Here is a 56805-nt window from a genome sequence, read left to right on the forward strand (position 1 = left end):
CCAGATGCGCTTCCAGCCGCTGCCTGGTGAACGCCTGCTGCATGATCCGGCGATGGAACATGTGCTCATCGAATTCCAGGAGCAGCAGGCCGCGACGGAAGAACGGGCCGATGAAGAAATCCCAGCCCTGACCGAAATCACGCCTGCGGCGGCCGAGCACCTCGTCGATCGCTTCGGGGCCTGCGGCGAAAACACGGTCCAGGCCGAGGGAGCTGTTGAGGGTGACCGGGCCGAAGCGGCGGTAGCGGTCCATCATCTCCGCCGGGCCCCAGCGCATGAAGTGCAGGGTACGCCCCAGATACGGCAGCCCGGCGTCGCCGCGCACGGCGGCGGCGGTGCTGTCGCGGGGCGGTGTGGCCAGGGTCTTCGGGCGCATCGGAACGCGCAGCAACACCTGATCGATGGGATGCGTACGAGGTATCTCGATCAGGCCGATGTTCTCGGTGTTGTTGCCCACCCGCGGTTTTCCGGCGGCGGCACGGTCGACGGTGACCATGGCTGACCTCCCTGAGAGATAGCTCCTATCGTATTCTCTTTGTTGCATTCTTTCGGGTGGTTCGGGGATCTCGTCGTGACGCTCGCCTACGCGCCGACTACCGTGTGATTGTCAGAAAAGAGATCGTCCGGCCAGGCGATCACCCGGGCGTACCGGCCCCGACCTGTCGAGGAGCAGCGACGATGAGCACTGAATCTGCCGGGAACCGCCGTCACCACGTGGTGGTGATCGGTTCCGGCTTCGGCGGCTTGTTCGGCACCAAGCACCTCAAACGCGCGGACGTGGACGTCACCCTCATCTCCAAGACCTCCACCCACCTGTTCCAGCCCCTGCTCTACCAGGTCGCCACCGGCATCCTGTCGACCGGCGAAATCGCACCGGCCACCCGGCTGGTGCTGCGCAAGCAGCAGAACGCGCGGGTCGTGCTCGGCGAAGTCATCGATATCGATCTGCAGGCGAAGACGGTGACGTCGCAGCTGCTCGGCCAAGACACCGTCACCGAGTTCGACAGCCTGATCGTGGCGACCGGTGCACAGCAGTCCTATTTCGGCAACGATCACTTCGCCGAGTTCGCACCCGGTATGAAGACCATCGACGACGCCCTGGAGTTGCGCGCACGGATCCTCGGCTCGTTCGAGCAGGCGGAACTGGCCACCACACAGGAGGAGCGTGAGCGGCTGCTCACCTTCGTGGTGGTCGGCGCGGGGCCGACCGGTGTGGAACTGGCGGGTCAGATCGCCGAACTGGCCGACCGCACCCTGGAGGGCACCTTCCACAACATCGACCCGCGGGAGGCCCGCGTCATCCTCCTCGAAGGAGCGGGCGCGGTGCTGCCGCCGATGGGTCCGAAACTGGGCGGCAAGGCGCAGCGGCGGCTGGAGAACATGGGCGTGGAGATCCAGCTCAACGCCATGGTGACCGATATCGACGCGCACGGGGTGACCGTGAAGGACAGCGACGGCACCATCCGCCGCATCGAATCGGCGTGCAAAGTGTGGTCGGCCGGTGTCGCAGCGAGCGAACTCGGCCGGATGCTGGCCGAGCGCTCCGAGGGCACCGAGGTCGACCGGGCGGGCCGGGTGATCGTGGAACCCGATCTGACCATCAAAGGTCACCCCCATGTATTCGTGGTCGGTGATCTGATGTCGGTACCCGGTGTGCCCGGCCAAGCCCAGGGCGCCATCCAGGGCGCAATATACGCTGCCAAACAGATCAAAGCCGGCTTGAACGGGCAGTCGCCGCAGGAACGCAAACCGTTCAAGTACTTCAACAAGGGCAGTATGGCGACGGTGTCGCGGTTCAGCGCCGTCTGTCAGGTCGGGAAGCTGGAGTTCGGCGGGTTCATCGCCTGGCTGGCCTGGCTGGCATTGCACCTGTACTACCTGATCGGCTACCGCAGCCGCATCGTCACCGTCATCCAGTGGTTCGTCACCTTCCTCGGCCGCAGCCGCGGCCAGATGGCCGCCACCGAACAGTGGGTGTTCGCCCGGCTGGCCTTGGAGGCGATCAACGACTCCGAAAAAGACACCGCAGACTCGGCGGGCCGGGCCGACGCGGCGTCGAAGAGCACCGAAGCACCCGCCGGCGCTGCCACGGCCAACGGCACCGCCGAGCCTGGTAACGACGAATCCATGGAAGGGCGCGACGAAAAGAAAGTGAGCGACCGCAAAGCGGGCTGACCGCACCGGTTTCGCCACAACAGAAACGCACCTCGGCCCCACCCGGACAACCCCGGGCGGGGCCGATGGCGTCGTATGCCCAGGGCCGTAAGGAGTCTCGCAAGGCGGAGGACCAACGCCCATCCTTCGCCCTATCCCATCCGGATGGCGATCTGATCCGAATGTCGAACGAACGTGGGACTACTACCTTCCGAACGAAAGGCCATCATGGGCAAAGGCAAGCACAGGGCTGTCAGTCCACAACGGCAAATGGTGGGGTCGATCGTCGCCGCAGGTGCGGTGCCACTGGTCATCGCGTTGATCGGCACCGGAACCGCCTCCGCCGATCCGGTCCCGGCTCCGGTAGCGGGGCAACCGATCCCCGGTGGCACCCCCGCGGTGCCGATCGCCGCGCCGCAGCCGGACCCGGCCGCACTGATCCAGGCCGTCACCGCGCCGGTGACACAGGCCGCCGCCGATCTCACGGCCCAGGTCACCGCCGACCCGGCGGTCCGAGCGGCCGCTGACAACGCCGTGCAAGCAGCAACCGACCTCGCGGCCCAGGCCGGCGTCCCCCTGCCTCCGGCCGCAACGCAGTTCACCGCGACACTGCCCGAACCGGCCCCGGTTGCCGAGCCCGCGCCCATCGATCAAGTGGTACCGCCTGCCGACGCGCCCGTTACCCGCCCCATACCGAACCACAGCTACCTGGCCCCGCTCGGTGAGCTGCATGCACCGGTGCCGGTCGAAAAGGTCGCCCCGATCGAGGCGCCCCCTGGCAAACTGCGCGTCGGATACGTCATGATCGACGACCCCCATTTCCCCGGTCTCGATATTGCGCCGATCAACGAAGGAGCAGCCCAGGCTGAGGCCGATCTGGCCACCTTCCTGGACTCGGTGGGCATCGAACGCACCCGCTCCGACAAGATCGCCAGCCAAGTCCTCGGCTCGGCCGCGATCGGCGCTTCTGTCGGTTCCACGGTGGCCTCGCCGATTGCCTCCAGTGGCGCGATGGTCGGCGCGATCGCCGGATTCATCTCCGGTATCCCGTTCCTGCCCATCGGCCTGCTCGTCGGACCGGTCATAGGCGCTGCCATCGGCTACGCGTTCGTCGCCGCCCCGTTCGCTGCCGTCGGAGCGGGAGTAGGAGCGGCCGTCGGCGCGATCGACGGGTTTGCCGCTCCCCCGCACGGGACCGCCCCCGCGACACCGTCCTGACGCCTGCCTCACCCGGAAGGGGTGGCCAGGGCAGAGATGAAGAGCCCTGCGCCACCGATGCCGCCGTGAACCGGCCTGCGCGTGCCGGACACAGTGGGCCCGAGTCGGGAGCCTGCGACAGCTAGGCTCCCGGCCTGGGCGCGTCAACCATTTCCGCTGGTTCGGCTGGCTCGCCGGTACGCGAGGTGGCGAGCAACACCACCGCCGCCATCACCAGCAGAACCGCAGCGCCGACCGTGGTGGCGATATGCATACCGTCGACGAACGCCGCCCGCGCCGCGGCGATGAGCGCGGTATCGGAACCGGCGAACTGGATCGTTTCACCGAGGGTGGACGCGAAGTCGCCGCCGGAGCGGAAGACCAGCGCCGCCAGCGAACCCAGCAGTGCCAATCCGAGCGCATTGCCCAGTTCGAAACTGGTTTCGGAAATACCGACCGCCGAACCGGCCCGCTCCGGTGGTACCGACGCCACCGAGACCTCCGAGACCAGCGTGAACACCACGCCGTAACCGATGCCCGCAACCGCCGAACCTGCGATATACCAGGCGATTCCGTCGGCGACTCCCACCCCCAACAGCATGAGGTTACCGACGGCGGCCGCGGTCAGCCCCAGCGCGAACGCCGCTCGCACACCCAGCCACCGCGCCACCGCGGAGCCCGACATCGAAAACACGAACACCGTAATCGCCATCGGAATACCCAGCACCGCCGCCGCCAGCGGGTCCCTTCCGGCGACCGACTGCAGGAAGACACTGGTCAGGAAGCTCATCCCCGCCAGCGACATCATCCCCGCCGTACTCGACCCGACCGCCACCGCGAACCGCTTGCGGGCGAACAGTTTCAGATCCAGCAACGGCTCACTCAGCTGACGCTGCCTGCGCACGAACAAGGTGAGCACGATCGCGCCGATCGCTGCGATCACCAGCGCTTCGGCATCGATTCCGTATTCGGCGACGTGCTTGATCGCATACACCAGCGGTAGGATCCCGCCGATCGACAGCGCGACACTCGGCATATCCAGCGGGCCGAGGGTGGTCGAGCGATGCTCGGGCAGCAGCAGCTTCCCGAACACCAGCAGCACCAGCAGCACCGGCGCGTTGATCAGGAACACCGACCCCCACCAGAAGTGATGCAGCAGGATACCGCCGATGATCGGGCCGACCGCGGAACCGCCCGCGAAGAACGCCGTCCACACCCCGATCGCGCGCGCCCGCTGCCGGGCGTCCGGGAACAGGCTGGAGATCAACGACAAACTGGACGGAAGCAAGGTCGCGCCACCGATACCCATCAGTGCGCGGGCCGCGATCAGCACCGGTGCACTCGGTGCGAACGCCGCGATCACGGACGCGATCCCGAACACGGTGGCGCCTGCCAGCAGAATGCGCCGCCTGCCCACCCGGTCGCCCAGATTCCCCATGGTGATCAGTAAGCCCGCGATCAGGAAGCCGTAGATATCGAGGATCCACAACTGCTCGGCCGCCGAGGGGTCCAGATCAACGGTGAGCGTCGGCAGTGTCAAGAACAGCACCGACATATCCATCGACACCAGCAGCACCGGTAGCAGCAGCACGGCGAGCCCGAGCCAGGCACGCCGGGAGCTGCTCGTATCCGGCGCCGAAGGCAGCGCCTTCACGTGTGTCATCGATACTTCCTCTCGATCATCGAAACCCTCTGGTCCACGATGCGTACGGCGTACGCCTGTCCAACGGGTACAGTGTACGCATGCCGTGAGGGAGGCGAAAGGGAGTTTTTCTGTGACCGAGCCCACCAAGCTCACCCGCGACGCGATCATCGACACCGCCATCGCCATGGCCGATGCCGAAGGACTCGACGCGCTGTCCATGCGCCGCATCGCCGAGCGCATGGGCGTCGGCGCGATGTCGCTGTACCGCCATATCGCGAACAAGGACGAACTGGTCGCTGCGATGGCCGACGAGGTGGCCACCCGATACCCCTACCCGCGTCCGGTCCCGGCGGACTGGACCTGGCGGCACCGGGTGCAGATCGCCGGGGAGATCGACTGGACGCTCTACCAGTACCATCCGTGGGTGCTGCTGGCCTTCACCGTCCCCCGCTACAGCTTCGGACCGGGCAGCCTCGACGGCCTGGCCTGGCTGGTCGAGGGCTTCCGCGAACTGGAGGTGAGTACCCACGAGGCGACCCTGATGTCGCTCGCAGTGTGGAACTACATCTCCGGAGCGACCCTGCCGCATATCAGCGCCGCCCTGCTCCCCCACAAGGAACCGGACGCCGCCGACCAGAACGGCCTGCGCACCCTGTTGGAGGGCAATCCGTGCTACCCGACCCCGCCGATCCTGATGGAACTGTGCGGAACGGGCAGCGAATTCGACCAAGTCGACATGCTGCGGATCGGCCTGACCGCGCTCTGCGACGGATTCGCCCAGCGTGCCGAACACCTGCGCCGCCGCGAAGCCGGCCCGGCCACACCATGACGCGAGATATCGTCGTCTGCGGGCTCGGCCCGGCCGGGCGTGCGCTCGCCCACCGCTGCCTGACGCGGGGGCTGTCGGTGACCGTTGTCGATCCCGCACCGGAGCGCCGGTGGACCGCGACATATGCGGTGTGGGCCGATGAACTGCCGGACTGGGTGGACCGGAGCGCGGTGGCGGCCACTGTGGTCGAGCCGATCGCCTACGGTCATCGCCAGCACGCACTCCCGCGCACCTATGCCGTGCTGAACACCGGCCGCCTCCAGGATTCGCTCGACCTGACCGGGGCGACGGTGGTGACCGGTCGGGCGAAGACGATCGGCCGCCGCGAAGTCGAGCTGGCGTCCGGGTCGGTGCTGCGTGCCGACCGCGTTATCGATGCCCGCGGCCTCGGCCGAACCCCCGGCCGCGCCGAACAAACGGCGTACGGCCTGGTGCTGGATGCACAGGATCTCGCGCAGTCTGCTCTGTTCATGGATTGGCGGCTCGACAACGGCGCCCCCGCCGACGCACCGCGTTCGTTCCTCTACGCCATCCCGTTGGGAGGCGAGGCGATGCTGTTCGAGGAAACCTGCCTGGCCGGGCGACCCGCCCTGGAGCTCGGCGAACTCGAGCAGCGCCTGCACCACCGGCTGCGGGCGCGCGGGGTCGGTTGCACCGGCCGCGAGCGGGTGGAGCGGGTGCGGTTCCCGGTCACCGGCGGCCGGCCGGGAGCGGACCGGTTCGGCGCAGCGGGAGCGTTGACCCATCCGGCGACCGGGTACAGCGTCGCAGCCGCCTTGGCCGCCGCCGATACGGTCGCCACGGGCGGTACGGCCTGGCCGCCCAGCGCACGGGCCGTGCACCGGCTCCGGCTGGCGGGGCTGCGGGCACTGCTGTCGCTTCCCCCCGCCGATCTGCCCGACTTCTTCGACGCATTCTTTGCCATACCGCCGGATCTCCAACGCGCCTACCTGTCCGGCCGCACCGATCCGGCCGGTACCGCCGCCGCGATGTCCCGTATTTTCGCCGACCTCCCCGCTCCGATACGCCGTCGTGTCGCGGCAGCGACACTCCGGTTACCAACTGGCCTGCGGACCCGCATCGGTTCGGCCATGATGGAGTAATGCGATCAATCTGGAAAGGCTCGATCGCGTTCGGGCTGGTGAACGTCCCGGTGAAGGTGTACTCCGCCACCGAGGACCACGACATCAAGTTCCACCAGGTCCACGCCGAAGACGGCGGCCGGATCAAATACGACCGTGTCTGCACCGTGTGCGGGAAAACGGTGCAATACGCCGATATCGACAAGGCCTATGAATCACCCGAGGGCGACAGGGTGATCCTCACCGACGAGGATTTCGCGAAACTGCCGGTCGCCGAGAAACACGAGATTCCGGTGCTGCAGTTCGTACCGTCCGAACAGATCGACCCGATTCTGTTCGACAAGACCTACTATTTGGAACCCGATTCCGCCACCCCCAAGGCTTACGTCCTGCTCACGGCCACCCTGGAGCGGGTCGAGCGCACCGCGCTCGTGCATTTCACGCTGCGGCAGAAAACGCGACTGGCCGCGCTGCGAGTACGCGAGGGCATGCTGGTGCTGCAGACGCTGCTGTGGCCGGACGAGGTGCGTTCGATGTCGTTCGAATCAATCGAACAGGCCGGAAGACCGCGCCCGCAGGAAATCAGGATGGCCGAAACGCTGGTCGATTCGATGTCGGACGATTTCGACCCCGACAAGTTCACCGACGAATACCAGATCGAACTGAAGGATGTCATCGACGAGGCGATTGCCAGCGGCAGCGAAAAAGTGGTCGCCGCCCCGGAAGCCGCCGCACCCGCCCTGGACGCCGAAGTGGTCGACCTGATCGTCGCGCTGCAGCGCAGCCTCGAAGCCAGCGGACGACGCGGCGACACCGGCTCATCGAAGCCGGCCAAGAAAACCACCGCCAAAAAGGCGGCACCCGCCAAAAAAACCACGTCCAAAAAAGCACCCGCCAAAAAAACCACCCGTAAAGGCGCTTGAGGACGAGCCGATGCTGGCACATTGACCACACGGACCCCGCGATCGCGATCGTCCCCATGGGCCTGGGTTATCTGCGCCAGGTGCTCGACCTCGGCCTCAGACAGCCTGGATGAACCAGTCCAAGCGACCGTGCTCGGCGTCGTCGGTGCTGTGGTGATACCCGAATCCGACCCGATGCGCGACCGAAACCGATGCGGTGTTGTCCGGGTCGATGCGCAGCACCGCCTCATCGGCCAGATCGCGCCCGGCGATATACCGGCAGGCCAGCACCACCGCCCGCGCCGCCATCCCCCGCCGCCGCCAGGCCGGATAGATCCCGTACCCCACATCGGCCTGCCGCGCCGCCAAGTAGGCACGTTCGGTGTGGATATCCAGCGTGCCGATCACTGTCGCGCTCGCCAGATCCACCACCGCGAACGTTTTGCCCGGTCCGTCGACTGCCCATTCCTGCTCGCATTCGCGGAAATGCTCCACCACCCGCTCCAGCGTCTCCGCCGCGCCGCCCCGCCATCGCGCCGAAGCCGCGTCCTCTGCCGCCAGATGCGTCCGGGCGTCGCCCACCTGAATCGGGCGTAACCCGATCACCCCATCCGATATCAACACGTGATCATGATCGACGCAGATCACCCGGCCGAACAAGTCTCTGTGCGGCGCGCCACCCATTTCACCTGCACGGGGATGCAGAGAACACTCGAAGGGTTCATACTCGCGACCAAGGGGACCGGGCCCCGCCGGAAGGGCGCATTTTCCGGCCCTCGGCGGTGACCGACGCCAGCGACAGGGAGGACACCGGCTATGCGCGACGAATACCTCACAGACACCCACCAGCTGGTATCGGCCGCGGTGGTGGTCGGCGCCGAAGGCACCCCGGCTTCCGATCTCGCTGTTGGCTGGGCCGCCGAAGCGGCCGCGCAGCGCAAGCGCACCCTGGTCATCGCGCACGGGATGAACCTGTATCCCGCCCGCGCGTTACTCGCCTACGGACAGTTGGTCGACGAAGCCTCCGCCACCTTACGCAGGCACGGCGAGCGGGTGCTGGCAGCCGCCCGGCGGATCGCACGCGAGGTGGACCCGCACCTCGCGGTCGAGACCGCACTATCCGACGACAGTGGCGCGAAACTACTCATCGAGCTGTCGAAATCCGCCCATCTGGTGGCGCTAGGTGCCGCGGCGGGCGGCTCCCTGTCGCATCTGGGTTCTTCGCTGCTCGCGGTGACCAGCCACGGCCACGGCGCGATCGTCGCGGTCCGCGAAAGCTCCACCGGGCAAGGCATCAGGCACAGCGGCCCCGTCGTCGTCGGTGTCGACGGCAGCCGCAGCAGCGATACCGCGATCGCAGCCGCGTTCGCCGAGGCCGCCGAGCGCGAAACCGAACTGGTCGCCGTGCACGCCTGGAGCGATCTGGCGTTCGCCGACTATGCGGGCACCGCCTTCGTCGACGTCCCTGTGGCCGATCTGGAGGCCATCGAGCAGGCGGTGCTCGCCGAACGTCTCGCGGGCTGGCAGGAGAAGTATCCGGACGTGCCGGTCGTCCGCAAGATGTATCCGGCGTCGCCGCGTAAACATCTGCTGGAATGGTCGGAAACCGCGCAGCTGCTCGTGGTTGGCAGCCGGGGACGCGGCGGTTTCCGTGGGCTGCTGCTCGGTTCGACCAGCAATGCGCTCGTACAGCACGCGCGTTGTCCGGTGATGGTCACCCACACGAAGTGACCGGGTCAGTAACCGCGCTCGAGGTCGATGACCGCGTGCAGCGGCTGCCCGGCAGCGAACCGTGCGACATTGGCCGCCACATGACGGGCGAGCAGTGCGGGCAGGCCGTCCGGCGGGTTCGCGATATGCGGGGTGATGATGGCGTTGGGCAGCGTCCAGAGGGGGTGGCCGTCCGGTAGTGGTTCCGGGTCGGTGACGTCGAGCGCCGCGCCGCCGATCGAGCCGTCGACCAGCGCACGCACCAGCGCGTCGGTGTCGATCAGCGTCCCTCTGGCGAGGTTGACGATCCACGCCGACGGTTTCATCCGGGCCAGGACACCGGCATCGACCAGGTACTTCGTTTCCGGTGTAGCGGGCGCCGCGAGGACGAAATGATCTGCTGCCTGCCAGATTTCCGGGGTCCGGTCCGCGGCGACGGTCTGCGCCGCTCCGTCCACCGCAACACCTGACCGTGTCACCGCCAGCACCTGTGCCCCCAACCCGGTGAGCATCGGAATCATCGCCCGCCCGATCGCGCCGCAACCGACGATCGCCACCGTCGCTGCCTGCAATGTCTGCACCCGCGCCCCGAACTCCCCCTGACGCCAGGAGTTGGCGCGCACCGGCCCGGTAAGCGCCCGTACACCCGCGAGCAGGAGCATGACACCGTGTTCGGCGACCGGCGCCGCATACGCTCCCGCCGCCGAAGTCCACACCCGGCGCTCATCGATCACCCCGGCCGAGATCCACGGCTCGATACCGGCGAACGGCAACTGCACCCAGCGAACCGTGTCGGGAAGGTCGGCGGGGAAGGTGCCGGGTCGCCCGGTCCACACCACCGCCTCCGCTGCCTCGAGCGGCGCCGACACACCGCCGCCTTGCTCGATGGCGCGGGCCAGGTTCGGGTCTTGTTCAGGGCCGAGATGGATTCGCGGGGATGCCACACCGGGAAAATACCCCCTTCGACCGGAATCCCAGCCAGCGGTATCCGGAGACCGGGCACCCCCAACCGAAACGGCCGCACACACCGGTGAACTCCGCGTTCCGTACCGATCCAGGGCGGACTCGTTTCGTATCAGGAATTCCGATTGGGCAGGGCGATGGCACAGACCCTGCGCTCGGGCCGAGCAGGCCCGCATCCTCGAACATCCCAGCGCAATATCGATGCGATGATCGGCGTGATCCGTCCTGAACAGGCTTGCACCGGGTCGGTCCGGTCGGCGTTGCCCGATCTGCACCGACCGCGCGGTGCTCGAGCGCGTCTGCGCGATACAGACGCCGACGCAAGCCTGTTGTCGTTGCCGAGAGGTTGTCGCGGTGTGTTGCCTGTGACATGCCGAACCTGGGTGCGCCTTCGCCAAGAACCTCTGTCGTGCATGGTTTTTCGGTGTTACTCTGCCTCCGGCTCCGGGCGGGTGAGGTTCGACCGGGCGTCCGTGGCCGGTGAACTGCATTCTCGCGGTATGAGGTTCGCCTGGCCGGTACTGTAGATCTGCGGCCGAACGAGGAGCGGGGGTAGGGCATGACGCACATCGAGCGTGTGGAAATGCCGGACGGGACAGTCATTCACGCGCGAGTCGACGAGAGCGCACGGACCTCCACCGGCGTGGACGTCGGCCTGCGCGACCGATTCAAACTCGAAACACTCGGACCGACCATCCGCAGCGTCGCTGCATCGGTGCACGACAGCGTCGACGGGCTGAAGCCGGATCGGATATCGGTCGAGTTCGGCCTCGAACTGTCACTGGATGCGGGCCGGGTCGTGGCCGTGCTGGCGTCGGGCGGTGCGAAGGCGTCGCTGAAGGTGCAACTCGACTGGAATACGGGCTCGGCACCTGATGCGGCTGGCGAGGTTTAGGGAGATGGCACCGTGCCCGAGCACGCCGATATAGACGATCTGCTGCGAGGTGCCTCCGCGTCCGTGTCCGCCGACCGCCTCGACGCCGAATTCATCGGCACCGCGTTCCGGATCGCGCCGGATTACGCGGTGACCGCAGCCCATGTCGCGTATTCGGTCGGTGAACGGATGCGGCTGTCGTTCGGTGAGGGCAGCGAATGCATGGCCGAGGTCGTTGTTGCGTCCGAGCCGCCGAAAGCCGGTTCGCGCTGGGGTTTCGACGATCTCGCTGTACTGCGGATCGAGCAGCCCGACGGTCTGGCGGCGCCCTGTGTGCTGATGGCTGAGCCGGTGCTCTCCTCCGGTGACGAGCTGCTGGTCTGCGCGCTCAACCCGAGCTACGTCGATCGTGTCATAGAGGTCTACCGCGGGTACCGGGTCCGGGATATCCATCCCCGCTTCGCCACCGTGGACGGGGAACGTTCCGTCATTCGCGGTATGTCGGGAGGCCCGGTGTGGTCGCTGCGCCACGGCGGGGTCGTGGGGTTCGTCAAAGCGAGCGAAAACATCGACACCGCACAGGGCGGCGCGATTTCGCCCCTGCTGGACGGGTTGCGGAAGTTCGGGCGCGACCTGTACGAGGAGATCGTCACCTCCCACGACGCACATCATCGGGACCAGCAGCGGTGGGCTGATCGCCTGGTCGGTTCGGAAGCAACGATCCGGCGATGGCTGGTGGAAGCGCACGGCTGGATCGCACGGATATCCACCGGTGCCGAACGGCGCGTCCCGGACGATCTGATCGAGGAACTGTTCCGTGACTCCCTGCCCCCCGACCGGAGTCGTTTGGTCACCTTACGTGACCTGGCCGAGTACATCGGTACAGAATGCCAGAACCGGAATATGGACCTGGCGAGATTCTGCGCCCTTGCCCCAAATTATCTGCGGATGGACCCGGTGGTCGCCAAAGGTTTGCGCGAGATGCCGCGGAACATCATTCTTCCCCGCGACTTTCCGCGATTCGAACGCCGCTTTCTGACCGCACAGCAGCACGCGGTGACCGAAGTCACCACCCTGTTCGGCGTCATCCTGCCGGAAGAAGGCCCCCGGTTGGGCAATCACGGTAAAGTCCCACACAGGTACGAATTGGCTAGGAAATACGGGGCGCAGGAAATCATCTCGGTCGCGACCTCTGAGCGGTTTTCCAGCTATGACCAGGCCAAGCGGGAATTGAAACAAGCGCTGGACTTCGAATTGAGCACCATCGACAAACCTCATGATGCGGTAGAAATCGTGGTGGCGTTGCCCGACGACCGACTGGACGAAGAACCACTGTATACCTGGCGGCGCGCGGACCAGCGGCCGTTCAGCAAATTCGCGATGCGTTTGCGGCGGAGTTGCACCTGGGAGAAGAGCAGCGAACAGATCGCTGAATTGCAGCTACGCTGGGAACGGTTGCGGCGCAGGGAAACCGGCGCGCTCGTCTGGTTGGGCTGCTCCGATATACGTGCCAGGGCCCTCGAGGGCCTGCAGGTGATGTTCACCGGCTCCGAAGCACCCGATGGAATCGGAATATCCGAACCTCCGACTGCCGAGGTGCTGACAGCAGCTGCGAGCAATGCACTTCCTTTGACGGTGTGGCGGACCACGAGCTGCCGGACGCATCCCGGTGCCGGGTGTGACGGCACCTCCTTTCGCACCGAGTTGACCGCTCAGCTCGCCGGGGCCATGCCGACGGACTGGTACAGCGTCATCTGGCGTGAGCAGAAAAACCATGCACACGGCGACCGACACCACACCACCACTACCGACGCGTCCGAACGGGACACGAGCCCGGGCTCCACCGCACCCGGCGAATTCTGGAGCAAGATCTTGTGCGTCGTCGATATACCAGGTGAAAGCAGAAGGCGCCCGCCTCCACTTGCCGGACCGCGGTCGCTATGAGACGGGAGCGGAAATGACAGCGCCGCGTTGGCATGTGTTCCACGGCTCGGGCGAACCACGGCCCCACGGCTGGGCCGCTGTACCCCCGCCGATGATCTCGCGCACCTTCAGCGGGAGTCCGACGCTGCCGCCGCCGGAACCGCAGCCGGATCAGCCCGCCCAGATGGACCGGAAACTGGGACGGGACGGGATCGGCGCGCACCAGCTGCGCTCGGACGACCTCGATGTCATCAACGCCGCCCTGCTGTGCAGGCGGCCCCTGCTGGTCACCGGGGCGCCCGGCCTCGGGAAGTCCGCACTCGCCTATCTCATCGCACGTGAGCTCGGACTCGGCCCGGTGCTGCACTGGCCGATCACCAGCCGCAGCAGCCTGCGGGACGGCCTCTACCACTACGACGCACTGCGCCGCTTCGAGGAGGCCCAGCTCCGAGAAACCCAGACACACCACAACGGGGCGGCGACCGATCTGGCCGACTACATCACGCTCGGCCCGCTCGGCACCGCGCTGCTGCCGTACGACACACCGCGGATGCTGTTGATCGATGAGATCGACAAGGCCGATATCGACCTGCCCAACGATCTGCTGCACGTCTTCGAGAACGGCGAGTACCAGATCGACGAGCTGCGGCGGATCCGGGCCTACCGGCCTCAGGTCGAAGTCTTCACGCACGAAGGCCGCGAACGGGTCCCGGTCCAGGACGGTTTCGTCCAGTGCAACGCGTTCCCGGTGATCATCATGACCAGCAATGGCGAGCGGGAGTTCCCGCCCGCCTTCCTGCGGCGCTGCCTACAGCTCCAACTGGAGAAACCCGAGCGTCCGCAGCTGGAACGCGTGGTCGCCGCGCATCTGGGCACCGCGGTGGCGGACGAATACGGCGACATCATCGACGATTTCATTCGCCGGCGCAGCGAGCTGGGATCGCTGCCGACCGATCGACTGCTGATCGCCCTGCATGTATTGACCCAAGCCACCCAGGCAGATGATGCGGACCGGCTGGATCGGCAGCGGCTGGCGGAGCGGCTCATGCAGCCCACGGACAGCGGAGGGTGAGATGGCGAGCCTGTCCGATCTCCTCGACGCGCTGCGCGGGCTGGACCTCGACGGCGGTACTGTCGCCGAGGCGCTCTGGCTGGCGAAGCATATCGATTCCCTTGCAAATTCGTCGCCCGAGAATTCGGCGGAAACCCAGCCCGGGACAGCCGCACCGGACGTCGAAACCGCACCGGCGCTGCCGACCGTCGATACCGCAGCGATGCAGCCGTTGCTGCCGCGCGAGGTTCCCACCGCCCCCTCGCCCGGCACGCCCGTCGCGTGGCCGTCCCGGATCGAAGTCGATATCCCGGCACCCTCACCACTGGCTTCCGGCACCAACCTGCTCGGTGAGTTGCGGCCGCTCGCCCGCCGGATCCCCGATCCGGCCGAGCGGGTCTTCGACGAGGACGCATCGGTCGAACGCATAGCTCGCACGGCAGTCGCCTGGCCGGTGACCAGGGCGAAGCTGGTGCGGCAGCGCGAAGCAGCACTGGTTTTCGACCGGCATCCGTCGATGGCGGCGTGGAGTGGACTGGCCGATGCGGTGCGCACCCTGGTGAATTCGGTCGGGTTCCGGCGGGTCACGGTGTGGTATCTCGACGAGGACAGTGCGGGCACACCGCGGCTGGCCACCCACGCCCACGGACCGCCGCAGCGTCCGCTGTCGGTGCTGTCGGATCCGTCCGGCCGCCGTGTCGTCATGGTGTTCAGCGCCTGCCTTGGCGACGCGTGGGTGCGCGGCACCATGACTGCCGAATTCGAGCGGCTGGCCGCGCGGTCGCCGGTGGCGATCGTGCAGCCGCTACCCAGCAGCATGTGGCGCCGGACCGGTCTGGACTGGGGGCACGGACGCATCACCGCTGTGGTCGCCGACCGTCCGTCGCCGCTGCGGGTGCTCACGCCCGCCGATGCGCGGACCACGCCGATCCCGGTGCTCGAACTGACCGACGGCTGGATCAGGCCGTGGGCGCAACTATTGTCCGGAGAGCGGCGCTCGGCCGGTTATCCCCTGCTACGCAGGCCCGAGCCGGCGGCCGCAGAGGAGCCGCTTCCACTGGCGGTGCGACAGGACCTGGAGTTGGGCCGCAGCGCGCTCGAACGGGTGCGGCGTTTCCGGGCAGCGTCGTCGCCGGAGGCATTTCGCCTTGCCGCCAGCCTGGCGCAGGTTCCGCTGGTACTGCCGATCATGCGGCTGGTGCAGCAGGCGATACTGCCGGGCAGTAAACGCAGTGTGCTGGCCGAGGTCCTGGCCGGTGGCCTGATCGAGGAGGCAGCCGCCGATTCCGCCCCGCCGTACACCGTCCCCGAGGACAGCCGGGTTTTCGCGTTCCGGCCCGATGTCGCCGAAATCCTGCGCAAGGCGATTCCGCGCAGCGAAGCCGCGCAGGTGCTCGCCGCCGCGTCACGGTTCATCGCCCAGCGGTACAACGTGCCGGGCCCGGTGTTCCGCGCCGCCGTATCGCAGCCGACCCGGGGCGGAACGCCGTTCGCGTACCTGGCACCGGAGACATTGCGGCGCATCGCACCGAACTTCCCCGACCCGCAAGCCGAGTCACCCGGCGAAGACGTCGAACGTCGTTATACCGCCGCGGTCGACGAAGCCATCGAGGCGCTGCGGCACGGTGACGCCGACGCCGCGTTGGCCTCGTCACGGGCTGCCCTGGAACTGCTTCCGAGCGGCCACCCCCGGCGAGCCGATCTGCTGGCGCAACTTATCTCGCTGCTGCGGCAGCGCTGGGAACTCGGCGGCACCATCGCCGACCTCGACGAGGCAATCGCGGTCGCCAAAACCGCTGTCGCTGAGCTCGGCGACAGCGAAGCGGGCATCGCAGTCCTGTCCGGGTTGGGGCAACTGCTGCTGGAGCGGTTCGAGGTGGCAGGCGGAGCCGATTTCCTGACCGACGCGACCCGGGTGCTGCGCGGCGCGCTCGAGGCCACCGAGCCGGACGGCCCGGCGCGGGCCGAGCTCTCCGAGCGCCTCGGTGACGCCCTGCTCAGGCGCTCCGAGATCACCGGGGAGCCCATCTATGCGTGGGAAGCGGTCGACCTGTGCCTCGCGGCGGCGGAGTACGGCGAAGACGACCGGGACCGCGATGTGGTCCTGATGTTCACCATCGCCCGGGCCTACCTCGGTATCGCCGCGCTGTCGGCGCACCCGGACAGCGAACTGGAAGCCCGTGTCGCCGAATACTTCCGTTATGCGGCGGCCGGTTTGGCGAGCCCGCCGACCGAGCGTACCCGCACCGCACTGCTGGACACGGTAGCGCGGACGGTGGACGTCGTGCGCACCGGCACGTTGCCGCCGCGTATTGCGGGTGAGTTGTCGAGCATCCTGGCCACCCTGTCTGCGGCGGAACACACCGCACCCGTCGCCGAGGCCCGACGGGCGCTCGACGCCGTCGCCACCGGCAGCGGTTCGCCATGACCGTGTCCGCCACGCCGAGACAGCGGTGGTTCGTCTTCGGTGCGGCGCTGGTGGGTGCAGCGGTCGCGGCCGGGTTCGGCGCGGCCGCACTGCGTTTCGTCCTCGACGCCGCCACCGAGATATTGCTGGGTTCGGTGATCCACCTCGAACCGGTCGATGACGGGCTGTGGCACGCTCCGGCCGGCCCACTGCCCAACCGCAGCGCGCTGCTGCTACCGCTGCTCGTCGCCGCGGGAATGTTTGCCGCGACAACACTGTCGCGGCTCGGTGGTCCGACAGTGAACGGCACCGACGGGGTCATCAATGCGGTCAACACCCGTGAGCTGAGCGGGCTCACCGCCCGCGGCGCCGCCGCCAAACTGGCAGGTACCGCAGTGACCCTCGGCTCGGGCGGGTCCGGTGGCACGGAGGGGCCGGTGGTGCAGGTAACGGCCTCGCTGGGCGCCGCGATCACCCGGCGACTGGGATTGAGCCGAGCACAGGCGAGGGTGGTGGTCGTCGCCGCGCTCAGCGCCGGGGTGGGGGCGCTGTTCCAGGTTCCGATCGCGGGCGGTGTGCTCGGCGCCGAACTCCTGCGCCGCCGGGGCGGCGATTGGCGGCTGATCGGGTACACCGTGCCGACCGCGCTGCTCGGCTTCGGCGTCTTCATCGGCCTGTACGGCTATCACCCCATGTTCGGTGTCGCCGACCTCGGTGCGCTGTGGGACCCGGTCGCCGCCGCGGTGCTGGCGCTGATCGGCCTGGGTTGCGCGGTACTGGCCCGCCTGTACGTGTGGACCTTTCATCGCGTCGGCCGCCTGCTCGAACCGGCGCGGAAACGTCCCGGAATCACCGCCGCGGCAGCGGGCGCGGCGGTCGGCACGGTCGGCATCTTCGTGCCGATGGCACTCGGCACCGGTTACGGTGTTGCCACGCTGGGGCTTTCGCCGTCCAGTGTCGCCGCGCTGCCGCTGTGGTTGCTTGCCGTGCTGCCGTTGGTCAAGATCGGAGCCACCGCCGTGACCTTGCACGCGGGCGGTGTCGGTGGGGTGTTCGGACCCGCGATGGTCATCGGGGCCACCGCCGGGGCGCTGGGCTGGCGGCTCGCCGTCGAAGCCGGTGTGCAGCCGGGGCCGGTCGCCGCCTGCACCCTCGCCGGGTTGGCGGCCTGCCTCGGCGCGGCGGTCCGTGCACCGCTGGCAGCGATCGTATTCGCCGGTGAGGTCGCCGGTTATCTGCTGCCGCCCCCGGGTCTTGTGGTTGCGGTGGTGATCGCCACCGTGTTCACCGGCGGTATCACTGTGTTCCCGAGTCAGGAATCGGACCGAACCACAAGGCGTTCCCCGCAATTGGTTGTTTCGGTTATGTTGAAAACAGTCGTCTCGAGGAAACGAACCGGGACGAGTCGCACGGCTGTCGGATTCCAGCCCCGCCGCCGGAATCTGTCCGACTCGTCAGGGGAGGGGTGTCCGATGGAACCCGAGGCCACACATGGCCTACCCGATTTGACCGACTTACCGCTCGAGGATCTACTCGGTGACAGTCGGCCCGAGGTGAGCCGCGCCTTACACACCGCGCTGCGTCGCCGCGCCGCGGTCGGGATCGTATTCGCAGGCCACAGCTCGGGCGGGGCCGCATGATCGCCCTGCCCAGAACGCTCCGAGCGCCGCGGGCCCGCAACGATCACCGGGAGGGCATGCTGACCGTATCCGGAGCCGAACTCGAGGCGCTGGCCACGATGACGGACCATCCGACCACGCTGCCTCTGCTGCAACGCGCCCGCATCAGCCGCAACCTCGCCTTCTTGGCCGCCGCCCTGCGCGGCGGCCGCGACAACGCACACCAGGTAGCTCGCGCGGGTTTCGATCTGCTGGCCGAGGTGCAGCGGCGTAACCCGGCGGTGGTGCGAGAAGTACTGCTGCATCCCCGTTTCGGCGGGTGGGTGACGGTGTGCGCAGTCCGGGCCCACGGCAACGGCGCAGCACCCGAGGCGGATCCGCCCGTGGCGCACCTCGCCTCGTTCGCCGCCGCGGCAGCCGTGCAGGCCGGGGTCGAGTTCGATCTGGAACTGCCGCAATCCGGTGACGCCGTAGTGCTGCCCGGTCTCGGCTGCTGGACCGGACCGGTCGCGATGTCGGTGCGTGTTCGCTACGACGGGAAAACAGCGCCGCTGCCCGATGGTTACCGATGGACGCCGTTGCGGCGTTTGTCCGCACAGTTAGCCGACCGAGCAGTCGATGTCGAATTCGATGATCTGCCGCCTACCCCTTCCACCTGGCCCGACGAACCCGTCGACGGACCGGAAAGCAGGTGGGAACCACGCAGCGATGCGGAGTTCCGGCTGTGGCAACACCGTTTCGACGCAGCGCTGGAACTGCTCGGCACCGTCGTGCCGGAACTGGCCGCTCCCCTGTCGCGCGGGATGCGGGCGGTACTTCCCCGCAGCCAGGAAACTTATTCGTTCGTCTCCGCCACATTGACGGACTCGTTCGGCGCTACCGCCATGCTGCTGCCTGCCGATGCCGTGAAAATGGCCGCCGGTCTGCTGCATGAATTCCAGCATTCGAAACTCGGTGCGCTGATGGAGATCAGGCCGCTGATCACGGTGGACGGTCCAGCGGACCTGCCCTCGCCGTGGCGAGCCGAACCGCGACCGGCGAGCGCCGTTCTGCACGGCGTCTACGCGCATGTGGCGGTTGCGCGACTGTTGCGACGAGCCGCCGCCACGAGCACCGCACCCCGGCGGCATATCGCCCGGCCGAGCCTGTGTGCCGACCCGGTTACTCAGGCCGCGATCGCCGCGTGTGACACTCTGCTCGGCTCGGATCGGCTCACCCCGGCCGGGCGGCGTTTCGTGATCTTGATGCGGCGTACCGCCGCGACCGACAGCGACGGCCGCCCGGCCGCGCCGATACCGTGAGGGGAGCAGCGAACTTGGCGCAGATGTCCGCGCATCCGAGCACGCCCGAGTCGATCACGATCGCCTATGCCGCCGAGGATGCGGTATGGGCGCTGTGGTTGCAGCAGATCGGTACCGACGCCGGGCTGGACGTGCACACCCGCCGTGTTCGGACCGGCGCCGCGTTACCGGACCCGATAGCAGGACAAACGATGGTTCTGGTGGTCAGCGGCAGTTTTATGCGAACCGCTCGGCTGTCGCCCCAGGATTGGGCACGCTACGCCACCGGGCCGGGCAGTGTGCTGGCGGTCATCGTCGCCACCGCCCCCGTGCCCGACACGGCAGGCGCGATATCCGCAGTCGATCTGCGTCTGCTTCCCGACGCATCCCAAGCCAAGTCGAAGGTGTTGCGGATGCTGGGCCGCGACTCGAGCCTCGGCACCGCGCCGCTGCGGCTGCTACAGGCGACCCGGATGCGGGTGCGGTACCCGAGCCAGCAGATGTTCGTCGACTACCAGTCCAAGACGATGCCGCAGTATCAACCGGAGTGGTTCTACGGCCGCGATACCGAACTCGACGCCATCCGCGACCAATTGGACACCTCCGGCGCAGCCGTACTGACCGGTGTCGCGGGCAGCGGCAAGACCTGGCTGGCTGCCGCCTATGTGCGGCGGTTCCGTTCCCAGTACGACCTGATCGCCTGGATTCCCGGGGAGAACGGTGCGGTCATGCGCACCGAACTCGGCCAATTGGCCAAACCGCTCGGTCTCCCCGATTCGCTGCCGCGCGATACCCGGCACCACGAAGTGGTCGCCGAACTACGCCGCTCCGGCATCCGGTACCTGCTCATCTACGACAACGTCACTCCCGACCATCACCGCACCGGCCGCGAGCAACTTCCGCTGCCGCGGAAACCGGCGCTGCTGTCGGATATGGTGCCGTGGGACGGATACGGGCATGTGCTGCTCACGTCGAAGGTCTCCGAGTGGGACACCCCGCAACCGATCCCGGTGCCGATGTTCACCGTCGAGGAAGGCGCCGACTTCCTGCGCAGACACGTCGACAACATAGCCGAGGACTTGGCGCAGGAATTCAGCGACGCTGTCGACGGCAGCCCCGTCCTGCTCAACGCCCTTGCGCACCGGGGTTCCCGCGGCCTGGACGCCGTCGACACCGAGCTGCTGCAACGGGTGCGGTCCTCGCCGTTCCTGCTGCTGGAAAAGGAACTGACGCTGTCCTACAAGCGGGCCGCGTCCATTATCGGCGACTCGGTGCGGCCGCTGATCGACGAACCCGCCGGATCCGACGCGTGGGCAGCCGGTCAACTGTTGCGGCTGCTCACCTGCTTCGCCCCCGACACACCGATTCCGCTGGCACTGCTGACTTCCCAGCTGCCGGGAGCCGAGCGCCGGGCAGGTACCCGGCTGCCCGGCCAACTCGCGGACGCACTGGCCAACGAGCATCGCCGCCGCAACGTCCTCGAGCTGGCCACCCGCGATTCGGTCGCCCAAATCTGCGCCGACCCGATCACCGAACACGGCCGGGCGCTGAAGATCCACAGTGTGCCCTGGCACGGCATCCGTGACTTCCTGCCCGGCGCCCTCGCCGACACCAACCGCCATATCGCGCATCAGGTGCTGTGCGACGCAGATCCGCAGCGCACCGATCTGCCCACCCTCTGGGGCCGATATCTGTGGCTGTGGCAGCAGGTCGCGCACACCGAAATCCTGGCCTGCTCGCGGGTGGCCGATCTGGACGACCCGTGCGCGCAACTACCCGAACTGATCCGCCACGTCGTCGAAGCGTTGCGTGTCCAGGGCGAACTGACCGCCGCCGCCGGTTTGGGCCGCCGCGCCGCAGTGGAGTGGACAGACCTGCTGGGCGGTGACGATATCCGCGTGGTCCGGATCTGGATTGTGACCGGCAATGCGCTGTGGCAGCTCGGCGACTGGGAGCAGGCACGCGACGCGGCCGCGGCAGCCCTGTCCGGTGTCGAACACTGCCGTGACCGCTACCCGGAGGAATACGTCTGGGCCGGCGACCTGATCGCCGCGTGCCTGCGCCTGGCAGGTGACTGGGTGGGCGCGGTCGGCTACAACGAGCAGTCCCACGCGTGGGCGCAGGAATGCCTGGGCGACAATCACATCGAAACAGTGCGCGCCGCCCACAACCTCGCCGTTTCCTACCGGGTGATGGGCCGCTTCGCGGAGGCCCTGCACCTCGATGCCGGGAACTACGAGCGTTTCCAGAACGATCCGATGCTGTCGGACAACCCGATCCTGCGGTTGCACTGCGTCAACAACGTGGCCCGCGATCAGCGAGAACTCGGCAGCTACCGGGCCTCGGCCGCCCTACAGGAACGAGTGCTCAACGATTTCGTCGACCTGCTTGGCAACCCACTGCAGCAGCATATTCTGCGTGCCCGCAAAAACCTGGCCGTCTCCTACCGCAAAGCCGGACGTTACGAGGAGGCACTGGCGACACAGCAGAGCGCACTGGCCGATCATGTGAAGGTCTACGGCAGCGGCCACCCCGAATCCGTTGCTGCCCGCACCAATGTCGCCAACGACTATCGGCTCACCGGCGCCACGAAACTGGCCGTGGAACACGCCGCCGAAGCTCATCGGCTGTGTGCGGCCACCTACCCGCATCACCCGTACACCGCCGCGTGCGCGGTCAACTATGCTGCCGCGCTGCGAACCGACGGCAGGTACCAGGAGGCGTTGGCGCTCGATCGTGCAGCGGAGAAGATCTTCACCGATCTGCTGACGGCCGATCATCCGTACACCCTGGCGGCGCAGACAAATATCGCCTCCGACCTCGCGGGGCTCGGCACGGTGGCCGAGGCCGCCGAACTCGGGGCCGAGGTGCTGGAACGCTCCCGCCGGGTCCGGGGCGACGACCACCCCTACACCCTGCAATGCGCGGTCAACCTCGGGCTCGATCTGCGCGCCCTCGGCCGCGACGAGGAGGCGGAGGCATTGGAACGCGACACGCTGGAGCGGTACACAGCCACGCTCGGTGACGATCACCCCGACTACCGGTCGGCGGCCGACCGCCTGCGCGGCACCTGCGATATCGAGCCGCCACCGGTCTGAGGTCCGCCGGCCGATACCGAGTAGGGCCGTAGTATGCCCCGGCCACCGGGCGGGAACCGTGCACCGGTCAGCGTGCACCGACCAGTCATGACGACCTGCTGGGTGGGCGCCAGCTGCCGATCCCGGACAGGCGTGCAGCCGGCCCCGGAGCTCTGGATGGATTATCGACGATTCTTGGCGGGCCGGTTCGACGCAGCCCGGCGTTGTTCCCGGTCCGCTGCGATCCGTTCGTTGTCCCGCAGGACCGCGGCATAACTCTCCCGTTCCCGGAGCAGCCAGTCCGGCGGGTCGGCCATCAACGCGGCGATCTCGTCGGCGGTGAGCGCGTCGGGCACTCCGGCGCGAGCCAGCCCGCTGTTGGAGATACCGAGTTTGCGGGCGACGATATCGCGCGGGAACGGCCCGCGGCGGCGCAGTTCGGTCAACCATTCCGGTGGGTTGGTGCGCAGTGCGTCGAGGTCGTCACGTGAGATCGGTGAGTTCCGGAAACTCTCCGGGGCCGCCGGGAGATAAATGCCCAGCTTGTTCGCCGCGGTGAGCGGTTTCAGCATCTGTGGTTTCTTGTCCGGACTCACTCTCACAGCGTATCCGTACCCGTCCGTACCGGTTCACCGCGCAGGTGCAATACGCTGCGTGCAATGAACCGGGCCGATTCCATCGAGGTGACGCGACTACGCTGGTTTGTCGCCGTCGCCGAGGAGCTGCATTTCGCGCGGGCAGCCGAATCCCTGCACATCTCGCGCCAGCAGCTGAGCCGCACCATCATCGATCTGGAACGTGAACTGGGCACGGCGCTGTTCGTGCCGGGAGCCCGGCCCACGCAGCTGACCGAAGCCGGACGCGAGCTGCTGATCGAGGCGCGAGCGGCCGTGGCCCGAGCCGACGCAGCCCGCTGCGAGCAGGCACCCGAGACGAAACCTGGGCTACGGGTCGGTTTCGTCCCCGGGGTGACGGTGACGAAATGGGAGCGGATCTGGCGGGAACGGTTCCCCGGTATCCCGCTCGAGGTGACTCCGATCGCCGGAGCCGACCAACTGGGGGCATTGCGGACAGGCCGGGTCGATATGTGCTTCGTCCGGCTGCCGATCGATCGTGCGGACCTCAGCGTTATTCCGCTGTATCACGAGGTGGCTGTCGTTGTCGTGCCCAAGGATCATCCGATCTCGCTGTTCAACGAAGTCACCACCGCGGACCTGGCCGATGAGCCGACGCAGGACTCGAGCGATCTCGATGACGCCGCGATGACGATCGAACTGGTGGCGGCCGGTGTCGGCGCCGCCATCGTTCCCCATTCCATCGCCCGCCTGCATGCTCGGCGCGATGTGGTGTATCGGCCGGTGACCGACGCCGCGCCGACGCAGATCGCGCTGGCGTGGCCCGCCGCGGCGACCACCGAGACGGTCGAGGAGTTCGTGGGTGTCGTCCGGGGTCGTTCCGCACGCAGTTCCCGCTCACCGTCTGCGCGCAAAGCAGGCGGTGCACCGGCCGGTTCCGACCGGAAACAGAAAACCGGCCAGCCCCCGGGCACTCGGAGTGTTCGCTCGGGGGCGTCCAGGAAACCGCCGCGGCGACGCAGGCGATAGCAGCTACCGAACTCCACCACGACCGGCCTGCTGTGCTACTCCACAGTGGCGAACCTTTGTCGGCAAGCATGACCACCGGGCAACCACCCCTGCCGAGCAGGGTGGTTCTGCGGCGCCTGACGAATACCGTGCTGACACGGAAACGTGGTCCGTATTGGCGCGGAACCGGGTAGCGGGCTGAGAAAACCCGCCCCACTACTCTCCACGGATCGCGACACCGAGGCGGGTGCCCGGAATCCGGGCACCCGCCTCAGCACATGACACAGCGGACCGTGCTTGCTCAGGACCGGCCGGCCCGCGCTGGCTCCCCCGGAAGACGATGGTCATCCACCGAGACCTGGCCGTCAGGCGTCAGATCCCGATGCGGGTTCCGGTCGGATTCTCGGTGGTGGCCCGACAGGGTTTCTTCGGCATTGCCGTTGCCACCTTCGCTGGCACTCCTCCGGTCGAGCCGGTGCAGCGCAACAGCAGCCAAGACCCCGATCAGGCCGAGCCCGGCCCACACAGCCCAATCCGCTCCAGCAGCGCGTGCCGCCCCGACCACGGCGCCGGTGGCGAGATTTCCGGCCAGGATGCCGACACCGACGATGGTGTTGTAGAACCCGTAATGGGTTGCCACCAGCTTCCCGTCGGCCAGGGATACAACCGTGTCCATCTCGAACGGAAATACCGCCGCGGTGCCCACCGCCAGTACCGCCGTCGCCACCAACAACGCGACGACCGCAGCGGCGGTACCGAGGCGACCGGGCCCGGGAACAGCGAGCAACGGCACGAACGCGACAGCCAAGATCGTCATCCCCACCACCAGGCTGCGCCCGGTCCCCCAGCGCGCCCGGAACCAGCCGGTGATCCGCAGCTGCCCTGCCACGGCCACGACGCCGGAGACCACGAACAACGCCGACACCAGCACACGCGAGTGTTCACCCGCCACATACTCCGCCTGCAGTGGCAGCGCCAGATACACCTGGAACGACAGCACATACGAGCCGATCATCGCCACCGAGAACCAGAGAAACCTGCGGTTCCGCGCGATTGTGCGCCAATCTTCGAGCACCGAGGTGTGCTCGGTCGTTGTTTCGCTGTGGCGGGCAGGCAGGGCGAAGAGCTGCGCCACCGTCAGGGCCGCGAACACCACCGCCGCGGCAGCCGCGGTCACCCGGAAATCCAGGACCATCAAGGCCAGACCCACCAGCGGCCCGGCCAGGATGCCCGCCTGATAGAAGATGTTGAACACGGCGAACGCCTCCACCCGGCGTTCCCCGGTATCGGCCGCCAGGTATGCGCGCACAGCGGGGTTGAACAGTGCGCCCGCAAAACCGGTAGCGGCGGAAGCGATCAACAGCCACGGAAGCGATGTCGCGAACGCCAGCAAGGCGAAACCGCCGGTCCGCAGCAGACAGCCCGCGACGATCAACGGTTTGTATCCCAGCCGGTCGGCCAGGGTGCCGCCGATCAGAAACATGCCCTGCTGGGAGAAGTTGCGCATACCCAGCACCAAACCGACCGCCCAGGCCGCCAGCCCCAACGGACCGGCCAGGTAGCCGGCCAGATACGGCATCAACATGTAGAACCCGAGGTTGATGCCGAACTGGTTGACCATCAGCAATCGGGCGGCGAGGTCGAAACTACGAAACTGCCTGAGCACGGTCATGACCTACGATCTCCTGCCGGTACCAGAGCCTGTGGGTCGACAACGGTGGTGCATCGCGTCCACGAGCGAACGACCTCGTCGGCCGGGTGGGCGATGACCTGCGGTGCGGTCGGCGGATCGGCGTCGAGAAGGCCGTGCTCATGGCAGTAGCTGTCGTTGTAGACGGTGTCGAAATAGCGTTGCGGCCCATCCGGGAACACCGCCGCGATCCGCGTGTCCTCGGCGTATCTGCCTGCCGCCCAGCCCGCGACCAACGCCACCGCGCCGACACTCCAGCCACCGGTTGCGTAATGCCGCCTGGCCAGTGTCCGGCAGGCCCAGACGGCTTCCGACGGCGCCACCCAGTGCACTTCGTCGAATGCGCTGTAGTCGACATTGCGCGGGAAGATACTCGAACCCAGGCCTCGCATCAGTCGCGGAGCCGCGGGCTGACCGAAGATCGTGGATGCGATGGTGTCGACACCGATCAACGTCAGCTCCGGGTTGAACCGGCGCAGCACCCGCGCCACACCGGACGAGTGGCCGCCGGTACCGACCGCGCATACCAGCACATCCACCGTCCCCAACTGCCGTATCAGCTCCAATGCCAACGGCTCGTAGCCGTCGACATTATCGGGGTTGTTGTATTGGTCGGGGCTCCAGGCGCCCGGGTCCAAGGCCAGTAATTCCTCCACTCGGTCACGGCGCGCCTGCTGCCAGCCACCGTGGGGATGCGGCTCGGCCACCAGGTCGACCTGCGCCCCATAGGAGGCAAGCATGCGCGCAACAATCGGTTCCAGCCCCGGGTCCGTGACCACGGTGACCGGATGGTCGTAGACCGAACCGGCCAACGCCAACCCCAACCCCAGAGTGCCGCTCGTGGACTCGATGATGCGCCCGCCCGGGGCCAGCTCGCCCCGCTCCTTCGCGCGCCGCACCATATGCAGGGCGGGCCGGTCCTTCATCCCCCCGGGGTTGAAACCCTCCAGCTTCGCCCAGAATCCCCGGCCGGCGGGCGCCAACGGCGCACCCACCCACAGGACCGGGGTATTGCCGACCAGAGCGCCCGGTTCCCGCACGGGGACCGGCGCGGCGGGCGCCTCCGGAATTGTCTCGGCAGGCGTGCCGTACACGACGTTGTTCATCGTTGTCGCTTTCTGTATCCGAACCGCCACCATGGGCGGTGAAGACGGTGAGTAGGCGAGCACCGGCCGACGAGACGACACGTCGACCTGGCGCTGACCGATCAGCGTCGGGCGATACAGAATCGGGCGAGAATGTCCTGTCCGTTCCGAGTGGGTAGCCCGGCGACCGGTGGGGCCCGGACCCCTCCAGCGTTGATGAACAGCAGGGCGGCGGCGACGATCGCGGCCGTCCCGAGCAGGATCAGCCACAGCAAAGACAGCAGGCTTCCTGTCCCGGCGGGAAGCACCGACTTCACCACACAATGGAGCATGTGCTGATCACAGTGGTCGGCGAGATGACCGCCCAGCGCGTGCGGGTGATGATGGTGAGCACCGTCGGCCGCCACCGCCGCCCCCATGCCGACGTGTATGTGCCCGCCTTCGCCGAGCAGCGCACAATCGATGGTCGGGACGAGGGTCAGCACCGCCAGCAGCACTGCCATCACCGGAGCGCGCCTCAGGCGAGCGACGAGGGTCATCGCGCACCGCCCCTGGAACGGGAGAGGCGGGACGGAACCTTACCGGCGGGTGGCACAGATACGCGTTCCCGGATGCCCGCTCGCCGCACATCGGCACGTTCGGCCGTTCTGTTCATCTGCACCACCTCCTTTCTTCCCGGCCCGGCGCTGCAGGCAGTTGCGCTCTCTGCGTTACCGGCTGAGCAAGATCGAAAACGTTTGGCCGACAATCTACTACCGGCATCCATCTTTGCGGGGATCCTGTGACGCGGTCCACCGGTAGCCCCAAGCATGGGGACACGTTCTCGCCGCATTCCACCAGCGCGAGACCCGGGCCGGACCTGGAGTCGACGCCGCGTTTGCTGCGCCCTCATCCTGGCGACTGTGCAGCAATGAGCAGCGTGTCGGTCCCGGCACAACCGGCCGGCGTCGACAATCGAGGTCGGCGTCATCCAGACCGAAGCCGCCGATGTGCGGCAGAGCGATATTCGACACCGTTGTGTCCAGAGCCACCGGAACACAACTTGCACTATACCCCCTGGGGGTATAACTTCGTCTAGTCCCACCCATGACGAAAGGAAGAGCGCAACAATGAACACCTCGAACCATGACCACAGCCACCATCCGAGCCACGGCGAGCACGCCGGCCACGAAACGCAGCACGGGCACACCGGGCACGCCGCTGCGGGCCACGCCGGACACGGCGCTCCCGCATTCCCCGAGGGGCTGCTGATCACGCAGGACGGGTACTCGCTGGAACTGCAGGAACCTGTCGCCGCGGCAGGCGAGATCGATTTCCGGTTCCGCATCATCGGCCCAGACCAGCGGCCGGTCACCGACTACGCCCCCAGCCACGACAGGGAACTGCACCTGATCGTCGCCAAGCGTGAGCTGACCGGTTTCTGGCACGTCCACCCGGAGCGGGCCGCCGACGGCACCTGGTCGGTGCGACTGAACCTGCCCGATGCGGGCTCCTACCGGGTCTTCACCGATATCGCCCCGCGCGAGCTCGGCCACAGCATCACTCTCGGCGCGGATCTGGCCGTCGCCGGTACCTATGCTCCCGAACCGATTCCCGCACCGGCCCGCACCACTGTCGTCGACGACTACGAGGTCGAACTGCAGGGCGATCTGATCGCCGGTGCCGGGCGCCTGCTCACCCTCACCGTGCGCAAGAACGGCGCCCCGGTCACCGACCTGCAGCCCTACCTCGGGGCCTTCGGGCACCTGATCATCCTCCGTAGTGGTGACCTGGCCTACGTGCACGTGCACCCCAACGGAGAACCCGGTGACGGCATCACCGCCCCAGGCCCCGACATCACCTTCCACGCCGTTACACCCGGGCCCGGGGTCTACCGCCTGTTCCTCGACTTCCAGCACGAAGGGGTCGTTCATACAGCCGCTTTCACCCTGCCCGCCGGCACAGCCCACCAGCACTGACCATCAGGCGAACCCTGCCACCCCGCGAACACACCGAGGAGACCTCATGTGCGACTGCCGTTGTCCATCGGCCCGCGCCCCGCCCCACCCCTCCCAGAAAGCTGTTCGAAGATGTTCACCTCGTTGTTCACCCACCGCGACTATCTGCGCCTGTTCACCGCCCAGGTATCGGCCCTGTTCGGCACCGGACTGACCACCGTCGCCCTGGGACTGCTCGCCTACGAGCTCGCCGGCGCCGATGCGGCCGCCGTACTCGGCACCGCGCTGACCATCAAAATGCTGGTCTATGTGACCGTAGCGCCGCTCGTGGCCGCCTACGCCGATCGCTTCCCGCGCCGATTATTCCTGGTCGGACTCAACACGATCCGAGCTGCGGTGGTGCTTGCGCTGCCGTTCATCGACCAGATCTGGCAGATCTATGTGCTGATCGCGGTATTACAGACCGCCTCGGCCGCGTTCACCCCCACCTACCAGGCCGTCATCCCGGACATCCTGCCCGACGAACGCGACTACACCAAAGCGCTGTCGGCCGCCCAACTGGCCGCCACCATGGAGACGCTGCTGAGCCCGATGCTGGCAGCGGCAGCACTGGCCGTGATCAGCTTCCACTGGCTGTTCGTCGGTACCGCCATCGGTTTCGCGGTCTCGGCCGCCCTGGTGATCACCACCCGCATCCCCGACGCGAGGACGGTCACCGAGAGCACCTTCGGAGAACGGATCAGCGTGGGCATGCGGATCTTCGCCGCGACACCGCGGCTGCGCGGACTGCTCGGCCTGAACCTGGTGGTCGCGGCGGCAGGCGCGGTCGTCATGGTCAACACCGTCAACTACGTGCGCGACACGCTCGGCGGAACCCAGTCCGGGGTGGCGGCGCTGCTGGCCGCGAACGGTTCGGGCACCATGCTCGTCGCGCTGACCCTGCCACGAGTCCTCGAACGCCTCGGCACGCGCCCGGTGATGCTGGCGGGTGCGGCCACCTTGCTCGCCGGACTCGGAGCGGCCATCGCGCTGTCGACCGCAAGCGACGGCGACTGGCGCTGGGGCGCCGCGTTCGTGGTGTGGGCAATGGTCGGCGCGGGGACAGCGGCCGTGCTCACCCCGACCGGGCAGGTGCTGCGCCGCTCCTCACAACCTGCCGACCGACCCGCGCTCTTCGCCGCTCAGTTCTCGCTCTCGCACCTGGCCTGGCTGATCACCTACCCGCTCACCGGATGGCTGAGCACCGCCACCGGTTTCACCATCACCTGGCTGACACTGGCCGTGCTCGCCGGCGGCGGGATCGTTCTGGCAGTGCGAATGTGGCCGCGTGAGGACCACATCGTCGCCGCGTACCGGCCCCGGCCGATACTCGCAGACGAACCCGGCGTACCGACGCACGCAAGGGCCTGAACAGTCGGCCCCGGCGGGTTCGCCATCGCTGCCGACAGGCTGCGAGACTGGATTACCAGGTAAAACTGCTCCGATCCGAACGTCGAGAAGAAAGGAAGCACCATGGAAGTCGCACTGTCGACCACCCTGAACACCACCTTCGACGACGCTGTCACCCGAACCAGGCAAGCGCTGTCCGAACACGGTTTCGGCGTGCTCACCGAGATCGATATGAAAGCCACCCTGAAAACGAAAATCGGGGCGGATATGGAGGACTACCTGATCCTCGGCGCCTGCAACCCGTCGCTGGCGCACCGCGCAGTCGGTGTGGACCGGCAAATCGGATTGCTCCTGCCCTGCAACGTCGTGGTGCGCACCGACACCTCCACCCAGAACACGATCGTCGTCGAGGCGATGAACCCCGAGGTGATGGTCGCGGTGACCGAGGAACCCGGACTACGCGGCGTCGCCGCTGACGCCACCACCCAGCTTCAGGCTGCGATCGATTCCCTGAACGCTCGATAAGCCCAGACCGCCTCCGACGAGTAGCAGGCCTGGGCGACCGATGCGCTGACGGTGCAGCTGTTACCCGGCCCTGCTGAGACAGACCTGCCTTCAGCGAACGAGCCCAGGATCCGATCTGTGCACGACGCTCTCGGCTCTCTGGCCTCCACTACCCCGGTATCGCCAGGCGGAACTTACCTCGTTGAACGGCCCCCTACGGCGAGGACGACCGAGGGACGGGACAGTGCGCGGCGCCGCATCGTTCACTCGTGATCGGTTGCGGATTCCATCAGGCCATTCAGCAGAATCTCCGCATAGATATCGCCGATCTCCCGCGGTGACACCGGCCCGCTCAGGTCGAGCCATACATGCGTCCAGGCGCCCATGCCGATGATTCCGAACGCGATGAGCCGAGGCGGGCCGAGTTTTCGGAATACACCCGCTTGCATACCGGCGTCGATCGCGTCGACGAAATATTGCTCGAATTCGTCACGTTTGTGCTGGATCTCGGCGAACACCTCGCCGGACAGGAAACGCCGCTCCTGCAGGAACACCGCGATCTCGGATTTGTAGATCGACATCGGTTCCAGCAGCGCCTCCGCGACGAGTCGTCGCAGTACCTGCTCAGGGGACTGCTGACTATCGGCCAGCACATTGCGCGCACGGCCGAGCTGGTAATTGATGAACTCGTCGTGCACCCTGCGCAGCAGGTCCTCTTTGCTTTCGAAATGATGATAGAAGGCGCCCTTGGTCAGCTCCGCACCCTCGACGATGCTCTGCACCGACGTGGCCGCGTAACCCTTCTGCTCGAACAACCGGACCGCGCTTTCGAGCAGCGCCCGGCGCGCACCCTCGGGGTCGCGAACACGACGACTGTTCTGCCTCCCGCCGGTACTCGCCGGCTTCTTGGAGTTCGCGACCGCTTCGACAAGGCTCTGAACTGCACTCGGGTCGTACCCACTCCGCTCGAACAGCTGCACCGCGCTGTCGATCAACGCCTGCCGATCACCGGTGGGCGCACGCCCCCGGCGCCCGCCCTGTCTGCTCTCGGTGGTCTTCGGTTCTCTCGCCACAATGCCTCTCTCCATTACGCCGTGAGCACCTTCTCCTGTCGACCCGGCGACCCGAGGGCGGCTCCAACCCCATGAGGTTACTTTGTATACCAACGAGTTGGTAGGCTGCAGGTTTTTCTACAGCTCATATCCCCGGCAGCTACGCAAGGTACAGGACCTTCTTCCAGCAAGCCTGCACGCACAAACATTCCCACCAGAAATGCCGACACACCGGTCGGTACGGAAGGTTAGCAGATCCACACCTGCACGGGAGCGGTTTCGGACCAGACTATCGAACCATTCCGCCCCACCTCAGATCACCACAACCCGGCCTCGCTGCAACACCCCACGCAGCCACACAAACCGCCCCTGAGCTGCCGATTCGCCCTTACGAAGCCTACTGAGGTAATCTCTCTGAGCGGCCCGACAGGGCCACAACGGGCTGTGGCGCAGTTTGGTAGCGCACTTGACTGGGGGTCAAGTGGTCGCAGGTTCAAATCCTGTCAGCCCGACCATGAAACCCCTTCCGACCTGCATCGGAAGGGGTTTTCTCATCAACGGGACGGTACTCGGATTCGGCGTGAACCGGCCGAAATCTCATACTTTCGAGCCCTGTCCGTGTGCCCAGCGCTCGAGGACCTCCGGGACACACTGATGGCCACCGAACTCGCCTGCGGGACCGAATTCCACGAACCGCAACCTGACAACTCGCCGAACTGATCACTCACGGCTCGACGCCACAGCCTGATGAAACCCGGTCCGTGCCTGACGGTCCCCATCGCGCGAAATCCATCTGGCCGGCCGGAGCCGGCCGTGAACCTATGCTTTGGCGGCGGAAGCCCAGGCGGCGAACACAGCCCTGCCCACGGAAACACCGAGGCACAGGACAGGTATCCCCCGCCGTGGCGGGCGAGACCGATCGTCAGGATGATGTCTCCACACCTTCATGGCGTCGCAGATCACGCCGCGGCCGAGGTCCCGGAACCTTTTCCTCGACGGCGTGTTTGCGTGCCGCCAACCCGATCAACGCACCGGGAACGATCGCGGCGAAGAAGGGGGACGGTCCGAGTAGGACACCGTCGAGAAGGCCCCATGTCATCAGTACCCAGCCGATCCCGGCGGGTATAGGCACACCGCGTTTCGCGAGATGCCACAGCAGGCAGCCCAGCAGGATCAGGGGTACGGCGAAGCCACCGGGTCCGGACCAGAACGTGACCGCATCGTCGACCGACGCCGCGTCTCGATCCAGGAACGGGACAGTCGACCACAGACCCCGGCCGACCCACGTGCCGATGTGTTGCCCTGCCGTGAGCACAAGTATCACCAGGTGACCGACGCCGAGCGTGATCATGATTGCGCTCGCCCAGCGGAGCATCGTGAGCGGGCTCAACGGTTCTCTCCCAGGTGGTCGACCAGATCGGCGCCCCGCGCGAGCGCGTGGATGTCGTCGCCCTCGACGACACCGACCCGGTCTCCCTGCTCAGACCGGTAGGTGTCCCACTTCATCATCGCCTCCTGTGTTAATCAACATAGAAAGTGTTACATGTACAGCCAGTGGCCCGCCAGCCATGGGTAGACTGCCTGACCGTGAAGTCTTCACGGGCCACCCGACGGGCGGAGATGACCCAAGAGAGCCGCAGGCTCCTGGTCGAAGCGGCCGCCGAACTGTTCGCCGAGCGCGGCTATCGGCAGACCACATTCGAGGACATCGCAACGCGATCCGGGGTGAGCCGCGGCTCGATCCCCTGGCACTTCGGCAACAAGGAGGGCCTGCTCGGCGCGGTCGTCGAACACGTCGTGGCCGACCTCCGCGCCGACGACACGAACACACTCGGACCCAGCACCCTCGACGAGGCGTTGCGCGCGCTCGTGTCGTTCACCCGGAACCCGTCGACACAGCTCTTCGTCACGCTCATCGCCGAGGCCATGGAACCCGGCTCGGCACTGAACAAGTGGTACGCAAGCCTGCACGAAGCACTGCGCGCCAAAGTCCGCTCCTGGCTCCTCCAGGTCGATCTGCCCAACGGCGTGGACGCCGACGACCTCGACACGGTCCTGGTCGGCGCGGTTATGGGCATCCACCAGCAGTGGCGCATCAACCCCGACGCCATCGACCTCGACCGCACTTACGCAACCGTCGGCATTTTGCTGCGCTCGGCTGGCATCGGCACACCGCGATCCTCGCGCTGAACCTGGCCTCACCGGCTCGAGCCCGTCCGGTTCCCGCACCTCGATGTGGTCGTCCGCAGAGGAGCTATCGGCTGTTGACAGGCCGCATCGCAGGGAGCAGCTGGCGCCCTGCGGCCATGTCGAGCAGGATCACAGAGTCGACACGCGGCCGTCTGCTACACAAACGCGAGGCCCCCGCATGACCAGCCGTCCGCTGCTGAACAGCCGACCACTCTTCGACGCCGACCTCCACCTCGATCGGCATGCTGAAGTCGAAGCGCTGACGATGCAGGCGGTATGCCTGCGCGCCCACGATGGTGCCGGCGCCGTCCATCAACGCCTGTGCGGCGCCCAGCGATGCCATGTCGCGCTCACGGGTTTCTACTCCGGCGCACTGTAATTCGTTATGGCGGCGTCGACGATGCTGACGTCGATAGCAGTCGGTGTCCCGCTCGCCGTCGTGCGCCCGTGTGGGATGGCGGCGAACCGGCAGGTAGCCCGGTCTACCGGGGTAGCTGGTGGTGCTCAGAGCACGACCTCGGCGAAGCGGTCGATCTGGTCAGGGTCGGTGCCGTAGCAGTACAGCATGGTCTCGTCGGCGCCGAGGTCTTCGAATTGTTTGATGCTGGAACGGATCTGGTCGGGGGTGGTGAGCAGGCCGGCGGCCATGTGATCGGCGCGGCCGCTGAACTCGTAGTAGCCGAGGATCGCGGCGCGGGCCTGGTCGATCAAGGGTTGGGGGCCGAGGACGGCGTTGAGTTGGGCGACGATGCGCGGGGCGCCGGAGCGGCCGTGGTCGATCCAGGAGCGTCGGGCGAGGTCGAAAAGAGTGCCCGCCCAGGAGGGTGCGGCGGCGACCCGTCGACCTGACTCATGCCGAAACCTCCAGCAGGACCAACATCACACCAGCACAACGAAATACAGTATGCACCTCGGTCACCTGCGCCGAGTGAGTACGACGCGATCCGCGAGCAGTTCCGGCTCACCCGGCGGCGTGAAGTAGATCTCCATGACGGTGCGGTCGAGTGATTCCAGCTTGATCAGAGTGCGCATCGGGATGGTCATGCCGATGTTCTGCTCGCCGGTGAGGCCGGGATCGGTGAAGTCACCGGTCATCGAGATCTCGGCCGCGCTGCCGCTGCCCTTGGCGCCCTGGTAGGTCATCATCATCGGCGACACACTGTCGACGGTCGACCACTCGTACCGATCGTCTACCGTCGAATAACCGAGGTGGCCTAGCCGGTAGTACGGCCGGTCGCCCAGCATTCCCTCGACCTCCTCTTCGAGGAAATTGTTGCCGGTCTTGCCGATCCAGCGCCACCGGGAGACCAGGTCGTGTCCACGCAAGGGGTTGTCGGGTGTTCCGCCCGCCACGAAGGTCGCCTTCTCGACGTTCCATTCGCCGACGAGCTGATCGAGCCTGGCGTGGCCGGGATCCTGGTGCTCCGGAGCGGCGCCGGCAATCGTGATGCCGGTCTCGGCGACGGTGGACTCGGTGGCGGCCGTCCCGCAGGCGGTGCCGAGCAGTGCGATGGTGACGAGCACCGTGGGGAACAGACGGCGGAACTTGTTCGATGTCACGGGAATTCCTTTGATCTGCGACCGCTCGGACTGGAGGGGTACTTCAGTTCTGGTCGAATTCGGTGTTGCGCGCGACCTTTTCCCACACCAGGAGGTCGGTCCGCTCGCGATCGAGGTGATCGAGAATGGTGTCGATCGAGTCGCTGCCGAGGGGAAGGCGCAGCGGCGTGCGCTCGGCCTCGAGCGCGGTGCGGATGGCCGCGGCAGCCTTGGCCGGGTCGCCGGGCTGGAGGCCGTCGTTGCTTTCGACCATGCGGCGGGTGGCACCGACGGTCTCGGCGTAGGTATCGGTCTCGGCGCTGAAGTAGGCCGAGCCCGGCCCGAACAGCCCGGTGCGGAAGGCGCCGGGTTCAACGACGAGCACCCGGATCCCAAATGGGCGCACCTCGTCGGCCAGCGCCTCCGACAGCCCTTCCAGGGCAAATTTCGTCGCGCTGTAGGCGGAGAAACCGGCGAAGGATCCCCGCCCACCGACACTGCTCATCATGACGATCGCGCCGCGGCGCTGGGCGCGCATGTGCGGGAGCACGGCACGGGTCAGCGCCGCGGGACCGAACACGTGCAGGTCGAACAGGTCGCGCAGCTCACGATCGGTGGTTTCCTCCACTGCGCCGACCTGGGTGCGCCCTGCGTTGTTGACCAGAACGTCGATGCGGCCGTGCCTGGCGACGACGTCGGCGACGACCGCGTCGATCCGCGCGGTGTCGGTGACGTCGAGGGCGACGGTATCGATCTGGTCCGGATACGCGGCGACCAGGTCGTCCAGCGCCGCAGTGCGTCGGGCCACCGCGACGACGGTGTCACCGGCGGCGATCGCGTCCTGGGCGATCGCCCGTCCGAAGCCGCTGCTCGCGCCGGTCACCAGCCAGATCTTCGGGTTGCTCATCATGTCTCCTCGTTCGTGGGTTCGTCGTCGATCTTTGCGGTCGCACCGGCGCGGCGTCCAAGACTCTTTGTGATATCCAATGGTTATGGATGTGCACGGTCGCGAGCTGCGGTACTTCGTCGCGGTCGCCGAGCAGCTGAACTTCACCAGGGCCGCCGAAGGGCTGTTCGTCTCCCAGCCTGCACTGAGCAAGCAGATCCGCATGCTCGAGCGTCAGCTGGGAGCGCGATTATTCGAGCGGGACGGGCGTTCGGTGCGGCTGACCCCCGTGGGGGAGGCGCTGTTGCCGCACGCGCGGCGGATGCTGGCCCTGTGGGACCAGGCGCGGGCCGAGGTTGACACCGCGAAGGCGGCCCAGCTGGCGAGCCTGGTGATCGGGATCAGCACCAGCCCCGGCCGCGGACTGCTGCCCGCGGTGCGCTCCCGCTTCGCCACCGCTTTTCCGTCGGCCAAACCCGTGTTGCGCCAGGTAGCCTGGGCGGATCCCACGGCAGGCCTGGGCGATTCGACCACCGATGTGGCCTACGTCTGGCTACCGCTGACCGATGCCGCCCGCTACGAATGGATTGTGGTGGCCCACGAACCACGACTGGTCGCGCTGCCCGAGACCCATCGCCTCGCGGCACAGGAGACCGTCGACTTCGCCGACCTCCTCGACGACCCCTTCCTCGCCTTACCGGAATCCGCGGGCACACTGCGCGATTACTGGCTCGCTCTGGACGCGCGCGACGGACACCCACCGATCATCGGTGGCGAAGTCTCCAGCACCGAGGAGACCTACGAGGCGGTCAGGGGCGGCGACGGCATCGTCCTCCTGGCCGCGGGCAACGCCTCCCTGGTGATCCACGACGGCATCGTCGCCCGCGAGGTCCGCGGCATCACCCCCAGCGAACTCGCCCTCGCCTGGCGCCGCGACGACCACCGCCCCTTGGTCCGCGGCTACGCCGAGGCATGCCGCCTCGCTCTGGCGGGCAGCGGGATTCATCGGTGATCGCCGGCGGCGCACCGTTGTCCACCCCAGCGGTCCGAGCAGCTCCGCACCAAGGCGATGCGTAGTTGCCCCAGTAGGACTTTCGCGGCGGGGATGCGGGCCGATCGGTGCGGTGAACCAGGGTGAGGCGGCCGCCCGATGTCCGCCAACAGTTTCAGCTTCCCGCCCAGCGCGGAAACACATGCGGCGAGAGCTTCGACCGTCGCGACCTCACCATGCTCATAGCAGCCGCAGCAGCAACAGGCACATCCGTTATCGGCCATGGTTACCATGGTCGGCGGACGGTTCCAGGACAGGCAGAGACGCCGCTGACCAGCCCTTTCCCATTTCGTTCCTGTTTACGACGGTGCCTTTCGCGGACTACCAGGCACCGACAGGTTTCACGTCCCATGCCAGCCGAATCCGAGGTTTGGTTTGCAGCGCGAGAGGTTCGGTCGTGTCCCCCGGGAGCCAGAGCCGCAGACCTTCGTAGTCGGACGGGCCTCGGTCTACACTCAACCGCTCCAACCGGCGAAGACGGCCCAGGTAAGTATGTTCCTGCCCACATGCACAGAGGCTGATATATGCCTCCCCCGCTGTTGGGTCGAGCGAGAACAAGACGGCCTGAGTCCCACGGGTGAGCCGGAACGAATGCAGTCCGACGGGCCACTCGAGATCCTCGAACTCTCGTGTCGGCTCGCCCTCGAAGAGCCAGATGAGATCGACGAGGTCGGGAATCTCCACGCGTTGACAGTAGTGGAGTAGCGGTGGGGTCAGGCGACGTAGGACTTCTCCCCTTGCAGGTTGTCCAGGTCGATCTGCCCCTTCGGGATGCCGCCGGTGATATTGACGACCCGGGCCGGCTGTCGAGTCGACGCAGCGGCCGTCAGAGCCGGCATCAGCCAGTGCGTGAGACAGAACGGCGCGATCACATCGACCGCGAACGCGGTCTCGAGGCCGTCCTCGGTCAGTATCCGGTGAGATCGCGTTGCGCCCGCGTTGTTGATCAACACGTCCACACCACCGGTCCGGTTGCTGACCTCCTCGGCGAGATGGCGCACATCGCGGAGCCGGGACATGTCGGCTGTGATCGCTTCGACGCGGCGATTCCCGCTGGAGCCGCGGAGCTCCTCCACTGCAGCATTGGCGCGGTCCTTGTCGCGCCCGACGAGGATGACGCTGGCACCCAGTCCGGCCAGGGCTCGCGCGGTCTCCTTTCCGATACCTCCAGTGCTCCCAGTCACCAGCACGGTCTTGCCTTCCACGGACACCACTCCACTCGCCATCCTGTCACTCGGTGACACTATAGACACCTGATGTCACTAAGTAGTCTGAGTGCGTGAAAGAAGGACTGCGCGAACGGACGCGCCGAGCAGTCCGGGCCGAGCTCGCCGAGGTCGCCATGGACCTGTTTGCTCGGAAGGGCTTCGACGAGACGACTGTCGAAGAGATCGCTAGCGCAGCCGGGATGACCAAGCGCAGCTTCTTCCGATACTTCCCCACCAAGGAAGACGTCGTCTTCGATGGCGTCGACCTCACCGGAGAGAAAGTTGTCGCCGACATCGCGGCTCGGCCTGAAGGCGAGGACGCCTGGGAGTCGCTGCATCGTGTGCTCCGGACCTGGCAGAGTGAGATCCATGCCAGCGAGCAGGTACTCGCTACCCTTCGGCTCATCGAGGCCACGCCCACGCTCGTCGGACGACTCCACCATCGACGAACCGAGTGGCGGCGGCGCGTCAGCGAAGCGCTGCAGAACCGCGCAGGGGCAGATACCGACGCATACACCGCGGACCTGCTCATCAACGCAGCCACCGCGGTGCTCGACGCCGTGTCCAGCGAGTGGGTGCGATCAGGCGGGAAGGCGGACCGCCCAACCCTGCTGGACCAGGGGTTCCGCCAGGTCCATGTCGATCCCAACGCGCGACGATCGCCGGCCACCACGACTTCGGAGAACACCGGCTAGGAATGCGGTCGGTTGCGGAGCACAATATGTGCAGGGATGAATGTCCCAAGGTGATCTGCCGGGTTCGGCAGATCACTTCGCCCACCGACCGAGGGGCGAGACTGACGACATGCACCGAGACGGCGAGCGCCCGAAAGGGCTTTCTGTTTCCGCGCTGGCGGCGGTAGCGAACCCGTCGTACTCGCGAATCGACACGTGGAATCTGCTCGACGATGCGTGCCGTCGGCTCGCTGATGTCAACTGTGCCGGGCTGGACACGACCCACGAGGCCGCCCGGGTGCGGCGCCTCCTCGATCGTCTCGGCGCCTACGAGCGGTACTGGTTGTATCCGGGGCCGGCGAGGCTGGCGGCGTTTCGCGGATATGTCGCCGACCTTGCCACGGTGCGGCTCACCGAGGAAGTGTCGCTGGCCGTGCGCCTGCTCTCCGAGTACGGCGACCGCGCGGCCGTGTTCGACACCTCCACGCCGTTGGCCGATCAGGAACTCGTGGCACGGGCCAAACAGCAGCAGTTCTACACCGTTCTGCTCGGCGACGATTCCCCGCCCGAGGCTCCCGAGAGCCTGGTGGAGAGCCTGCGGGCGCTGCGCGGCCCGTCCGACGATGTGCAGTTCGAGCTGCTTGTCGTGGCGAGCATCGAGGACGCCATCACCGCCGTCGCATTGAACGGCGAGATCCAGGCGGCGATCATTCGGCACGACCTGCCGCTTCGTTCCCGCGACCGGGTGCCGTTGATGACCACATTGCTCGGCGCCAACGACGAGGTGGTCGTGACCGACCGCACCCACGACTGGGTGGAATGCGGCGAGTGGATCAGGCAGCTGCGGCCGCATATCGACCTGTATCTGCTCACCGACGAGTCGATCGCCGCGGAGACCGAGGGCGAGCCGGACGTCTACGATCGCACGTTCTACCGGCTCAACGACGCCACCGACCTGTACAGTACGGTGCTCGCCGGCATCCGGAGGCGGTACGCCACACCGTTTTTCGACGCCCTGCGTGCCTATGCGGCCGCGCCGGTCGGCCAATTCCACGCCCTTCCCGTCGCCCGTGGAGCCAGCATCTTCAACTCCACATCGCTGCAGGACATGGGCGATTTCTACGGCCGCAACATCTTCATGGCCGAGACGTCGTCCACCTCCGGCGGGCTGGACTCACTGCTGGACCCACACGGCACGATCAGGGCGGCGATGGACAAAGCCGCCCTGACGTGGTCTGCCGATCAGACGTACTTCGTGACCAACGGAACATCCACCGCGAACAAGATTGTCGTGCAAGCCCTGACCCGGCCGGGCGACATCGTGCTGATCGACCGCAACTGCCATAAGTCGCACCACTACGGCCTGATGCTCGCCGGGGCATACCCGATGTATCTGGACGCCTACCCGCTCGAGCCGTTCGCGATCTACGGAGCCGTGTCCCTGCGCACCATCAAGAAGGCGCTGCTGGACCTCGAGGCGGCCGGGCAGCTGGATCGAGTGCGCATGCTGCTGCTGACCAACTGCACTTTCGACGGCATCGTCTACAACCCGCGGCGCGTGATGGAGGAAGTCCTGGCGATCAAGCCGGATATGTGCTTCCTGTGGGACGAGGCGTGGTACGCGTTCGCTACCGCGGTGCCGTGGGCACGACAGCGGACCGCGATGGTTGCCGCCGGGCAACTCGAATCGGCGTTGTCGTCGCCCCGGTATGCCGAGGAGTACCGCATGTGGCGTGCATCAATGCAGGGAGTCGACCGCGCCGAGTGGAGCAACCACCGGCTGCTTCCCGACCCCGAGCGCGCGCGGGTACGCGTATACGCGACACATTCCACCCACAAATCGCTGTCGGCGCTGCGGCAGGCGTCGATGATCCATATCCACGACCAGGATTTCAAAGCTCTCGCCCGCGAGGCGTTCGCCGAGGCGTTTTCGACCCACACCTCGACGTCGCCGAACCAGCAACTCCTGGCGTCGTTGGATTTGGCGCGGCGGCAGGTCGATATCGAGGGCTTCCAGCTGGTCCGGCACGTCTACGATATGGCGCTGGTGTTCCGGCACCGCGTCCGCAAAGACCGGCTGATCGGCAAATGGTTCCGCATCCTCGACGAGGCCGACCTGGTGCCCGGCGAGTTCCGGCCCTCTGAAGTCAGCTCGTACCGGCAGGTCAGGCAGGGTGTCTTGGCAGAGTGGAACGAGGCGTGGCGATCCGATCAGTTCGTGCTCGACCCGACCCGGGTCACCTTGTTCATCGGCAAGACCGGCATGAACGGGTACGAGTTCCGCGAGAAGATCCTGATGGACCGATTCGGCATCCAGATCAACAAGACCTCGATCAACAGTGTGCTGTTGATCTTCACCATCGGCGTCACCTGGTCGAGCGTGCACTACCTGCTCGACGTGCTGCGCCGGGTGGCCGGCGACTTCGAGAGCAGCAGGAGCGCGGCCGGTAAGGCCGACCGCGCCCTGCACCAGCGCCGGGTCGACGAGATCACCAAGGAACTGCCTGCGCTGCCCGACTTCAGCGAGTTCGACAGCGCGTTTCGTCCCGACAGCGCCAGCTCGTTCGGCGACATCCGATCGGCCTTCTACGCCGGGTACGAGGAGCCCGACCGCGAACACGTCCTGCTCGGCGACGCCGGGCGACGACTCGCCAAAGGGAAGCCCCTGGTGTCCGCCACCTTCGTCGTCCCCTACCCGCCCGGCTTCCCGGTGCTGGTGCCGGGGCAGGTGATCTCGCGGGAGATCCTGTATTTCCTGGCCGAGCTCGACGTCAAGGAAATTCACGGATACAACCCCGACCTCGGGTTATCGGTTTTCACCGAGGCCGCGCTCACGCGGCTGGCCGCGGCTCGGCGGGCCAGTGCCGCGGCGGTCGGTGCTGCGCCGGAGACAGCTCCGGCGCAGGCAGCCAACATCGGGTAGGCAGCTCCTGAACTGCCCAGCTCATCAGGTCGAAGATCTCAGTACCACCAGGGCAATTCGTCGTGGCCGAAGTCGTGGAAATCGCCGAAACGGCCGGAGTAGAACACCAGGCCGGTGCCGTCGCGCCAGCGCATATCGGTGACCTCCCCGTAGAAGACACGATGGTCGCCGATGTCGTGCGCGGTGTGGACGCGGCATTCCATCTGCGCCAGGGCGTCTGGGATCAACGGTAGCCCGGAACGGCTGCGGTCCACCGGCATGTCTTCGAACCGGGCGCCGCCGCGAGTGGCGAACCGCCGACCGATCGCTTCCTGACGGGAACCGAGAATCGACACAGCGAAGGTCTGGGTGGCTTCGACAGCGTCAGTGGTACGACTGCCGTGGGTGAGCGAGACAAGCAGAATCGGTGGTTCGAGACTGATCGAGGTCAGCGAGCTGATGGTCATCGCGCACGGGTTGCCGGTGCCGTCGTCGGCGCTGACGACCGCGACACCGGTGGTGAACCGCCCCATACTGCGTCTCATGTCCACCGGCGTCGGGCACTGGAAAGCCGGTAAAGTCATGGTCGCTCCTACCTGCTGTGATAGCGAACTTCGAAGGTGACGACACCTTCGTCGGTGCGCCACGGGCCGTGCGGCATGCCCGGCGGGCGGCAGGCGTACATGCCTGCGGTGAAGGTTTCACCGAGAGTGAGATCGGTGAACGATCCTTCGAGGATGTAGACCTCTTCCCAGAAGTCGTGCCGCTGCACACCCATCGGCGTGGAGTCCGCGCCGGGCTCGTAACGCAGAATGCGGGTAGCCACCTTGCCTTCGGGGTCGCGGGCCAGGATGCGTTCGGTGATAGCGGGGTCATCGCCGGGGCAAACGGTGTACGCGACGTCGGTGACGGGGAAGAATTCGAATTCGGGCTTTGCCATTGCTGTTACCTCTCAGGCGGTTTCGGTCTTGTAGGCGGCGAGGAACTGCTCGACGTCGTGCAGTGGCTCCTCGTAGCCGTAGTTGCGGTAGGTGTAGGCGCCCTTCACCACGAACGGCGCACCGGCATAGAACAACTCGTACTGCTGGTGGCGGCCTGCGAATTCGGAGCCGATGATGTCCCAGGCCAGCTTGAACAACTTGATGCGTTCCTCGGACGGCACGCCGGGCGACTGCACATAGTGCGTGATATCGCCGGAAGTGAGGGGGCTGGTGAGGTCTGCGACGCTGGAAGGCAATTGGAGCACTCCCCCACCCACCAAGTCCCGCAGGATCGACAGCACACGCGGGTAGATCTCCGGCTGCAACCCCATAGATCCGTAGAGTGCGCGTTTGCCCGGCACCCACTGGCCGGCGGCATCCGCAGTGGCGGTGTATTCGGCGGCCAGCACGGCGGACTCGACACCGGCGACGAGCGCGGCGAGTTCGCCGAGTTTCTCTTGGACACTGGGGATTTTGTCGACTCCGTTGACCTGGGTGACGCGGCGGGCCACGCCCGCGATGAAGCGCAGTTTGGTGGCGAAGCGGATCTGGGCCTGCCAGTTGCCGAGTGCGTGTGCGCCGGTATCGAAGAACTGGCGCCGCACACCGGTGGTGTCGCGGTCGACGAACACGCGGTCCCAGGGGATGAGGACGTCGTCGAACACCACCAGGGAGTCCGGTTCGTCGTAGCGGCTGGTCAGCGGGTAGTCGAAGCTGCTGCTGGCCGCCGGGGCGTAGGGGCGGCGGCAGTAGAGCTTGAGGCCTGCGGCATTGGCGGGGACGACGAACGACACCGCGAAATCCTGGTCGTCGGGGCCCAGCGGTTTGATGCAGGACACCAGGATCTCGTCGGCGATGGCCGCGCCGGTGGCCAGCATCTGCGACCCGCGCACGACGATCCCTTCCTCGGTTTCGCGTACTACACCGACCTGCAGGAACTCCCCTTCCCAGCCGGAGGCGGTCGTCGCGCGTGACACCTGGGGCGGGATGATGGCGTAGGAGACGTACAGGTTCTCCGCGAGCAGCCGCCGGTGGAAAGCCGTGACATTCGCGGAGAAATCGCGGGTGCCCTCGGCGAAGATTTCCGGGTGAGCGGCGAAGGAAGCGAGGAAGGTGCCGACGTGGTCGGGGCTGCGTCCCACCCAGCCGTGCGTGTGCTTGGCCCATGTCTGGATCGCTTCCCGGCGGGCACGCAGCTCTTCCTGGCTGCGGGGGATGCCGAAGACCCGGTTGGCGGTGCCTCCGGTTTCCGGTGCAGTGTACTGCATGTTGTTGGCGGGGTCGGCGGCCAGATCGAACAGTTCGGCAATGGTCTGCGCGACCGGCGCGAACGCAGGGTGGGTGGTGACGTCGTCGATGCGTTCGCCGTCGACGAGGACGACCCGCCCGTCGTTCAGCGAGGCCAGATACTCGGCTCCGGTGCGCATATCATGCTCCTTCGGTGGTGGTGTAGGTGTGGGTCAGGACGCGCCCGTCGGGCAGTACCAGTTCGAGGTCCCAGCGGTTACCGGGAGTGAAGCGGCCGTCGAGCAACGGCAGGGTGCCTGCGAAGCAGATGAAGTCACCGCCGTCGTCGCCGACCCGTTCGGTGACGACACCGAGCAGGTCGACCGGGGTGCGCAGCGCCGCGAGGGTGCCGTCCTGGTAAAGCCGTCCGTCCACCCAACTGCGGGCACGGCAGGCATCCCAGTCGAAGTCTGCCCAGTCGCCGACCTCGACGATGTTCGGCCCGATCGGCTTGGCGCATACCCGTTTCGATTCGCCGATGTCGACGGTCTCGAGGTCACGATCGGTGTGGTCGGAACCGACGCCGAGGAAGTACCGGCCGTGGTGGCGCAGGATGACCGGCTCCACCTCACCGGAAGTGCCCGCACCGGGGACCGGGGTGTAGGCAGCGGTGGTGATCGTGGCCGTGGCGATCGGGTACAGCATCGGGACGTTCTCCGGAGGCGCTACCCCGATTGCGGCCAGCTCGTCGATGTGGTGGCGTACCGCGGCTTCGTCACGGCCGGTGTACCCGGCGACCAGCGCCCGCGCGCCGTCGAAGCGGAGGGTTTCTCCGGACTCGAGGACAGTGCAGCTCAGTAGGTCGTCGATGGTTTCGGTCATGACAGGACCTTTCGCATATTCAGGAAGCTGTAGTCGTCGAGCCGGTCGCCTAGCACGGGGAACTCTGCGCGGGTACGGGCGACCACGGCGGGGTCGAGTTCGGCGAGGGTGATTCCTTCGGAGTCGCCGGCTTCGGCGAGCACCTCGCCCCACGGGTCGACGATGCGGCTGTGTCCGCCGAACTCGACGCCGTTGTGGGTGCCCACCGCGTTGCAGGCGATGACAACGACCTGGTTGTCGACCGCCCGCGCAGAGGTGAGCAGGCGCCAGTGCGCCAGGCGGGATTTCGGCCAGGCCGCAGGCACGATGACGATTTCGGCGCCTGCTTGCACCAGTTCGGTCCACAGTCCGGGAAAGCGTAGGTCGTAGCAGGTGGTTGCGCCGATGGGGCCGAAGGCCGTGTCGGCGACCTGGATCTGCTGTCCGGGTTGCAGGAGTTCGGTCTCGAGGGACTGGTAACCGAAGACGTGAATCTTGCTGTAGTGGTGGGTGATTCGTCCTTCCGGGTCGATCAGCACGGCGGTGTTGCGCAGCTTGCCGCCGTCGGTGTGCTCGATGATGCTGCCCGCGTGCACGTAGCAGGTCCGGTCGCGGGCGATGGCCTGCAGGACCTGGACGGTCGCGCCGTCGAGATCTTCCGCGGCAGCCTGGTAGCTGTCGAAGTGGCTGTAGCCGACGCGCCACAGCTCGGGCAGCACGATCAGGTCGGCATCGGCGCTGAACGCGGCCAGCATCTGGCGTACCCGTTCGAGGCGATGCGCCGGAGTCTCGGGGTCGGGGCTGGCTATTTGCGCCAGTGCGACTTTCATCAGTTCGTCCTTGTGTGTCGGGGTCAGAACCTGGGCTGTTTGAGCGAGCACAGGGTGGTGTCGAGGTGTTCGCGCACCGCACGGATCGCGGCCTCGGTGTCGCTGGCGGCCAGCGCGTCGACGATGGCACCGTGCTCGATGAGGACCTGCTTCTTGCGCTGCTCGACGGAGAGCATGATCCGCACGCCCATCCGCATCTGCCGGTCGCGCAGCGAACGGTAGAATTCGTGCATCACCTGGTTGCCTGCGGCGCGGATGACCGTGGTGTGGAATTCGAGATCGTGGGCGATGAACTCGACGGGGTCGATATCGGCTTCTTGCCGCTTCACCAGTTCACGCAGCCGGTCGGGAACCTGGCCTGGATCCGGGGCGACCTCGGTGATCGACCACTCCTCCACGACCCGCCGAGCCTGCATCACGTCGTCGACGTCCTTGTCGGTCAAGGCCGGGATGTAGGCGCCCTTGTGGGGCACCCGGCGGACGAAGCCTTCGGCCTCCAGCCGGAGCAAGGCTTCGCGCACCGGCGTGCGTGAAGTGCCTGAAGCCGCCGCAACCTGGGCCTCGGACAGGAACATCTCTTCATCGCGAGGCAGGGTGAGGATGGTGTTCTTCAACCATTCGTAGGCCAGCTCCGGTGCGGAGGCCGCGCTGGACTTCGATGTCGTCATGAGAGATGCCCTTTCAGCTGTTGTTACGGGACGGCAACTGCCGTGTCCCCGGTCGCGTCGGATACCGGTGTTTCCTCGTGCATATCGGCCAGATCCACCGTGCGGGTTTCCCGCGCCACCAGCGCGGCGACCAAAGAGATCGCCCCCATGACCGCTAGATAGACGGCGATGGCCTGACCGGTGCCGAAGTGGTCGTACAGGGCGATGGCAATGATCGGAGCAAGCGAGCCCGCCAGCACCGAGGCCAGGTTGTAGGCCAGCGAAACCCCCGAATAGCGGACCTCGGTGGGAAACAGTTCGGAGAAGAAGGCACCGATCACCGCGCTGTAGGCCGCGAAGATGAGCAGTCCCACTGCGACCGCAAGGAAGATCGCGCCGGTGGCGGTGGTATCGAGCAGCGCGAAGAACGCGAACGCCCACACGATCGTCGCCACCGAGGCCCCGATGTAGATCGGCCTGCGCCCTATCCGATCCGCCAGCACCGCGAACAGCGGAATCGCCACCAAGGCCACCGCCATGCCGATCATCACCGCGCTCAATCCGGTGCCGCGTGGCAGGTCGAGGATCTGGGTGAGGTAAGTGATCACGAACAGCGAGAAGATGTAGAATCCGGCGTTCTCACCGAACCGGGTGAATGCCGCCAGCAAAATCTGGCGCCAGTACCCGCGAATGGCGGCATTCAACGGCATCCGCACCAGTCGCGGGCTCGTCACGGCCCGCGTCTGCTCGAACAACGGTGTCTCGGCGACATACAACCGCAGCACCAAACCGATCACTACCAGCAGCGCCGAAAGCCCGAACGCGATACGCCAGCCCCACGACAGGAAGGCCTCCTCCGACAACACTGCCCCCAGCAGCGCCAACACACCGGCAGCCATCAGGTTGCCCAAGGGCGGCCCCAGGTTGGGCCACGCAGACCAGAAGGCGCGCCGCTTGGAATCGCCGTGTTCGGAGACCAGCAGCACCGCCCCACCCCACTCGCCGCCGAGCGCGAAACCTTGTACCAGCCGCAACAGCACGAGCAGCAAGGGAGCGGCAACACCGATGGCCGCATAGGTCGGCAGTAGCGCGATGAGGAACGTCGATACACCCATCAGCAACAGGCTGGCGATAAGCGTTGCGCGGCGCCCTTTGATGTCACCGAAGTGGCCCAGGACGGCGGCGCCCAGCGGACGAGCAACGAAACCGACGGCATATGTCGCGAAAGCCAGCATGGTGCCGACCAATGGATCTTCGGAGGGGAAGAACAACTTGTTGAACACCAGCGCGGCTGCGGTGCCGTACAGGAAGAAGTCGTACCACTCCACCGCAGTGCCTGCCAGGCTAGAGCCTGCGATGACCGGCAGGCTGGTGTGCGGTCGCCGGTTGATAGATTTGTTTTTGGCGGTTGCCATCGCGGCTCCTCATCGCTTCGTCGCTCCGTGACGATCCATCCGCCCGATATCTACCTGCACGTAGATGTCCGAAAGGGCGATGGATGGTGCTGCCAGGCTCGGTGGTTGTTGGCGCAACCACCGAGCCCTCCCCGCCCGCTGATCCAGGCTGTGAAGCCGGTCACGAGCGGGCCGTGTACCAGTTGTATACCATCGGTCCACAATCGAGCAAGAGGTGAGCTCGATACGGTCGGCCAGGGCCGGCGAAACGAGGCATCAGCCATCGACCGCCGGTACCGACCGAACAACCCGACACAACTGGAACGGTGGACATGAACCACGCAACCGACCGGACCCCACAGACCGCCGAGCCGCTTCAGTTCGTCGCCGACCTCCTCGGGAATATCTCAGAACCGAACCCCGGCGTGCGCACTGTCATCGAACCAGCCGACGCTGCGCAGCTGATTGCAGAAGAGACTCGTTCGCGTATCGCGGCTGTGCTGGAAAAGTTCGGCGGCACCCCCGCGGTTCTGCTCAGTGGCGGCGTCGACTCCATCTACGTTGCCGCCGTATCGGTCGCGCTCGGAGCCGAACCGATTGCCGTCACCGTCGTCACCGATGGCCAGTCGGACGAAGCGAATGCGACGGCGGCAGCGCATGCTCTCGACCTCCGTCACGAGGTGGTCCGACTCAGCGCACCCGAGGTGGCCGAGCTTTCCCGCGACGTGATGCAGCGGCTCGGCACCTGCGAGCTCTGGGAAGTAACCGCGGGGATTCCGCTTGTTGCTGCCCGTCGCAGCTTCGAGACCATTGCAGACCTCGGCGCCATTCTCGGTGGCAGCGGTGCGGACGCGATTCTCGGCGGTGGTCGAAAGCTGACCCATCCGGCAACGTCACCCGAGGCGTGTGTCGAACTCGACCAGATCATTCGCACCGAGACGGCAGCCAACTTCCGGTATGACCGCCTGGTACCCGGCTTCTACCCAGCCCTGCTGGACGAATACGCCGACCGCCTGATTCATGTCTTCCAGACTGTGCGCTGGTGGCAGATCGCCGAATCGTTCGCTCCTCAGGTGCTCTTCGGCGACCATAACGGCCGTCCCGTGGACAAGCTCGCACTACGCCTGGCCTGCGCCACCCAGCTGCCGTCCGCAGCGAAACACCTAGCGTGGGGTGCGAAGTCCCCGATTCAACGCTCTTCAGGGCTCATGGCGGCTCTCACCACAGCCGCCAGGGCATATGCGGCGAACTTGCCTGGCGCTCAGACATATACAGACCCCATGAGCGAAGATGCCGAAGCAGTAGCCGTCCGGTTGTACCTTTCCCTACTGGAAAAGTCCTAGACCGGGGCAGCTCCCTTCGCCACGACCGCGAGCCGACCACCACCCGCTCACGCCGCGCCCTCGTTACGGGCGCCGATCACCGCACTTCGGGCTGAGGCAAGATCGTGGACATGAGCACTACCCCGCATCCACGCCTCCCCGGCAGTATCGACGAGTTCCGTGCGCTCGCGCGCTCCCGGCTGGTGGAGTTCCCGCGGGTCGCGGTTCCGGATGCTCCGGGTGTGCGCCGGGCCGCGGTGGTGTTGTGTGTGGTCCAGCAGTCCGGCGGGCCGCTGTCGGTGATCGTCATCAAACGGGCCTACCGTGGCCGCAACGCCGGGCAGTGGGGGCTGCCCGGCGGGCGCGTGGAGGAGGGCGAGACTGCTGAACAGGCGGCGGTCCGGGAACTACAGGAGGAGCTCGGGCTGCTGGTGGACCCCAGCGATGTCCTGGGCGTACTCGACGACTTCCCGGCCGCCTCCGGGTTCGCGATCACCCCGATTGTCGTCACGCTGCCCGCCACCACCGGCCTCGCCCCCAACCCCGACGAGGTCCACTCGGTGCATCTGGTGGATTTCGCCAGACTCGCCGCCGATGACACACCTCGCTGGGTGCATGCGCAGGACGCGGTGCAGCAGGACGAACTGCGTGACGATATCGCCCCCACCGACCGTTCCGGACTGCTGCAAATGCGACTCGGCCCGAATATGACCATCCACGCGCCCACCGGTGCGCTGCTATGGCAGTTCCGTGAGATCGTACTGCTGGGGCGCACTCCTTCCGCCGCCCGGGTCGCCCATTTCCGCCAGCCTGTGTGGACGCACCGTTAGCTTTCGGCAGTTCCCGCGAGCACAGGAGACCATCCGGATAATCGACTGAGAACACGACGACCACGGCGCCGTCGACACATCCCAGGGTGCTATCGGCAGACGGTGATGCCGTACCACAAAGGAGTTCACCATGAGCCTCATCGGAACTGTGCTCGGGTACGTCCTGACGGCTTTTCTGCTGCTGCTGATCGTCCGACTGCTGCTGGACTGGGCGAAGGTACTCGCCAGCACTCCCGTCTGGGTGGACCGAGCCCGCGACCTCGTGCACGCAGCGACCGAGCCGGTTATCGCGCCGGTACGGAAACTGCTGCCGCCGCTGCAACTCGGAGGGTTGGGGCTCGATCTGGCGTTCACTGTCGTCTTCCTTCTCACGCTCATCCTGCGTTCGATCGCCTTCAGCCTCTAGCAGGGCGGCGCATCAGACGGTCCAATCGTTCCAGGGGTGCGGACCGATGTAACGGTGGGGCAGCCCGACCGCAGGGTTGCTCAGGGCGTCCCTTACTTGCCGTAGGGTCGGGTGGCGCGGGCGTTGCGCAAAGCCTCACCCCACCAGTGGAGTTGATCCAGCAGGGTGGTTGCGGCGGCCTCGGTGGCCGGGTCGGTGATCAGTGCGCCCGTATCGTCGAGCTGGTTCCACGGGTTGTGGAAGCTGACGGTGTCGCGCACGGTGACCGCGTGCAGTTCGGCGAATACGCCGCGCAGATGCTCGACCGCCCGCAGCCCGCCGGACAGTCCGCCGTAGCTGACGAAACCGACCGGCTTGGCCTGCCATTCCGCGAAGTGCAGGTCGATGAGGTTCTTCAACGCGCCCGGGTAGCTGTGGTTGTACTCAGGGGTTACCACGACGAAAGCGTCCGCTTCGGCCAGCACGGGCTGGGTTTCGGCGACCGCAGGAGCGGGGGCACCGAAAGAATGCGGCAGATCGGCCGCACCGACGTCGACCACGGTCGCCGCCAACTCCGGGCGGGCCCGAACCCTGGCCAGGAACCAGTCACCGACCGTCGGCGCGAAACGACCGTCCCGGGTGCTGCCGATCACCACGGCTACCCGCAGCGGCTGGGCGGTCGTGTCGATGGCGGTGGATGTGTGTGTCATCGGTGCCTCCATATCGTGCTTGCACGGCCTGTCGGGCCGCTCTGGAGTACACCCTGATTCCTAAAGTATTGTTGAGGTCAAGTTCGGGGCCGGCGCCACTCGGTCAGTACGCGATGAACAGGATCTCGTCCCGCGAATAGTCGTGCCCCGGATGGTTCTCGGCCAGATGCGCCTGCGTCTTCGCCACCAGGTCGTCTTCATCTGTCCCCCGGATGGCCTCACCGCAGGGGCAGTTGAGGTTTCGCTTCATCGATCATCCCTTCTCTGTCGAACGCACGCGGTCGGTGCCTGTCATCGTGCGCCTCCTGATCCGTCGCCTCATGGCCGGAGAGGCCATAATGTGAGCCACAGACCAACCGATACTACGTTCACAACTCCATCGCTGAGGTCGACCAGGCAGAAGGAGGAGTGGCTCGACCTCGGCCCAGACAACTTCTCCGAGTGCCGATTCCGTCGTCTGGAGTAAGACCTGTGTCCATGCCACCCCACTCCGTATCCGCCGAGGATGCCGAAGACTACACCGCGGAGCCCGCGAGCTGCCCCGTGCGACATCCTCCGATCATGGAACCCGACGGGGCCCGAATACCGCTGTACACCGGCGAATACACCACCGACCCGACACGGGTTTTCCAGCAGATGCGGGAGAGGTACGGTGCGCTGGCGCCGATCGAACTGGCTCCTGATGTGCCGGCGACGCTGGTGATCGGCTACCACACAGCGGTGCGGATCCTGCAGGACCCGGAGCACTTTCCGGCCGACCCGCGGACCTGGCAGCAGACGATTCCGGCAGATTCACCCATCCGACCCGCGATGGAGTGGTGCCCCAACGCGCGGCGCAGCACGGGCGAGGAGCATCACCGCTACCGGGAGACATACACCAGCAGTATCGACCATATCGATCTGCACTCCCTGCACAACGCTGTCGCCGCTGTCGCGACACCATTGATCAACAACTTCTGCGAGACGGGTTCGGCCGATCTGACAGCGCAATACGTCTTCCCGATCGTTTTCCAGATGATCAACGAGCTGATCGGCTGCCCCCCGCATATCGGACAGCGAATCGCCGAGGGGATGACCGCGGTCAGCGATGCGAGTGTCGACGGCGCCGAAGCGTTCCGCATGATCGAGGAAGCGCTGATGGAGTTGGTTCGGCTGCGACGCGAGGAGCCGGACAACAACGTCGCCTCGTGGATGGCGCGCCACCCGGCCCAGCTCGACGACACCGAACTGCTGCACCAGCTGTTCGACTTCTACGGTGCTGGCGTCGAACCGCTGCACAACCTGATCGCCAACGCCCTGCTACTGGTGATCGACGACGAACGCTTCGGCAGCTCCGTCGTCGGCGGCAGCCTGTCGACCCGCGATGCGATCGACGAGGTGCTGTTCAACAATCCGCCGATCGCCAACCTGTGCATGTCCTATCCGCGGCAGCCGATCCTGATCGACAACTATTGGCTGCCCGCGCATCAGCCGGTGCTGATCAGCATGGCCGCGTGCAACAACGACCCGGCCGTGGCGGGTGGAGACCGGATCGGCAACCGCTCCCATCTGGCGTGGGGCAGCGGACCGCACGCCTGCCCGGCCAAGAACGTGGCGTATCTGATCGCGCAGGAGGCGGTCGACCAGCTCCTCGATGCAGTGCCCGAGATGGAACTCGCCATCCCCAGAGCCGATCTGGCCTGGCGACCGGGGCCGTTCGCCCGTTCGCTGTCCTCGCTACCGGTGGTTTTTCCCCCGTCCCCGCCGCTGCCTGGGGCGTGAAGACGTACGCCGTGACGCTGCGGAAGCGTATGCCGCATCTCGGGCAGCGCGGCGAAGAGCCGGCTACCGTGACGGTCAGCGGCTGAGGGTTTCCTTCGCATGCGCCGGTACCGAGCGGCCTTCTGCTGCGCCCGCACCGGAGGGATACGCGTCCGCTCCATGCGAGAACGAGGCAGTTTCGGGGCCGCGGGCGGGGCCGCGCTGGGCCCGCAGCCTGGGTAGTGCGCGTTCGATCGCCTCGATCAGCAGATCGGCCAGGTCGTGGCTGAACCCGTTGCGCACCACGATCCGCAGCACAGCCAGGTCCTCTCGGTCGGCGGGGAATGCGTAGGCGGGCACCAACCACCCTTGTTCCCGCAGGGCAGCCGAAACGTCGAAGACCGAATACCCGGTTTCGCCCGGGGCAAGGGTGAACGCGAACACCGGGAGCTGGCGGCCGTCGGTGATGAGTTCGAACGGTCCCATCCGGGCGATCCGGTCGGCCAGATCAGCGGCGACCTCGCGGCAGTACTGCTGAATACGCCGATAACCGCTGCGCCCCAAGCGAAGAAACATGTAGTACTGGGCCACCACCTGGGCGCCGGGCCGGGAAAAGTTCAGCGCGAAGGTCGGCATCTGGCCGCCGAGATAGTTCACGCGGAACACCAGGTCGTCGGGCAGCGCCTCGGGATCACGCCACAGCACCCAGCCCACGCCCGGATAGACGAGACCGTATTTGTGGCCGGAGGTGTTGATCGAGGCCACGCGCGGCAGCCGGAAGTCCCATTCCAGGTCGGGATCGCAGAACGGTGCGAACATGGCTCCTGACGCACCGTCCACGTGCACCGGGATATCCCAGCCCTGCTCGGCCTGCACCCGGTCCAGCGCCGCGCAGATCTGCGCCACTGGCTCGTAACTGCCGTCGAAGGTGGAACCGAGGATCGCCACCACACCGACGGTGTTCTCGTCACAGCGGGCCACCGCCTCCTCGGCAGTGAGGTGAAAACGTGTGCCCGACATCGGCACCAGTCTCGGTTCGACATCCCAGTAGTCGGCGAACTTCTCCCAGCAGACCTGGACGTTGCTCCCCATCACCAGATTGGGGCGGTCGGCCTGCTGCCCGGCTGCCCGTCGCCGATGCTGCCACCGCCGTTTCAGCGCAAGCCCGGCCAGCATGCACGCCTCGCTGGAGCCGGTGGTGGAACAGCCGATGGTATTGTCCGGGTCCACGGCATGCCACAGATCGGCCAGCATCCGCACGCACCGCTGTTCCAGATCGGCGGTGCGCGGATATTCGTCCTTGTCGATCATGTTCTTGTCGAAGCATTCGCCCATCAGGGTGTGCGCGGTCGGCTCCATCCAGGTGGTGACGAAGGTGGCCAGGTTCAGCCGCGCATTACCGTCGAGCAACAGCTCGTCGTGCACCACCTGGTATGCGGTGTCGCTGTCCAGCCCACCTGCGGGCAGCCGGTTGCGCGGCACCTCGACCGGTTCCCGGGTGAACACCGGGTTCACGTGGATATCAGCGCGACGGCGATGCTCACCGGGGTGGGAAGGATGGGTCAACGCCATGGAACCTCCACAGGGGCCGGGCCGGGCCGGGCAACCCCCAGCCACCGGGAGGTTGCCCCGGATCAGCGGGGGCAAACCGGGCGGCTCCGACCTGTGACAGCCACCTGACTATTCGGATGTCGGCGCTGTTTCCGCCAGCAGGCGGCGTGCCCGGGCGATGGAGGCGTCGAGGTTGTCCCGGTGATCACCCATCCCGGCCAGCAGGTCGGCGGTGGCGGGCTGCACGATGCTGTCGATGACGTCCTGCTCGGCATCGAGATAGCCGGCGAGTTCGAGCAGGACCGCGCCGTGGATCAGGCTCCATATCCGGCTGGCGACGATATTCGGGTCCTCGGCGCCGATCCGCCCGCTGGCGCGGATGCGTTCGACCACCTCGACGAGTTGCCCGAACGCGGCCTTTCCCGCGGGTCCCGCATCGGGTGGGGTCAGGTCGGCCGGTGGCGTGGACGGCGCAAGCCCGAACATCAGGCGGTAGCGCTGGGGGTGGGCGCGCGCGTAGGAGTGATAGGCCTCGCCGATCAGGAACAGGTCGGCGACCGGGTCGTCGGTACGCGGCATGGCGGCCATGGCCCGGTCGAAGCGGTGGAATGCTTCGATCACGATGGCGTGCACGAGGCCGGGCATTCCGTCGAAGTGGGTGTACACGGCCATGGTCGAAGCGCCGACCTCCGCGGCGATGCGGCGTGCCCGCAGCACCGCGGGTCCCTCGCTCTCCAATAGCCGCAGACCTGCTTCGATCATGCGGTTACGCTGACTTGTCACTACCGCACCAGCCTCGTTCATAACAAAGTTATAGCACTTGCCCGCCCCTGCGGAACATCCCGTTGGCAACAGCTCATAACTTAGTTATAGTCCCTCGTATAACTAAGTTATTGGATTGAGGGAAGCCATGAACAACCGATATCTCGAGGGCGTATTCGCCCCGATCCACCAGGAACACACACTCACCGACCTGACGGTCACCGGCACGATCCCCGACTACCTGGACGGCCGCTACCTACGCAACGGACCCAACCCGGTGGGCGAACTCGACCCGGCCTTCTACCACTGGTTCCTCGGCGACGGCATGGTGCACGGGATCCGCATCCGCGACGGCCGCGCCGAGTGGTACCGCAACCGCTGGATCCGCGGCTCGGCCACCGCGACAGCGCTGGGCGAGGAGCCGATACTGGGCGAACGCGCCCCGGGAATCGGCGCGAACACCAACGTGATCGGTCACGCGGGACGCACCCTGGCACTGATCGAAGCGGGCGCCTCCTCAATAGAACTCGGCGACGAACTCGACACCATCGGCGTCTGCGATTTCGACGGCACCGTGCCCGGCGGCTACACCGCCCACCCCAAACGCGACCCGATCACCGGGGAACTGCACGCAGTGTCGTATTCGTTCGCCCGCGCAAACACGGTGCAGTACACCGTCGTCGGCGTCGACGGCCGCGCTCGCCACACCGTCGATATCGAGGTCTCCGGGATGCCGTTGATGCACGACTTCTCGCTGACCGAACAGTATGTGGTGCTCTACGATCTGCCGGTCACCTTCGACCCGACAGAACTGAAAGAACTGCACGATGCCGGGCCGCTGCTGGCTGCCACCCCGATGCCCGAACCGGCCCGGCTGGTACTGCAAGCGATTGCCGGGCGCGTCCGCATCCCCGACCCGCAGACCGCAAACGCGGCGCGTGACCTGCGGCTGCCCTACCGGTGGAACCCGAACTATCCGGCCCGTATCGGGGTCATGCCCCGCGACGGTGGCAATACCGATATCCGTTGGTTCGAGGTGGACCCGTGCTGGGTGTTTCATCCCATGAACGCCTACGACGACGAGGACACGGTCGTGCTCGAGGTGGTGCGGTACCCGACGATGTTCGACCGGGATCGCACCGGCCCGGAGGAGGGCACGCCCG

At 66.6% G+C, this 56805-nt stretch carries 53 protein-coding genes and 1 tRNA gene (2 of these 54 running past the window's edge); 27 read left to right on the forward strand and 27 right to left on the reverse strand.

What is annotated here, in order from left to right; translation table 11 throughout:
- On the reverse strand, positions 1–496 hold the 5' end (the start) of the coding sequence (locus B0T44_RS04105; protein WP_077116346.1) for a cytochrome P450. It extends 1004 nt beyond the left edge of the window; 496 of the gene's 1500 nt are visible here — the first part of the coding sequence; it begins with the start codon at positions 494–496; its stop codon lies off the left edge, out of view.
- Positions 497–678: 182 nt separating this feature from the next.
- Between B0T44_RS04105 and B0T44_RS04110 the strand changes: the two genes are divergently transcribed.
- A complete protein-coding gene (locus B0T44_RS04110; protein ID WP_081511553.1) occupies positions 679–2175 on the forward strand; it encodes an NAD(P)/FAD-dependent oxidoreductase in 1497 nt (498 codons plus the stop codon).
- Positions 2176–2424: 249 nt separating this feature from the next.
- The gene (locus B0T44_RS04115) at positions 2425–3372 is read left to right on the forward strand and encodes a hypothetical protein (RefSeq protein ID WP_077116345.1); all 948 of its coding nucleotides are present in this window, start codon (positions 2425–2427) and stop codon (positions 3370–3372) included.
- Between the two features lie 121 nt (positions 3373–3493).
- Here the strand turns inward: B0T44_RS04115 and B0T44_RS04120 are convergent, their stop codons facing one another.
- On the reverse strand, positions 3494–5014 hold the full coding sequence (locus tag B0T44_RS04120) for an MFS transporter (RefSeq protein ID WP_077116344.1): 1521 nt from the start codon (positions 5012–5014) through the stop codon (positions 3494–3496).
- Between the two features lie 112 nt (positions 5015–5126).
- Here B0T44_RS04120 and B0T44_RS04125 point away from each other — a divergent pair, with 112 nt between their 5' ends.
- The 3 genes from B0T44_RS04125 to ku are packed head-to-tail and all read left to right on the forward strand — an operon-like array spanning position 5127 to position 7830.
- Positions 5127–5825: a TetR/AcrR family transcriptional regulator gene (locus B0T44_RS04125; RefSeq protein ID WP_077116343.1), complete on the forward strand. Its 699-nt coding sequence runs from the start codon at positions 5127–5129 to the stop codon at positions 5823–5825.
- Positions 5822–6928, forward strand: coding sequence for a lycopene cyclase family protein (locus tag B0T44_RS04130; protein ID WP_077116342.1), 1107 nt, complete (start codon positions 5822–5824; stop codon positions 6926–6928). Before B0T44_RS04125 ends, B0T44_RS04130 begins: the two co-directional genes overlap by 4 nt.
- The gene (gene ku / locus B0T44_RS04135; protein ID WP_077116341.1) at positions 6928–7830 is read left to right on the forward strand and encodes a non-homologous end joining protein Ku; all 903 of its coding nucleotides are present in this window, start codon (positions 6928–6930) and stop codon (positions 7828–7830) included. The genes B0T44_RS04130 and ku overlap by 1 nt, the downstream gene beginning before the upstream one ends.
- Before the next feature lie 96 nt (positions 7831–7926).
- On the opposite strand, the gene B0T44_RS04140 is transcribed toward ku, so the two are convergent.
- Positions 7927–8433, reverse strand: a complete 507-nt coding sequence (locus B0T44_RS04140) for a GNAT family N-acetyltransferase (protein WP_077116444.1) — start codon at positions 8431–8433, stop codon at positions 7927–7929.
- 192 nt (positions 8434–8625) lie between these two features.
- Here B0T44_RS04140 and B0T44_RS04145 point away from each other — a divergent pair, with 192 nt between their 5' ends.
- On the forward strand, positions 8626–9540 hold the full coding sequence (locus B0T44_RS04145) for a universal stress protein (protein ID WP_077116340.1): 915 nt from the start codon (positions 8626–8628) through the stop codon (positions 9538–9540).
- A gap of 5 nt (positions 9541–9545) precedes the next feature.
- On the opposite strand, the gene B0T44_RS04150 is transcribed toward B0T44_RS04145, so the two are convergent.
- Entirely contained in the window at positions 9546–10463 is a 918-nt protein-coding gene (locus B0T44_RS04150; protein WP_077116339.1) for a D-isomer specific 2-hydroxyacid dehydrogenase family protein, read from the reverse strand.
- Between the two features lie 578 nt (positions 10464–11041).
- Between B0T44_RS04150 and B0T44_RS04155 the strand changes: the two genes are divergently transcribed.
- Genes B0T44_RS04155 through fxsT form a run of 7 tightly spaced genes read left to right on the forward strand, consistent with a single transcriptional unit; the run spans position 11042 to position 22734 of the window.
- On the forward strand, positions 11042–11377 hold the full coding sequence (locus B0T44_RS04155) for a CU044_2847 family protein (protein ID WP_077116338.1): 336 nt from the start codon (positions 11042–11044) through the stop codon (positions 11375–11377).
- Between the two features lie 12 nt (positions 11378–11389).
- Positions 11390–13300 carry a S1 family peptidase gene (locus B0T44_RS04160; RefSeq protein ID WP_077116337.1) on the forward strand — a complete coding sequence of 637 codons (1911 nt, stop codon included), beginning with the start codon at positions 11390–11392 and terminating at the stop codon, positions 13298–13300.
- A 13-nt stretch (positions 13301–13313) separates the two neighbouring features.
- Entirely contained in the window at positions 13314–14351 is a 1038-nt protein-coding gene (locus tag B0T44_RS04165) for an AAA family ATPase (RefSeq protein WP_077116336.1), read from the forward strand.
- Position 14352: 1 nt separating this feature from the next.
- Positions 14353–16758, forward strand: a complete 2406-nt coding sequence (locus B0T44_RS04170) for an SAV_2336 N-terminal domain-related protein (protein WP_077116335.1) — start codon at positions 14353–14355, stop codon at positions 16756–16758.
- Positions 16755–18377 (forward strand): chloride channel protein, encoded by a 1623-nt coding sequence (locus B0T44_RS04175; RefSeq protein ID WP_077116334.1) that lies wholly within the window; start codon positions 16755–16757, stop codon positions 18375–18377. Before B0T44_RS04170 ends, B0T44_RS04175 begins: the two co-directional genes overlap by 4 nt.
- Positions 18378–18433: 56 nt before the next feature.
- The gene (locus B0T44_RS04180) at positions 18434–19657 is read left to right on the forward strand and encodes an aKG-HExxH-type peptide beta-hydroxylase (RefSeq protein ID WP_175647989.1); all 1224 of its coding nucleotides are present in this window, start codon (positions 18434–18436) and stop codon (positions 19655–19657) included.
- 23 nt (positions 19658–19680) lie between these two features.
- Complete coding sequence (gene fxsT, locus B0T44_RS04185; protein ID WP_077116332.1) at positions 19681–22734, forward strand: FxSxx-COOH system tetratricopeptide repeat protein; 3054 nt, start codon at positions 19681–19683, stop codon at positions 22732–22734.
- Positions 22735–22895: 161 nt separating this feature from the next.
- Here the strand turns inward: fxsT and B0T44_RS04190 are convergent, their stop codons facing one another.
- The gene (locus tag B0T44_RS04190; protein ID WP_077116331.1) at positions 22896–23309 is read right to left on the reverse strand and encodes a DUF5997 family protein; all 414 of its coding nucleotides are present in this window, start codon (positions 23307–23309) and stop codon (positions 22896–22898) included.
- Positions 23310–23372: 63 nt separating this feature from the next.
- Here B0T44_RS04190 and B0T44_RS04195 point away from each other — a divergent pair, with 63 nt between their 5' ends.
- On the forward strand, positions 23373–24317 hold the full coding sequence (locus B0T44_RS04195; protein WP_077116330.1) for a LysR family transcriptional regulator: 945 nt from the start codon (positions 23373–23375) through the stop codon (positions 24315–24317).
- A 280-nt stretch (positions 24318–24597) separates the two neighbouring features.
- On the opposite strand, the gene B0T44_RS04200 is transcribed toward B0T44_RS04195, so the two are convergent.
- The 3 genes from B0T44_RS04200 to lpqS form a co-directional block, all read right to left on the reverse strand.
- Entirely contained in the window at positions 24598–25968 is a 1371-nt protein-coding gene (locus B0T44_RS04200; RefSeq protein ID WP_081511559.1) for an MFS transporter, read from the reverse strand.
- Positions 25965–27092: a PLP-dependent cysteine synthase family protein gene (locus tag B0T44_RS04205; protein WP_077116443.1), complete on the reverse strand. Its 1128-nt coding sequence runs from the start codon at positions 27090–27092 to the stop codon at positions 25965–25967. The genes B0T44_RS04200 and B0T44_RS04205 overlap by 4 nt, the downstream gene beginning before the upstream one ends.
- A gap of 101 nt (positions 27093–27193) precedes the next feature.
- A complete protein-coding gene (gene lpqS / locus B0T44_RS04210; protein WP_077116329.1) occupies positions 27194–27574 on the reverse strand; it encodes a putative copper homeostasis (lipo)protein LpqS in 381 nt (126 codons plus the stop codon).
- Between the two features lie 606 nt (positions 27575–28180).
- Here lpqS and B0T44_RS04215 point away from each other — a divergent pair.
- The 3 genes from B0T44_RS04215 to B0T44_RS04225 all read left to right on the forward strand — a co-directional run bounded on the left by B0T44_RS04215 (position 28181) and on the right by B0T44_RS04225 (position 30922).
- Positions 28181–29029 carry a DUF8832 domain-containing protein gene (locus B0T44_RS04215; protein ID WP_077116328.1) on the forward strand — a complete coding sequence of 283 codons (849 nt, stop codon included), beginning with the start codon at positions 28181–28183 and terminating at the stop codon, positions 29027–29029.
- Positions 29030–29140: 111 nt separating this feature from the next.
- Entirely contained in the window at positions 29141–30418 is a 1278-nt protein-coding gene (locus B0T44_RS04220; RefSeq protein WP_081511561.1) for an MFS transporter, read from the forward strand.
- 102 nt (positions 30419–30520) lie between these two features.
- Positions 30521–30922 (forward strand): DUF302 domain-containing protein, encoded by a 402-nt coding sequence (locus B0T44_RS04225; protein WP_077116327.1) that lies wholly within the window; start codon positions 30521–30523, stop codon positions 30920–30922.
- Positions 30923–31164: 242 nt separating this feature from the next.
- Here B0T44_RS04225 and B0T44_RS04230 read toward each other — a convergent pair whose 3' ends face one another.
- Positions 31165–31974: a TetR/AcrR family transcriptional regulator gene (locus B0T44_RS04230; RefSeq protein ID WP_254854179.1), complete on the reverse strand. Its 810-nt coding sequence runs from the start codon at positions 31972–31974 to the stop codon at positions 31165–31167.
- A 417-nt stretch (positions 31975–32391) separates the two neighbouring features.
- On the opposite strand from B0T44_RS04230, the gene B0T44_RS04235 reads away from it, so the two are divergent.
- Positions 32392–32468, forward strand: a tRNA-Pro gene (locus B0T44_RS04235).
- Positions 32469–32875: 407 nt separating this feature from the next.
- Here B0T44_RS04235 and B0T44_RS04240 read toward each other — a convergent pair.
- Together B0T44_RS04240 and B0T44_RS27815 are read right to left on the reverse strand one after the other, a co-directional pair.
- Positions 32876–33343, reverse strand: coding sequence for a DUF6463 family protein (locus B0T44_RS04240; protein ID WP_175647988.1), 468 nt, complete (start codon positions 33341–33343; stop codon positions 32876–32878).
- Positions 33340–33462, reverse strand: coding sequence for a hypothetical protein (locus B0T44_RS27815; RefSeq protein WP_254893654.1), 123 nt, complete (start codon positions 33460–33462; stop codon positions 33340–33342). Before B0T44_RS27815 ends, B0T44_RS04240 begins: the two co-directional genes overlap by 4 nt.
- Before the next feature lie 78 nt (positions 33463–33540).
- Here B0T44_RS27815 and B0T44_RS04245 point away from each other — a divergent pair, with 78 nt between their 5' ends.
- Positions 33541–34143: a TetR/AcrR family transcriptional regulator gene (locus tag B0T44_RS04245; RefSeq protein WP_254854178.1), complete on the forward strand. Its 603-nt coding sequence runs from the start codon at positions 33541–33543 to the stop codon at positions 34141–34143.
- Positions 34144–34207: 64 nt separating this feature from the next.
- Here B0T44_RS04245 and B0T44_RS04250 read toward each other — a convergent pair whose 3' ends face one another.
- The 4 genes from B0T44_RS04250 to B0T44_RS04265 form a co-directional block, all read right to left on the reverse strand.
- On the reverse strand, positions 34208–34486 hold the full coding sequence (locus B0T44_RS04250) for a hypothetical protein (protein WP_077116324.1): 279 nt from the start codon (positions 34484–34486) through the stop codon (positions 34208–34210).
- A gap of 161 nt (positions 34487–34647) precedes the next feature.
- Complete coding sequence (locus B0T44_RS26940) at positions 34648–34854, reverse strand: hypothetical protein (RefSeq protein ID WP_175647987.1); 207 nt, start codon at positions 34852–34854, stop codon at positions 34648–34650.
- A 204-nt stretch (positions 34855–35058) separates the two neighbouring features.
- Positions 35059–35703, reverse strand: coding sequence for a DUF1579 family protein (locus B0T44_RS04260; RefSeq protein WP_077116323.1), 645 nt, complete (start codon positions 35701–35703; stop codon positions 35059–35061).
- Between the two features lie 43 nt (positions 35704–35746).
- The gene (locus B0T44_RS04265; RefSeq protein WP_217697472.1) at positions 35747–36589 is read right to left on the reverse strand and encodes an oxidoreductase; all 843 of its coding nucleotides are present in this window, start codon (positions 36587–36589) and stop codon (positions 35747–35749) included.
- An 85-nt stretch (positions 36590–36674) separates the two neighbouring features.
- On the opposite strand from B0T44_RS04265, the gene B0T44_RS04270 reads away from it, so the two are divergent.
- On the forward strand, positions 36675–37580 hold the full coding sequence (locus B0T44_RS04270) for a LysR family transcriptional regulator (protein ID WP_077116442.1): 906 nt from the start codon (positions 36675–36677) through the stop codon (positions 37578–37580).
- A gap of 752 nt (positions 37581–38332) precedes the next feature.
- Here the strand turns inward: B0T44_RS04270 and B0T44_RS04280 are convergent.
- Positions 38333–38824, reverse strand: coding sequence for an SDR family NAD(P)-dependent oxidoreductase (locus tag B0T44_RS04280; RefSeq protein WP_217697471.1), 492 nt, complete (start codon positions 38822–38824; stop codon positions 38333–38335).
- A gap of 74 nt (positions 38825–38898) precedes the next feature.
- On the opposite strand from B0T44_RS04280, the gene B0T44_RS04285 reads away from it, so the two are divergent.
- Both B0T44_RS04285 and B0T44_RS04290 read left to right on the forward strand, forming a co-directional pair.
- Positions 38899–39522, forward strand: coding sequence for a TetR family transcriptional regulator (locus B0T44_RS04285; protein WP_217697470.1), 624 nt, complete (start codon positions 38899–38901; stop codon positions 39520–39522).
- Positions 39523–39631: 109 nt separating this feature from the next.
- The gene (locus B0T44_RS04290; RefSeq protein ID WP_077116320.1) at positions 39632–42424 is read left to right on the forward strand and encodes an aminotransferase class I/II-fold pyridoxal phosphate-dependent enzyme; all 2793 of its coding nucleotides are present in this window, start codon (positions 39632–39634) and stop codon (positions 42422–42424) included.
- Positions 42425–42462: 38 nt separating this feature from the next.
- On the opposite strand, the gene B0T44_RS04295 is transcribed toward B0T44_RS04290, so the two are convergent.
- Genes B0T44_RS04295 through B0T44_RS04325 form a run of 7 tightly spaced genes read right to left on the reverse strand, consistent with a single transcriptional unit; the run spans position 42463 to position 48363 of the window.
- Complete coding sequence (locus B0T44_RS04295) at positions 42463–42987, reverse strand: flavin reductase family protein (RefSeq protein ID WP_077116319.1); 525 nt, start codon at positions 42985–42987, stop codon at positions 42463–42465.
- An 8-nt stretch (positions 42988–42995) separates the two neighbouring features.
- Positions 42996–43343: a cupin domain-containing protein gene (locus tag B0T44_RS04300; protein ID WP_077116318.1), complete on the reverse strand. Its 348-nt coding sequence runs from the start codon at positions 43341–43343 to the stop codon at positions 42996–42998.
- Between the two features lie 12 nt (positions 43344–43355).
- Positions 43356–44810, reverse strand: a complete 1455-nt coding sequence (locus tag B0T44_RS04305) for a 4-hydroxyphenylacetate 3-hydroxylase family protein (RefSeq protein WP_077116317.1) — start codon at positions 44808–44810, stop codon at positions 43356–43358.
- Position 44811: 1 nt separating this feature from the next.
- Positions 44812–45492: a DUF2848 family protein gene (locus B0T44_RS04310; protein WP_077116316.1), complete on the reverse strand. Its 681-nt coding sequence runs from the start codon at positions 45490–45492 to the stop codon at positions 44812–44814.
- Positions 45489–46301, reverse strand: coding sequence for a carbon-nitrogen family hydrolase (locus B0T44_RS04315; RefSeq protein ID WP_077116440.1), 813 nt, complete (start codon positions 46299–46301; stop codon positions 45489–45491). Before B0T44_RS04315 ends, B0T44_RS04310 begins: the two co-directional genes overlap by 4 nt.
- Before the next feature lie 23 nt (positions 46302–46324).
- A complete protein-coding gene (locus tag B0T44_RS04320; protein WP_077116315.1) occupies positions 46325–46969 on the reverse strand; it encodes a GntR family transcriptional regulator in 645 nt (214 codons plus the stop codon).
- Positions 46970–46992: 23 nt separating this feature from the next.
- The gene (locus tag B0T44_RS04325) at positions 46993–48363 is read right to left on the reverse strand and encodes an MFS transporter (protein ID WP_077116314.1); all 1371 of its coding nucleotides are present in this window, start codon (positions 48361–48363) and stop codon (positions 46993–46995) included.
- Positions 48364–48674: 311 nt separating this feature from the next.
- Here B0T44_RS04325 and B0T44_RS04330 point away from each other — a divergent pair, with 311 nt between their 5' ends.
- From B0T44_RS04330 to B0T44_RS04340, 3 genes are all read left to right on the forward strand, one after another.
- A complete protein-coding gene (locus B0T44_RS04330) occupies positions 48675–49685 on the forward strand; it encodes an asparagine synthase-related protein (protein WP_077116313.1) in 1011 nt (336 codons plus the stop codon).
- 110 nt (positions 49686–49795) lie between these two features.
- The gene (locus tag B0T44_RS04335; RefSeq protein WP_077116312.1) at positions 49796–50494 is read left to right on the forward strand and encodes an NUDIX hydrolase; all 699 of its coding nucleotides are present in this window, start codon (positions 49796–49798) and stop codon (positions 50492–50494) included.
- A gap of 130 nt (positions 50495–50624) precedes the next feature.
- Positions 50625–50900, forward strand: coding sequence for a YggT family protein (locus B0T44_RS04340; protein ID WP_077116311.1), 276 nt, complete (start codon positions 50625–50627; stop codon positions 50898–50900).
- Positions 50901–50992: 92 nt separating this feature from the next.
- On the opposite strand, the gene B0T44_RS04345 is transcribed toward B0T44_RS04340, so the two are convergent.
- Together B0T44_RS04345 and B0T44_RS04350 are read right to left on the reverse strand one after the other, a co-directional pair.
- Entirely contained in the window at positions 50993–51568 is a 576-nt protein-coding gene (locus tag B0T44_RS04345) for an NADPH-dependent FMN reductase (RefSeq protein WP_217697479.1), read from the reverse strand.
- 124 nt (positions 51569–51692) lie between these two features.
- Positions 51693–51839 (reverse strand): DUF1059 domain-containing protein, encoded by a 147-nt coding sequence (locus B0T44_RS04350; RefSeq protein ID WP_077116309.1) that lies wholly within the window; start codon positions 51837–51839, stop codon positions 51693–51695.
- A gap of 311 nt (positions 51840–52150) precedes the next feature.
- Here B0T44_RS04350 and B0T44_RS04355 point away from each other — a divergent pair, with 311 nt between their 5' ends.
- Complete coding sequence (locus B0T44_RS04355) at positions 52151–53350, forward strand: cytochrome P450 family protein (RefSeq protein WP_254854177.1); 1200 nt, start codon at positions 52151–52153, stop codon at positions 53348–53350.
- Positions 53351–53425: 75 nt separating this feature from the next.
- Here B0T44_RS04355 and gad read toward each other — a convergent pair whose 3' ends face one another.
- Together gad and B0T44_RS04365 are read right to left on the reverse strand one after the other, a co-directional pair.
- Positions 53426–54901: a glutamate decarboxylase gene (gene gad, locus B0T44_RS04360; protein WP_077116307.1), complete on the reverse strand. Its 1476-nt coding sequence runs from the start codon at positions 54899–54901 to the stop codon at positions 53426–53428.
- Positions 54902–55009: 108 nt separating this feature from the next.
- Positions 55010–55642: a TetR/AcrR family transcriptional regulator gene (locus B0T44_RS04365; protein WP_175647986.1), complete on the reverse strand. Its 633-nt coding sequence runs from the start codon at positions 55640–55642 to the stop codon at positions 55010–55012.
- Positions 55643–55790: 148 nt separating this feature from the next.
- On the opposite strand from B0T44_RS04365, the gene B0T44_RS04370 reads away from it, so the two are divergent.
- On the forward strand, positions 55791–56805 hold the 5' portion of the coding sequence (locus B0T44_RS04370) for a carotenoid oxygenase family protein (RefSeq protein WP_077116305.1). It continues 428 nt past the right edge of the window; 1015 of the gene's 1443 nt are visible here — the first part of the coding sequence; it begins with the start codon at positions 55791–55793; its stop codon lies off the right edge, out of view.

The organism is Nocardia donostiensis (genome assembly GCF_002081715.1).
Lineage (GTDB): Bacteria > Actinomycetota > Actinomycetes > Mycobacteriales > Mycobacteriaceae > Nocardia > Nocardia donostiensis.

What these genes read in the sequence shown, in the direction of transcription:
- B0T44_RS04250 (WP_077116324.1), bottom strand. Translation starts at nt 34,486, where the DNA reads ATGGCATCGCTGGGCGCCGCACAGGCGTTGATGGACGGCGCCGGCACC.
- B0T44_RS04110 (WP_081511553.1), top strand. Translation starts at nt 679, where the DNA reads ATGAGCACTGAATCTGCCGGGAACCGCCGTCACCACGTGGTGGTGATC.
- B0T44_RS04365 (WP_175647986.1), bottom strand. Translation starts at nt 55,642, where the DNA reads ATGATCGAAGCAGGTCTGCGGCTATTGGAGAGCGAGGGACCCGCGGTG.
- B0T44_RS04145 (WP_077116340.1), top strand. Translation starts at nt 8,626, where the DNA reads ATGCGCGACGAATACCTCACAGACACCCACCAGCTGGTATCGGCCGCG.
- B0T44_RS04270 (WP_077116442.1), top strand. Translation starts at nt 36,675, where the DNA reads ATGGATGTGCACGGTCGCGAGCTGCGGTACTTCGTCGCGGTCGCCGAG.
- B0T44_RS04335 (WP_077116312.1), top strand. Translation starts at nt 49,796, where the DNA reads ATGAGCACTACCCCGCATCCACGCCTCCCCGGCAGTATCGACGAGTTC.
- B0T44_RS04200 (WP_081511559.1), bottom strand. Translation starts at nt 25,968, where the DNA reads ATGACCGTGCTCAGGCAGTTTCGTAGTTTCGACCTCGCCGCCCGATTG.
- B0T44_RS04170 (WP_077116335.1), top strand. Translation starts at nt 14,353, where the DNA reads ATGGCGAGCCTGTCCGATCTCCTCGACGCGCTGCGCGGGCTGGACCTC.
- B0T44_RS04195 (WP_077116330.1), top strand. Translation starts at nt 23,373, where the DNA reads ATGAACCGGGCCGATTCCATCGAGGTGACGCGACTACGCTGGTTTGTC.
- B0T44_RS04325 (WP_077116314.1), bottom strand. Translation starts at nt 48,363, where the DNA reads ATGGCAACCGCCAAAAACAAATCTATCAACCGGCGACCGCACACCAGC.
- B0T44_RS04330 (WP_077116313.1), top strand. Translation starts at nt 48,675, where the DNA reads ATGAACCACGCAACCGACCGGACCCCACAGACCGCCGAGCCGCTTCAG.
- B0T44_RS04310 (WP_077116316.1), bottom strand. Translation starts at nt 45,492, where the DNA reads ATGACCGAAACCATCGACGACCTACTGAGCTGCACTGTCCTCGAGTCC.
- B0T44_RS04175 (WP_077116334.1), top strand. Translation starts at nt 16,755, where the DNA reads ATGACCGTGTCCGCCACGCCGAGACAGCGGTGGTTCGTCTTCGGTGCG.
- B0T44_RS04115 (WP_077116345.1), top strand. Translation starts at nt 2,425, where the DNA reads ATGGTGGGGTCGATCGTCGCCGCAGGTGCGGTGCCACTGGTCATCGCG.
- lpqS (WP_077116329.1), bottom strand. Translation starts at nt 27,574, where the DNA reads ATGGCAGTGCTGCTGGCGGTGCTGACCCTCGTCCCGACCATCGATTGT.
- B0T44_RS04205 (WP_077116443.1), bottom strand. Translation starts at nt 27,092, where the DNA reads ATGAACAACGTCGTGTACGGCACGCCTGCCGAGACAATTCCGGAGGCG.
- B0T44_RS04320 (WP_077116315.1), bottom strand. Translation starts at nt 46,969, where the DNA reads ATGACGACATCGAAGTCCAGCGCGGCCTCCGCACCGGAGCTGGCCTAC.
- B0T44_RS04225 (WP_077116327.1), top strand. Translation starts at nt 30,521, where the DNA reads ATGGAAGTCGCACTGTCGACCACCCTGAACACCACCTTCGACGACGCT.
- B0T44_RS27815 (WP_254893654.1), bottom strand. Translation starts at nt 33,462, where the DNA reads ATGATGAAGTGGGACACCTACCGGTCTGAGCAGGGAGACCGGGTCGGT.
- B0T44_RS04265 (WP_217697472.1), bottom strand. Translation starts at nt 36,589, where the DNA reads ATGAGCAACCCGAAGATCTGGCTGGTGACCGGCGCGAGCAGCGGCTTC.
- B0T44_RS04305 (WP_077116317.1), bottom strand. Translation starts at nt 44,810, where the DNA reads ATGCGCACCGGAGCCGAGTATCTGGCCTCGCTGAACGACGGGCGGGTC.
- B0T44_RS04295 (WP_077116319.1), bottom strand. Translation starts at nt 42,987, where the DNA reads ATGACTTTACCGGCTTTCCAGTGCCCGACGCCGGTGGACATGAGACGC.
- B0T44_RS04340 (WP_077116311.1), top strand. Translation starts at nt 50,625, where the DNA reads ATGAGCCTCATCGGAACTGTGCTCGGGTACGTCCTGACGGCTTTTCTG.
- B0T44_RS04350 (WP_077116309.1), bottom strand. Translation starts at nt 51,839, where the DNA reads ATGAAGCGAAACCTCAACTGCCCCTGCGGTGAGGCCATCCGGGGGACA.
- ku (WP_077116341.1), top strand. Translation starts at nt 6,928, where the DNA reads ATGCGATCAATCTGGAAAGGCTCGATCGCGTTCGGGCTGGTGAACGTC.
- B0T44_RS04355 (WP_254854177.1), top strand. Translation starts at nt 52,151, where the DNA reads ATGGAACCCGACGGGGCCCGAATACCGCTGTACACCGGCGAATACACC.
- B0T44_RS04120 (WP_077116344.1), bottom strand. Translation starts at nt 5,014, where the DNA reads ATGACACACGTGAAGGCGCTGCCTTCGGCGCCGGATACGAGCAGCTCC.
- B0T44_RS04215 (WP_077116328.1), top strand. Translation starts at nt 28,181, where the DNA reads ATGAACACCTCGAACCATGACCACAGCCACCATCCGAGCCACGGCGAG.
- B0T44_RS04300 (WP_077116318.1), bottom strand. Translation starts at nt 43,343, where the DNA reads ATGGCAAAGCCCGAATTCGAATTCTTCCCCGTCACCGACGTCGCGTAC.
- B0T44_RS04315 (WP_077116440.1), bottom strand. Translation starts at nt 46,301, where the DNA reads ATGAAAGTCGCACTGGCGCAAATAGCCAGCCCCGACCCCGAGACTCCG.
- B0T44_RS04180 (WP_175647989.1), top strand. Translation starts at nt 18,434, where the DNA reads ATGCTGACCGTATCCGGAGCCGAACTCGAGGCGCTGGCCACGATGACG.
- B0T44_RS04155 (WP_077116338.1), top strand. Translation starts at nt 11,042, where the DNA reads ATGACGCACATCGAGCGTGTGGAAATGCCGGACGGGACAGTCATTCAC.
- gad (WP_077116307.1), bottom strand. Translation starts at nt 54,901, where the DNA reads ATGGCGTTGACCCATCCTTCCCACCCCGGTGAGCATCGCCGTCGCGCT.
- B0T44_RS04290 (WP_077116320.1), top strand. Translation starts at nt 39,632, where the DNA reads ATGCACCGAGACGGCGAGCGCCCGAAAGGGCTTTCTGTTTCCGCGCTG.
- B0T44_RS04220 (WP_081511561.1), top strand. Translation starts at nt 29,141, where the DNA reads ATGTTCACCTCGTTGTTCACCCACCGCGACTATCTGCGCCTGTTCACC.
- B0T44_RS04165 (WP_077116336.1), top strand. Translation starts at nt 13,314, where the DNA reads ATGACAGCGCCGCGTTGGCATGTGTTCCACGGCTCGGGCGAACCACGG.
- fxsT (WP_077116332.1), top strand. Translation starts at nt 19,681, where the DNA reads ATGTCCGCGCATCCGAGCACGCCCGAGTCGATCACGATCGCCTATGCC.
- B0T44_RS04130 (WP_077116342.1), top strand. Translation starts at nt 5,822, where the DNA reads ATGACGCGAGATATCGTCGTCTGCGGGCTCGGCCCGGCCGGGCGTGCG.